The sequence below is a fragment of the Desulfovibrio subterraneus genome (assembly GCF_013340285.1).
Lineage (GTDB): Bacteria > Desulfobacterota > Desulfovibrionia > Desulfovibrionales > Desulfovibrionaceae > Halodesulfovibrio > Halodesulfovibrio subterraneus.
The window spans coordinates 1-57,671 of sequence record NZ_BLVO01000004.1; the positions used below are offsets into that span (position 1 = coordinate 1).

Genomic DNA, 57,671 nt, shown 5'->3' on the forward strand with positions numbered 1-57,671 from the left:
ATCTGTGTCTTCATGATCAAGGGGGCTAATTCCCTTAATCACGCTAGCTGATATCTTTCTGTCCAACTCGCTATTTAATTGTCAAAGAACCTCAGAGCCTCACAAACGCAACACTTTGTCGCAGAGGCGGATTTTCAAGCTATCGAAACTCCACCACTCCGTCAAGCATCTTTTCAACTTTTTTTCATCACCTTTCGGTGCGAATGTGTTGAGCTGTTTGTGAAAGAACCGTTTCGTTCGCCTCATCGGCGCGGAGGTGGAAACTACCCTAAAACGTGTTTTAGTCAATCGCTTTTTTGAAGAATGTGCATATTATCAAATTAACATACTGAAAACTATGAATAACATTCTACAACATCCTTCTTTTGACCAGCTCTGCACCCCTATCATCATATAGGGGCTTTTGTTTCTCTGGCGATATGGAGCAAGATGCGTTACACACTTCGGCGAACACAAAGGAGTTACTCATGGGATTCATGAATGCAAGCGCCAGCTTCACCCGCTATCATATAACTGAACCTGTGCCTTCCGACCTCTGGTCGCAGGTACCTGATAAACTCAAGCAATTCGCCTTCAAGGAAATTGAGGATACCGCCGAGGAACGCGGCTGGGGTTGGGTATGTTTTGACGACATGCTCGATTCCTTCTGGCGTACCGCACCGCCGGAAAAGGGCGAGTTCATCACCTTTTCCCTGCGCCTCGACACGCGCCGCATACCATCTGCCGTGCTGAAGAAGCACCTTGCACTGGCATTGCGCGATGAGGAACGCAAAATCAAGGAACAGGGCAAGAAGTACGTTTCGCGCGAGCGGAAAAAGGAACTGCGTGAGCAGGTACAGCTCAAGCTGCGCGCCCGCTCGTTCCCTATTCCTGCTGAATTCAACGCGGTCTGGAACATCCAGACGGGCGCTGTGTACCTCGCCTCCACCCAATCCAAGGTTCTGGAGCTTTTCGAGGAATACTTCTCCACCACCTTCGGACTGGACCTTGAGCCCATGACCCCCTACGCCCTTGCCGTAAAGCTCAAGGGAGAGGATGTTATGAATAAGCTCGATACCCTTGAACCCACCCGCTTCGCCTAGGAGTTTATATGGCAGACACTCCCTATCTCGGACAAACCATCGATGTGGTTCTCGGACAGGAATACCTGACATGGCTCTGGTTCCGCAGCGAAACCCGCAGCGGACAGTTTCAGACTCCTGACGGAGATCCCTATTTCCTGTATGTAGAGCAGCGTGTTTCCGTACAGGGCGGCGAAGGTGAAACCCTTGAAACCGCTACCGTATCCGGCAACCTTTCTGAACTGCGCGAAGCACGCCTTGGCCTTTCCACCGGCAAAAAGGTGAACCGTGCGCTTATCCGTATCGAACACGATCCCGAAGCATGGCAGCTTTCGCTGAAGGCAGAAGACTTCGCCCTCGGGGGATTGAAGACGCCCAAGGTGGAAAAAGCCGACTCGGAAGATGACGACCCGGATGCAGCCTTTCTGGAAAAGATGTTCCTGATCGAGAAATGCCTCACCTATCTGGACGCTTCCTACAACGACTTTCTGAACGTGCGCCTGTCTCCCCAATGGGATGATGAAGTGCGTCAGATCGGACGTTGGCTTGAAATGGCAGAATAGGAGACACCAGCCGGATGCCCCTAACCGAGAATGTTCCCACCGCCCTGCGCGGTCTTCTCAAGCGTGTTTTCATCAAGCTTGGGTGGATGCTCCTTGTCCTCTGGGGCATCACCATAATCAGTTTCTGGGTCATCCATCTGGCTCCGGGCTCCCCCACCGACCTGCAGACGTCGATGAATCCGCTGGTCGGGCAGGAGGCACGCCTTCGCCTTGAAAAGCTCTACGGGCTGGATAAGCCGCTGCACATACAATACATCAACTGGCTGGAGCGGCTGGTCCGACTGGATTTCGGCCGTTCCATGTCAGGCGACTACCGCCCCGTATGGGACAAGATTAAAGAGCGGCTGCCGCTTACGGTGGGCATGAATGTCGCCTCCATGGTGCTTACCCTGCTCATTGCCGTTCCCATTGGGGTGGCGGCTGCCTATTATCAGGGCCGGTGGTTCGACTCCATAAGCGCGGTCTTCGTGTTTATCGGCTTTGCAATGCCGGGCTTCTGGCTTGCCCTTCTGATGATGCTGTACTTCGGCATCCATCTGCAATGGCTGCCCATATCAGGGCTTACCTCGCTGGACTACAACAGCCTGACGCCCTTGGGAAAACTGCTTGATATTGCGAAGCACATGGCCATGCCCATCTTCATTTACACGTTCGGTTCCCTCGCGGGGATGTCGCGGTTCATGCGTTCGTCCATGCTGGAAGTGCTGCGGCAGGATTACATCCTGACTGCCCGCGCCAAAGGACTGCCGCTCAGAACGGTCATTTTCAAACACGCCCTGCGAAACGCCCTGCTGCCCGTAATCACCATACTCGGCCTCTCCGTTCCGGGCCTCATAGGCGGATCGGTGATCATTGAATCCATCTTCGCCCTGCCCGGTCTGGGACAACTGTTCTACACGGCTGTCATGGCACGCGATTATCCCATGATCATGGGCAACCTTGTGCTAGGCGCGGTGCTCACTCTTGCGGGCAACATGCTGGCGGACCTGTGCTACGGTCTGGCAGACCCCCGTATCCGCAGCACGGGAGGCGACGCCTAGATGAGTGCCTCCCCCACCAGCCTTGCCGGCAGACTGCTGCACAGGCAGTTCTGGCAGCGTTACGGACTGCTCACGCTGGGTCTGTGCATCGTGGGCATCATGTCCTGCGCAGCAATACTGGCCCCCTGGATAAGCCCCCACGACCCGACAGCGCTTGATCTCAATGCCATTCTTCAGGCCCCGAACGCCCAGCACCCCTTCGGAACCGATGCTCTTGGCCGCGATGTGCTCTCGCGAATGCTGTATGGTGCACGCGTATCACTGTGGGTCGGCTTTGTGGCCGTGGGCATTTCGGTCAGCATAGGCATAGCGCTCGGACTTGTGGCCGGTTTCTTCCGTGGATGGGTAGACGAAGCCATCATGCGCCTTGTGGACATCATGCTGTGCTTTCCGTCCTTCTTTCTCATTCTGGCGGTTATCGCCTTTCTTGAACCGAGCCTGAACAACATCATGATCGTCATCGGTCTGACCTCATGGATGGGAGTGGCGCGACTTGTGCGGGCAGAAACCCTGAGCCTGCGCGAGCGCGACTTTGTCTCCGCGGCACGGCTCGCCGGGGCAGGCAAGATACGCCTGATGGGCCTGCACATACTGCCCAATGCCCTTGCCCCCGTGCTGGTTTCCGCCACACTCGGAGTTGCGGGTGCCATTCTCACGGAATCTGCCCTGAGCTTTCTGGGTCTGGGCGTGCAGCCCCCCATGCCAAGCTGGGGCAACATCCTCATGGAAGGCAAAGAGGTGCTGGAAATCGCCCCCTGGATGTCGCTGTTTCCGGGTTTCGCCATTCTTATCACCGTACTGGGCTACAACCTGCTCGGCGAAAGCCTGCGGGATATTCTGGACCCGAGACTTTCTCAGTGATTGCGCTATACTGAACGGCCCTGACAGGGCTATTACAGGCTGACCGAATGCAGCTCTCCCTTTGCAAACGGACAGGACTTTGGATACAGTTCGCTCTCTGTAACGAATCAACCTTCCCTGACGGGATACCCTCATGCTGGAACTGCTCAGAATCCGTCAATTGGCGCTCATTGACGACGTGGAACTGGAATTCGCCCCGGGCATGAATGTGCTTACGGGTGAGACCGGTGCGGGAAAAAGCTTCATTCTGAAGGCGCTGAATTTTCTCACCGGCGACAAGATGTCTCCGGATCTCGTGCGTCCCGGCGCGGAGAAGGCTCAGGTGGAAGCCCTGTTTGCCATGCCGGACGGCGACGTGGTCATCAAACGCGAGCTGGTTGCCGCAACCGGCCGAAGCCGCCTCTACATAAACGACTCCCTCAGCTCTCAGGATGCCATCCGCGACCTGCGCCCCAGCCTGCTGGTGCACACCAGCCAGCACGGACAGCAGAAGTTGCTGCAGCCTGCCTTTCAGGCCAAGATTCTTGACGATTTTCTGAACCGGCCGGACCTGCTCAGGCAGCGCGAAACCCTGTTGAAGGAATTGCGCACCCTTGCAGCACGCCGCGAAGAACTGCTGGAACGCAGCAGGCACCTTGAGGACAAACGCGAACTGCTGGAATATCAGCAACGCGAAATAGCCAAGGTGGGTCCCGAGCACGGCGAAGAAGAAACCCTGGAAGCCAAGAAGCAGGAACTGCGCAACCAGACCGTCATTCAGGACACCATAGATGCGGCTCTTGCCCTGCTGGGTGCAGGCGAAGGCGGCATTCTGGACGGCTTGGGAAAGCTTGAACGCCACATGGATACCCTGCGGCGCGTTCTTCCCAATTATGATGACGATGCGAGCCTGCTCATAGAGGCACGGCAGAACCTGCAGGATCTCGCCGCACGACTCCGCAAGCAACCTGCCACTTCTCCCGACGAAGACAGCCTTGAATCCATTGAGGCGCGCCTGTACGAACTGGCGCAGCTCAAGCGCAAGCTCAAGCGTTCGCTGGACGAGATTGTGGACCTGCAGACCGAGATCGAAGAGAACCTTTCCTTCATGGATTCCTGTTCGCTCGATCTCAAGCAACTCGCCAAGCAGGAAGCAACGCTGCTGGACGGGCTTGCCCTGCTCCTCAAGGAACTCAATCCCCTGCGCAAGATTGCCGGCGAGTCACTGTGCACGGCGATTGTTGCCGAGCTGAAGGGACTGGGCTTCTCGGAACACGTTCAGGTCAGATTCGAATTCAAACCTGCCGAGCTATTCCCCGGCCGCGCAGACTGCATTGAAGAGCGCCCATCCCTGCTCTGGATACCCAACCCCGGCCAGCCGCCGCAGCCTCTGGACAAGATTGCCTCGGGCGGCGAACTTTCGCGCTTCCTGCTGGCAGTTGTGGGCATCATGAACCGCAAGGAAACGCCGAGTCTCATCTTCGACGAAGTGGATGCCGGTGTCGGTGGCCTTACCCTCAATGCCGTGGCGGACTCTCTGGACAAACTGGCCGACCATCAGCAGGTGATTCTCATCACCCACTGGCCCCAGCTGGCAGCCAGAGCCAAAAGACATTTTCAGGTTCGCAAGGAAGTGCGCGAGGGCAACACCTACACCCTGTGTCAGGCGCTTGATGACGGTGCCATATGGGAAGAGATCAGCCGCATGGCGGGTGGAGGCGAACAGGGACAGGCCATGGCGAGAGAACTTCTCGCCTGAGCAAGATAGCTACTTGCCGGAACAGTTTTTTTCAGGCTATTGACATGAAAGAACTTTCCGCACCTGTATTACAAGGCAAAGGTATTCATGACTCAGGATCCGGCCAACGGCGGCACCCCGCAGCAGCGCCTTGCTGCATATTGGAGCGTGCTCAAGGAGCACAAGGAGAAGAAGACCATCCGCGAACTGATGGAACGCGAGGTGCTGCTCTGCTTCATTGCCACCAACAAGGACCGCATTAACGAATACCCGCTGCTGCCCCCGCAGCAGCACGCCATTATCGATTTTCTCACCACCCGCGCGCAGGGCGACCCGCTCCATGCGCACACCAGCGCCCTTATCACCTTCTTCATCAATCAGCTGAATAAGTACGGCGGACTTCTCACGGCAGGAGACACCGCCGGTGCAGAAGGTGAAGTGGCCGATCTGGTCAATCAGGAATCGCTGCTGCTCAAGGCCATTCAGGCTGTCGTCTACACCACGGCGCTCACCGTGGACAACTTCAGTGAAGTGCTCATCCGCCATTACGGAGAAGAATCCCTGCCCGCCATAGACGCCATCATGGAAAAGGTGGAACTCGGCGAGCGCTTCTGGAAGGAGAACTTCGACCACTTCATCACCAAGCTGGCCGACGGGGCCTATCGCGAAATGACCGCCAACCAGCTGTATATGGTGCGGCGGGAAAAATCGCAGATTGTCCTGCGATTCTGTTTTGACGACATGCTCAGCCGCCTCAAACGCACCAACAAGAGCATTGAAAAAACGCGTGCGCAGAGCGTTTACGAAACATCGCTGCGCACCTTTGAAGCGCGCAAGGCACGCAAACGTCTAGCGGACCACCTGACAAAGCTTTCCCACAAGCCGGACTACCCCTTTGCCCCGGCAGATATTCCCTATATCGCAAGCATCCTGTGCATGGATTCAGCCGGGCTTGCGTTCGAGTCCGCCTATACCATGCTGCATGCAAACTCGCTGGCAGAGCCGCTCAAGGGAGCGGACGGTGAAGAACTGACGCAGCAGGGAGCCCGCTTCATTTTCGAACAGATGCTCACCATGGCCTGTGCGACATCGGTGAGTCTGGGCATACTCCGGCAGGATTTCCAGAAATCCCTATCCATGTTCGAAAGCAAGGAAGCCGCCCAGATCATGCACCTGCTCGGGGTCTTTGATCTGGAATCCATAGAGCGCGCCTTCTTTGCCATGCTGGAACTGCAGTTCATCTCCATCATCCGCCAGCGGTCAGGCGAAGACAGCGGCAAAATGCAGATCCGCAGCACGCGCCTGCGCAGAGTCAGGGAAGAAGAGGTTGATACCCTCATGGATCTTGGCCTTAACCGCATACGCAAAAACAAGCTGTGGGTGAAAGACCCGGACAACGAGGAATATCTGCTCTTTGCCCAGCAGTCTCCGGCAGATTTCAAAGCCATCATGGAAATCATGCACCTGGAGCCACAGCTTGCCAGAGCAGTGCTCACGCTGTGGCAGCATGCCCACAACAAGGTATTCATCAGCGTGCACCTGAATCTGGACCTTATCTCCCGCACCACGACCAATCTCAACCAGCGGCTTGCGGAAATATTCCTCCGTTTCGGCACGCTGGGCCCGGGAAAGAAAAAAGGCATCTGAAACTGATCGTTCCAGATGCCTTTCATTTCAAACTGCTGTGCAGCTATTCCCCTTCTTCACGAAGGGCAAAGTTCACTTCCAGCCTGTTCAGATTCACTTCGGTGAGCCACAGAAGCACCCTCTGCCCCAGACGGAACCTGCGCCCCGTGCGCTCGCCAATCAGTTCCTGACGTTCGGGCAGATACCCGTAATAGTCATCGTTGATGGTGGAAACACGCACCAGCCCTTCCGCCATGACCTCTTCAAGTTCCACCCAGAAGCCGAAGTCTGTCACGCCGTTGATGATACCGGTGTACCTTGTTCCCACCTTATCGCGCAGGAAGAGCACCGTGAGCCGCTTCAAGATCTCGCGTTCGGCTTCCATGCCCTTACGCTCGCGTGCGTTCAAGTGGTCGGCAATGCCTGAAAGCTGCCCCGGACCGGGATTAGGCCCATAGCCGGGCACCTTGAGGGCATGCTTGAGCGCCCTGTGCACCACAAGGTCCGCATACCGCCGGATGGGCGAGGTGAAGTGGCAGTAGCAGTCCGATGCAAGACCGAAGTGGCCTTCGTGCTCCGGCGTATACACAGCCTGCATCATGGTGCGCAGCGCAAGGCGGTTCACGATGAATTCCTGATCTGTACCCGCTGCCACTCTCAGCACATGCTGCAGGGCTTCCGGCGTGGGGTCCATAGGAACATGCTCGGCCATATCCGTACGCTGAAGCGTCCTGAACAGCCCGAGCAGTTTTTCTCCATCCGGGTCGGGGTGCGAGCGGTACAGGAAGTTCTCTCCCCGCTCGGTGAGGAAACGGGCCACGGCCTCGTTGGCCGCGATCATGAACTCCTCGATGATCTGATGCGAGAAGTGGCGCACCCTGCGGGTGATATCCACAGGCTCACCGTAAATATTGAACTTCACCCCGGCTTCGGGCAGATCGAAATCAAGGCTGCCCCGCTGCATGCGCTGTGCACGCAGCTGGCGGGCCAGATCCTCGGCAGTTTCCAGCATGGGCAGAACAGGATCAAGCACCAGACGGGTGTCCGCATCCTTTTCTTCCAGCGCCTTGTGCACCTGCTCGTAGGTCAGGCGGGCCTTGCTCTCGATAACCGCCGGATAGAATTTGGATTTACCGTAGCTGCCGTTGCTGTAGAAGTAAGTTTCCGCCACCATGGCAAGGCGCGGCACACGCGGATTGAGGCTGCACAGCCCGTTGGAGAGCGCCTCCGGAAACATGGGCTCAACCGACTGGGGGAAGTAGTAGGAGTTGGCGCGTTCCTGCGCCTCCCTGTCCAGCGGAGAATCCACAGGCACGTAATGGCTTACGTCCGCTATGGCCACCCACAGGCGGAACCCGTCCCCCTGCGCCTCCACATACACGGCGTCGTCAAAGTCCTTTGCCGTCTCGCCGTCAATGGTCACGAAGGACATGTGGCGCAGGTCGACACGGTCCGCAAAATCCTCCTGCGCAGGCAGGGCAGGCAGGCTTGCCGCCTGTTCCAGCGCCGAGGGAGGAAAGACGGTAGGAATGTCGTTGTTCAGCTTGACCAGACGTTCCTGCACATCGGCGCTTTCTTCGTTGCCAAGGCTTTCCAGCGCAACGGCGCTCCACAGGCCGTCTTCGACCATCTCTTCGGGGCGCACCACCAGAAGCTCGCCCTTGGCGGGTTTGCCGTCCAGCACGTCCGTGTTCACCATGAGGGATATCTTCAGGCGCGGGTCAGAAGGACGACACAGATAGCCCCCCTCGCCGCCGAGCTTGCGCACGACCTTGCAGGTGAGCGTTTCGTGCGCCCGTTCCAGAATGCGCACTATGCGCCCTTCCTGATTCTTGCCCTGCTGGCGTCCCGGCAACAGCGCCACCACAACCTTGTCGCCGTGCATGGCACCGCCAAAGTCGTGAGGAGCCACAAAAACGTCATTGCGCTTGCGGTCTTCCGGCAGCACAAAGCCCACGCCGGAGCGCTGCACTTCCAGCGTGCCTGTGATCATCTTGAGCTGTTCGGCCAGCCCCCACGCCCCGCCTCTCAGGCGGAGTATGCGCCCCTGATCCTTCAGTTCCTCAAGGCGCAATTCCAGACCGCGCTTCCAGCGCTTGCTGATATTGCCCATGCGGAGCAGATCGTCGATCTTCATGGGACGACGTGCTTCCTTGAACATGGCAAGCACATCATTCTGCGAAAGGGAAAATTCCGCAGGATTTTTCTTTTTCGATTTCATCATCAAAATTCCTCAGGCAGACTGCAATGCCTGCCATCTGTTCCCCCACCATTCAGGGAAGGTGTCGGGGGTATTCCAGGCCGGACCGAATACGGTCTTCAGAACCAGTGTCCACACGGACACATCCGCAAGACCGAGGTCCGCCACTTTTACTGCATCCTTTGGCGTGCAAAGCAGGGGAAGCCCCTCTTCCGCCATGGATCTCACATCGTCAGGCGTGTAGTCGTGATGATCGGGAAAAACATGATAGCGCGAAGGCGACATGCCGACATACGACGCCACTGTCCGTTCAACCTGCGCGGGCACACCGACTCCGCTGAACAGGGAATAGCCGTTACGGACAATCATGCCGGGGGAAGTGACAATATCTTCTCCGAGAACGGACTGCATCCCCACGGGCTGGAGTGAAAAACTGAATACCGGCACGGAGAGGCGCCCCAGACGCTTCTTCACATCGGGCAGCAGCGCTGCAAATTCCGATGGAGAGCACTTGATGAGAATGGCGCCAGCACGCGTCAGGGCATCTGCCCCTTCGCGCCATGAACCGGAAGGAATAACGCAATTCCATTCCGACTTCAGGTCATCCGGCCGCAACAGAACAAGATCTATATCACGGCGCACCGCAAGGTGCTGAAATCCGTCGTCCATCACAAAAATATCAGGCGCAAGGCTCTTTTCCGCCCATGCACCGGAACGCCTGCGCACAGGGTCCACCACTATGCGGGCCTGCGGGTGCTGCCGGGCCAGCATCAGGGGCTCATCTCCGGCGCAGGATGCCGGGCTGTCTGCCTCCACCACATAGGGCAATGTGGGCGGCGTGGCCTTGTAGCCGCGGGTCAGCACAACGGAACGGAGTCCCTCCTGCCCTGCCCAGTCCAGCAGCCAGTCCACCACGGGGGTTTTACCGCTTCCGCCCCAGCCTATGTTCCCTATGGAAACCGTGGGCACGGAAGGCCGAAAAACGTGAGCCGCCCCCTTTTCATACCGCTGCCTGCGAACAGCCATGGCCGCACCGTAGACCAGTCCCAAAGGCCGCAGCACCGGCCGCAAAACCCGCTGCGCCTGTTCACAGGCTCCTGAAAGTGTACATCCCGCTGCCATGGCAACTCCATTATCTTATGGAGAAAAAACGACCAACCACTCCCCCGACAACCAAAACACCGATAGCGGGCGGGCGCATCCGGCCCGTTCATGCCACCTGCGGGCAAGGCCTGCGCACGGAACAAGCAAAGGGAGCCCGAGGCTCCCTTTGTTCATATCAACTTGCGAGATGCCCGTCATGACAGCGGCATCCCGATTCCGTGTATTTTCAGCTCACGATACGGTTTTGCCGATGGCACAATACATCAGCCGCACCTGTTCGTCGAGGCTGAGTTCGTTCCTAGTCTCTGGAACCGCCGAAGAGGCGCAGCAGGAAGAGGAACAGGTTGATGAAGTCAAGGTACAAGGTCAGCGCACCGAGGATGGAACCGCGACGGATGGCGGTTTCATCGCCCATGGGCATGGTTTCGCCCATGTAGCGCAGCTTCTGGCTGTCATATGCGGTAAGACCGGCAAAGATGATCACACCGATGATGCTGATCACCATATCCATGGGGCCGTTACCGATAAACATGTTGATGATGGAAGCAATGATGAGGCCGAAAAGACCCATCATCATGAACTGCCCCATGCCGGTCAGGTCCTTCTTCGTTACCATGCCGTAAATGGACATGGCCGCGAACATACCTGCCGCCGTGAAGAAGGCATTAAAAATGGTGCTCGATGCATACACAAGCAAAATGGCGGAAAGGGTAACGCCGTTCAACGCGCTGTAAGCAAGGAAAAGGCCGGTCGCCGCAGAGCCGGACAGCTTGTTGATGCGTGCGCTCAGGTACATCACCAGACCGATCTGCCCGATGAAGAGCATGATGGTGATCATGGCGTTACCAAAAATGAGCTGCAGCATGGATTCACTGCTTGCGACAGCAAGAGCAGTCAGCGCGGTAACACCGAGTCCTGCAGTCATCCAGCCGTATACGCCGCGCATAAAGGCATTAACAAGTTCGCCACGCCGTGCACCGGCAGTGCTCACGGTTCTTCCGAGCATGATTCCTCCAAAAAATGGGTCATTGTTTACTGTCTTGAGATGTCATAGGATGGCAACTATGCGCCATCCCTAACCGACACCGATGTTAGAGGTAACAATCATTATACCGGTTGGCAAGGGCGCACCGTATCATATATTTTCATATTGTGAACCGGGAACCGCAGCGCAACGAACTGCGACATATTGAATCGCCCAAATAGCACACTTCCCCGATCACGCAACCATGCAGCCCCGTGCAGGAAGCCGACATGACGCAATTACAGGAAGGCAAAAACAACAGAGTGCTCTTTGTCGACGACGAGGCCAACATTCTGGCCAGTTTCAAGCGGACGCTCTGCAAGCGTTTCGACATAACCACGGCCACCAGCCCTCTTGCCGGGCTGGATATCATCCGCGATCACCCGACCTTTGCGGTTGTCATTTCCGACCTGAAAATGCCCTCGATGAACGGGGTTGAATTCCTGCACGAGGTACGCAGCCTTGCGCCGGACACCATACGCATTCTGCTCACGGGGTATGCGGACACGGACGCATCCGTTGCAGCCGTGAACGAAGGCGCCGTGTTCAGATTCCTCACCAAACCCTGCCAGACGGAAACGCTCATCAGGGCCATAGAAGCGGGGGTAAACCAGCACAATCTGGTCGTATCCGAACGGGAACTTCTGCGTGGTACCCTGCGCGGCTCCATAAAGGTGCTCTCTGAAGTGCTGGCCCTGACCAACCCGGAGGCCTTTGGCCGCAGCGAACGCATCAAGCGGCATATGGTGGCTCTCTCACGCCATTTCAACAGGCAGGATGCCCTGAAACTGGAGCTGGCTGCCATGCTCTGCCAGATCGGGTGCGTTACCCTGACATCGGAAGTGCTCACCAAGCAGATGCACGGGGAAGAGCTCGACGGCGAGGAACAGCAGCTTTTCGACATGCACCCGAGCGTGGGGTACGACCTGCTCAACCATATTCCGCGCATGCGGGATGTGGCGCAGATCATACAGCAGCAGAATGTTCCACTGGGCCACGACAAGGATCTGCATTTCGGATCGCGCGCGCTGAAGATCATGCTGGACTACGATACTCTTCTCTCTCGTGGCATGGTGCCGGGCGAAGCCCTGTTGCACATGCGCGATACCAGAGGGGTGTACGACAAAGAAATTCTTGCAGCCTTTCAGCAGACCGTGCTCGATCAGGAAGTGCAAATCACCGACGAGCTGTATCTGGAAGACCTGCGTCCCGGCCAGATAGCGGCGCAGGACATAGAAACCAGAGACGGCGTTCTTCTGGCCAGCAAGGGGCAGGAACTCTCGGATGCATGTATCGCCCGCATCAGAAACTTTGCCAAGGCCTACGGACTGGATGAACCCATCCGCATGATCCTGCCCGATCAGCCCGATCAGCCCGATCAGGAAGAGAGCGCCGATCCCCCCGTCTAAAGGGCGCGCATCCACTCGGATTTGATGGGAACATACCCGTCTATGGCGGCATCCAGCCTTTCCAGCGCGGCAGCCTTGTCCTTGGGCAGGCGCACGCGCATGGGCAGGTGGTTCGAGGCGTGGTTGGTAAGAAAAATGCCCGAACGGATATCCGTTGCCGACAGCATCTCGCGCAGTTCGCGCAGCAGCCCCTGTGCATCGGGCATTGCAAATTCACCGCGCCTGCACTGCTCATGCAGAAGAGTATCCGGTAAAAGCATGAGGCTGAGCACGCCTATGAAATCCGGCGACATGGCACTCAGCACCCTGCCCGTCTCACGCGCATGGCGCATGCTGCCTTCCACCCCGCCCAGTCCGACAATGACGGAAACATTCAGCTTCATTCCGGCTGCGGAAACACGCCGTGCCTGCTCTATGAGCTGGGCAGCAGTCACATGCTTGTTCACCCGCCGCAGCACCTCATCATCCCCCGACTCCACTCCCATATAGACAAACGAGAGTCCGAGCCCGCGCAGCTCGGCCAGTTCAGCATCCGATTTACGGCCAACGGACATGGCGCTGCCGTAAGTTCCCACTCGGGTCACCCAGGGCAGATGTGTGCGAATGGATTGCAGCAGGCGCACAAGCCGGGCCTGTGGCAGCGACAGACAGTCGCCGTCGCACAAGAAGAGACGGCGCATCCCTCTGAGCCGCTCTGCGGCCCAGAGAATGTCTGCCTCAATCACGGCATCATCCTTTATACGGAATGATTTGTCCTGATAGGCACCGCAGAAGGTGCACCGATTATGGGGGCAGCCTGTGGTTACCTGCAACAGAATGGAATCTATTTCACTGGGGGGGCGTATGATGTCGCCTTCGTAATGCATGCGTTCTCCTTACAACTTCCGCTAACCGCTTTTGCGACATTCGTCCAGACACACACGGGACGAAAAAAAGCCCCCGCATTGGCGGGGGCTTCGGGAATCTATCCGGGGCGGTTCAGACCGCCTGTCTCTCCACAGCGGGACGGGAGCTGAGGTACGTCGTGCATACGACCCGCAGCAGGGATGCAAAATTCCCCACTGTTCCGTGTATGACAACCGCCTCATCATGAAGCGTTTCAAGAAATCTGGGCAGGGAGGTATTCTCCGATGCCGCAAGTTCCTCAAGCACGTTCCAGAAACGGCGTTCCAGCCGAACGCTTGTCACACCGCCGTGCAGTCTGACAGAGCGTGTCACCTGTTCATATTCCGCCGGGCTGGTAGATGCATACATCTCACACATGGGCAGATACTCCGTGGTCGCCGCCCTGCGGGAGCATCAATGCTATCCGAGCAGGTCGGCAATCTTGCGCAGCCACTGAGGATGGGCAGGCCATGCCGGTGCGGTCACGATATTGCCATCCACATGGGCTTCGTCCATTTGCAGATTCACGTATTCAGCACCGGCAAGCCGCACTTCCGGCGAGCAGGCAGGATACGCGGAGATGCGTCTGCCGTCCAGAGCCACGGCTGCAGCCAACAGCTGTGCACCGTGGCAGACCGCGCCGATGACCTTTTTGGTTTCATGGAAATGGCGAACCATAGCCAGCACCTTCTCGTTCAGACGCAGGTATTCCGGAGCGCGACCGCCGGGAATGATGAGCCCTGCGTAATCGTCGAGGCGGATATCGTCAAAGGTTGCGTTCAGAGTGAAGTTGTGTCCGGGCTTTTCAGAATAGGTCTGATGCCCTTCGAAATCATGAATGGCGGTGGCAACGGATTCACCGGCCTTCTTGCCGGGGCAAACGGCATCCACGGAATATCCCATGGCCTGCAGAGCCTGAAACGGCACCATAACTTCGTAATCTTCCACAAAATCGCCACAAATCAGCAAGAGTTTCTTTGCCATGACGGAATGCCTCCTGATTATTTTTTTCTCACCTTACATGCTTTTCTCGATTTGGGGTACTATTCGGCTACTACATGCCACACATAGCCAAAAGGCCGGAAAGGCCCGTCCGGAACGGATTCCGCACAGCACCTTCCCGGCCATATCAGACCTGCAGGGAAAAAACCTACTCTGTTCAGCGTTTAAACTTGTCGGAAATCTCCCAGAATTCGCCAATGCTCAGGCTCCGGTTCGAGGGCCCCTGCCGCACGTAGAAATGCTCGGTACTCTGGTAGCGAATAAACACCGGATAGGTGGACTGACGGCATAACGCCACCAGCAGCTGCTTGCCATCCAGCTTGCAGGCATGCAGGGATACGCAGTTGAAATGCCTTGGTCCCACGCATTCGTTGAACACATTGCCAAGATGCCGCAGGGCGTGATCTTCGCTCTGGAATTCATCGGGCTCAAGCCCCAGCACTTCGCCGGAATCCCCCACCCCCACGATCATGGTGCCGCCGGATGTATTCATAAACGCGCACATGCCCTTGAGCACGGCTATTTCCATACTCTTGTCACGTTTGCCGCTCAAGAGGTTCTGGCGAAGGGTGGACTTGAACTCCACGTGCATGCCCTCACCCTGCCGGATAAGTTTGCGCACAAAATCGGCATCGACTTTCACTTCAGGACGGTAATAGCGCCTGTGGCGGGTGAGGTAACGGGAAATGGCAAGCACAAGCGCCACCAGCACCACCACGAAGCCGCCCACGGAAGAGAGGAATAACGGGGTCGTCAGCAACCCTTTCAGCAACCCCATGCCCTGACTGATGAATATCACACGCAGGCCGCTGTTCATTTCTTCAGTCACGGTTTCCACATGGTCCAGTTCGCCTGCGGGGCCCACCTTTTCGAGCAGGTCAACAAGGTTTACACCGCGCATATCATTACCGGCCAGTTCCCTGAATGCCTTGCCTGCGCCTGCGGAAACCGCAATCACCCTGTCCTGTTGCAGCAGGGCGGCAGTCATCTGCATGGGAATGGGGGCCACAAGCCTGTTCAGGAACTTTTCCGGCAGAAAGAGCAGACACACGGTTACCGGTTCGCTTCCCGCGGTAGAACGGACATGCAGCATGACAAACCGCTTGCCTTCCGGCGTGCGCATCAGATCGATCACGGGCGTGGTATCCGCTGCGGGCAGCACCAGCATGAGGTTGGCCCGCATGGTGCTTGTCAGTTCCTTGAGTTCTTCCACATCCAGCCCGCCGGATGCGGCTCCCGTGCCGCCGACCTCGGATATACCGTAGGACACCTTGCCCTCACCCTCTTCCGTCATGCTCACGCGAACGCCGGATTCGCCTTCGATGAGTTCTGCACGGTTGTGCCCCGGCAGCACCAGCACATATCCGGCATGTGAGCTCTCCAGAAGAAACAGCATCTCATCCACCAGGGCGCTGTCGGGGATGGAGGCGCCGTCACGGGCAAGCCGGCCGATATTCTCCTGCACATTCTGAATGGAGGTACGCGCATTATCCGAAAAATAGCCTAATGCGAGCCCGGCCAGCTGCCTTTCCACCAGACGCATCTGGATCATGAGGAAGAGGAGCAGGCAGAGACCAAGCAACACCGTGAGCGCAAATAATCGACTGTATGTGAAAGGAATTCTCTTCATGTGGACCCCATACCCAACATACGGTGCTTATGCCAACCGCAATTTACAACAAAAAAGGGGCAACCCGCAGGCTGCCCCTTTGCATATGCTAACAGAGACGGAGCTAGATCTTGTCGAGAACGTCCTGATTCTGAATCAGTACTTCGCTCTTCTTGGCAAGATCAGTCATGAATGCACGGAACATCTCCTGACGCTTGGCGCGGAGCATGGATTCCTTCACCTGATCCTTTGCAGAATCCCATTCCGTATCGGACGGCAGACTGGAATCTTTCAGGCGGAAGAACACGGCACCTGCGGCGCTCATGAAAGGTCCGCCCCACTTGTCGGCAGATGCTGCAAACACAGCATTCACCAGTTCGGGAGCCTGCCCCAGTCCCGGTACAAAACCGCGACGGTCAAACAGCGGAGACACCTGCACGGTATCTGCCAGTTCCTTGGGCAGATTGCCTGCAGCAACTTCCGGTGCAATCTTCTTGGCTTCTTCGCCAGCCATCTGCATGGCTGCTTCCTGCAGCAGACGGCCTTCGATCATGGTCTTCACCTGCTCGAAGTCGATGTAGCTTTCGGGGGCGCTGGTCGTCACGCGGGCAACCATGTAGCCACCCTCCACTTCCAGAGGCGTCTCAACAACGCCACCGGCTATGGTACCGAACACGGCATCAAGGGATTCAGGCTTGATACCCACGATGTCCATCGCCTTTGCACGGGGGAACTCGGGGGTGGTACGCAGGTCAAGGGCATGCGCCGCGGCTGCATCCGCCATGGACTTGCCGGCCATGACTTCTTCGAACACCACGTCAAGTGTATCTGCCACGCCGTCTGCGGCCTTGTCTTCAGCCAGACGCTGACGAACGTCGTCATGCACTTCGGCCAGCGACTTCACGCGACGGGGGGTCTTCTTCTCCACCTTGATGATGTGGAAGCCGAACTGCGTACGCACGATATCGGAAACCTGGCCGGCTTCAAGTGCAAAGGCTGCGTCCTCGAAAGGCTTCACCATGGCACCGCGGCCGAACTCGCCAAGGTCACCGCCGGTGGGGGCGGAAGGACCTTCAGAATACTTCTTGGCCAGCGCGGCAAAGTCCTCGCCCTTCTTCAGACGGGCAAGCACCTGATCGATCTTGGCCTTGGCTTCGTTCACCGTTGCCTCTGGAGCGTTGGCATCCACCAGCACAAGAATGTGGCGGGCATGCACAGACTCATCCTGCACGAAGTAGGTTTCGGCATTCTGATCATAGAAGGCGGCGATTTCTGCCTCGTCCACCTTCACGCTCTTGGCCAGAGTCTTGGGGGTGATGGTGATGTATTCAAGGCTCACCGTTGCGGGCTGCTTGAACTGCTCCTTGTTCTGCTCATAGAATTCCTTGACCTTTTCAGGGGCCACGGAAGCTTTGGTCATAAAGGAGGCAGCAGACAGCACGGTGAACTCGATGGAACGTTTTTCAGCCGCGTAGTTGAAGGCAGTGCGGGCTTCATCATCGGTCACGGAAGCCGGAAGGCCGATGTACTCCTGCATCTTCTGGATCAGGATATCCTTGCGGTAGGACTCTTCGAACTGCCCGGGAGTCATGCCCTGCGCTTCCAGAACACGCTTGTACAGGTCGCCGTCGAACACGTCCTTCTCATTGCGGAACACCGCGATGGAAGCAATGGTCTTCTTCAGCTCCTGAGGCGTAACGGTAATGCCGAGACGCTCTGCTTCCTGCAGAAGCAGCTTCTTGCTCACGAGCTGCTGCAGCACCTGCTGCGTGAATCCCAGCTGCTTCAGGTCTTCCTGCTTCAGACCGGGGATCTGACGCTTAAGCATGGCAAACTGCTGATCGTAGGCCTGCTTGAATTCGGGAATCAGAATCGGTTCTTCATTGACCGTGGCAATCACGGACGATCTGCTGGAGTTGCTCATGGAGCCCACTCCCCAGAAGACGAACACGATAATGATAAGCGCAAAGGCAATTTTTACGCCCCACGACTGGGCATTCTGCCGAATAGAGTCCAACATGCTCCGTATCCTTTGGTTCTAGCGGTGTGGCGCTACCGTTAAGCTGCGCCTGTTTTTGAGAGACGGACGTAGTTCAGAAGTCCGCCTGCCCGAATAATGTCCAATTCCTTCTGCGTCAAATCATTCTTCACAGCCACGCTGCCAGCGCCTTCCAAGGTGATTTCCACAGAGCCACCGGCAGTCACGGCTGCCACAGGCACGGTCACCTTGCCGCCCAGCGCAAAACGGTCATAGTCCGCCTTGTCCTCAAGAATGAGGGGCAGAATGCCGAAGTTCACGAGGTTGGCGCGGTGAATGCGGGCAAGCGACTTGGCGATGACAGCACGCACACCGAGATGACGGGGAGCCAGCGCAGCATGCTCGCGGGAAGAACCCTGACCGTAGTTTTCACCGGCCACGATAATTCCGTTGTCGCAGGCCTTGGCGCGTGCCACGAACCCTTCATCCACGCGGCTGAACACATGCTCGCTGATGGCGGGCACGTTGGAGCGCAGCGCGGTGATCTGGGCACCTGCGGGCATAATGTGGTCGGTGGTGATGTCGTCACCGGCCTTCAGCAGTACCTGAGCGGTCACGCTGTCGCCGAAACCGTCGAACTTCTCCAGCGGCACGATATTGGGTCCGCGCAGTACTTCCACGCCGGAGCCGTCGGCAGGCGGGAAGATAAACAGATCGCGGATGGAAGGCACGTCAGCAGGCAGTTCGGGCACTGCGGGTGCCTCGCCCCATGTGGCGGGGTCGGTGAACTCGCCGCGGATGGCAACCATGGCTGCGGTAAGCGGGCTCACAAGATACACGTCCGCGTCCTTGGTGCCGGAACGCCCTTCAAAGTTGCGGTTGAAGGTACGCACGGAAACACCTGCGGAAACGGGAGAACCGCCCATGCCGATGCAGGGACCACAGGAACATTCCAGCAGACGCGCGCCTGCGTCGAGCAGCGGCTCCACCAGACCTTCGCGGGCCAGCATCTTCAGCACCTGCTTGGAGCCGGGGCTGATCAGGGTATCGGTTTCCGGGCAGACCTTGGCTGCGCCGAACAGGCCCGCAACGGACTTCATGTCCGCATAGGAGGAGTTGGTGCAGGAGCCGATGGCAACCTGATCCACCTTCTTGCCTGCCAGTTCACGCACGGAAACCACGCGGTCGGGCATGTGCGGCTGGGCGGCAAGGGGTTCCAGCTTGGAAAGGTCTATGACGATGACATCGTCGTACGCTGCGCCCGCATCGGCCACAAGTTCCTTCCAGTCTGCCTCGCGGCCCATGGCTGCGAGGAACTGACGGGTCTTGTCGTCGCTGGGGAACAGAGAAGTGGTGGCACCGAGTTCCGCACCCATGTTGGTGATGACCGCACGTTCGGGCACGGACAGGGTGGCAACGCCGGGACCGGCATATTCAAACACCTTGCCCACGCCGCCCTTTACAGTCAACAGGCCGAGCAGATGCAGAATCACGTCCTTGGCAGAGGCCCAGCCGGTCAGCTTGCCTTCAAGCTGCACCTTGATGACCTTGGGCATGGCAATGAAGTAGGGCTCACCGGCCATAGCAAGCGCCACGGAAAGACCGCCCGCGCCCATGGCAAGGGAACCTATGCCACCCGCAGTGGGCGTGTGGCTGTCAGAACCGACCAGCGTTGCGCCGGGCTTGGCGAAATTTTCCAGATGCAGCTGATGACAGATACCGGTTCCGGGAGGAGAGAACACCACGCCGTACTTCTGCGCCACAGTGCGCAGGAAGCGATGGTCGTCCGAGTTGCGGAAGCCCATCTGCAGGGTGTTGTGGTCCACATAGCTCACGGACAGGTCGGTACGCACACGGTCCACACCCATGGCTTCGAACTGGAGGTACGCCATGGTACCGGTTGCGTCCTGCGTCAGGGTCTGGTCTATGCGCAGGCCGATTTCGCCCCCGGCAACCATTTCACCGGAGACAAGATGGGCCGCAATGATCTTTTGCGTAACATTCATGGACATAGTCTTCTTCCTAGCATTCGTCTGTTTCGCAGACGGCTTCACCCGTTCCGTTTTAGCCGGAACGCATATGCCGAACCGCGCACGGGTCCCGACATGAAGCTGCGGCCAGCCTTGCGGCAGGTCCGCACCCTATGCGGAGGCCGGTTCCATCGCACACAGCCGCTCAAGGCGTCGCTGCCGCAATGACGAACAATACCGCCGCATCCGGCCTGATTATATCAGGCCGTCATCCCCCATACGCCCACCGCTGACGGTCGATTCAATGCACATGCTCCGAAACGGCGGAGTTCATGCCGTCAGCCATGCTCACACATTCAGGCGCAGGGCCTAACCTTTTTCCCGATATCGGGGTGGACCCTTAAGGTATGTCCAGCCCTTCGCCGCGATACTCGTTCAACTTGTTTCGCAGCGTACGAACGGATATGCCGAGCATCTCCGCAGCCTGTGTACGGTTGCCGGAGGTCTGCTCCAATCCTTTGAGAATCATTATGCGTTCCATTTCATGCAGGGGGATAACCCCCTGCGCAAACAGCGCGCTTCCGTCGCCGCCCGGCACCGATGTGCCGGAGGCAGTCTGCATTCCGGCGCCGGAGGCAACCGGACCGGCGGAATCCGCCATCCCGCCGGATGCGGCAGACTCCGCATCCTGATCCTCATCCTCGCCGAACAGGGGCCAGCTATCCGGATCAAGGAGAAAATGATTCTTGCTGATGGGGCCGCGTCCTGCCAGCAACGTGGCACGTTCCATCAGGTTCTGCAATTCACGCACGTTACCGGGCCAGTCATAGGACACCAGCCAGTCGAGCGCTTCCTGCGAAAATTCAAGGTGGGCAAGCCCGTATTCGCGAACGTACATATCCACAAATAAACGGGCCAGAGCCAGCACATCTTCTCCCCGTTCCCGCAGGGCGGGCAGACGCAGGGGAATGACGTTAAGGCGGAAGTACAAATCCTGCCGGAACTTGCCTTCCTTGACCCAGTCTTCGAGATTGCGGTTGGTCGTGGCAAGAACGCGCACGTCAACCTTGACCGTTTCGGTGCCGCCCACGCGATCAAGTTCGCTTTCCTGCAGCACACGCAGCAGTTTGGCCTGCAGCCCAAGGTCCATTTCAGAAATTTCGTCCAGCAGAATGGTCCCGCCGCTGGCCAGTTCGAACTTGCCGAGCTTGCGGTTTATGGCTCCGGTAAATGCGCCCTTTTCATGCCCGAACAGTTCGCTTTCCAGCAGATGTTCCGGCAATGCCGCGCAGTTCACGGCAACAAAGGGGCCGTTGCCCCTGTCGCTGTGGACATGCAAAAATTTGGAGAACATTTCCTTGCCGGTGCCGGATTCGCCGGAAATGAGCACCGTCGCCCGCGAGGGAGCCACCTGTTTGGCAAGGGCCAGAACCCTGCGCATGACCGGGTTGCTGCCGATGATATTCGGGCCTTTTCCGGTCTCGGGCATCTGGGGTTTGCGCCCGCCAAGCGTCGTGACGGCAGGTGCCGGAATAGACTTGCGGCCGGCGGGAACAGCGGCAATAACCTTGTCGTAGATGAGCGGTTCCAGCCAGTAATCCTGCGCACCCATGTTGAGCAGACGCTCGGCTTCTTCCACGGAGCCCTTGTCGCTGAACACGATCACGGGCGGGAACGAGGCATCATCCTGACTCACCGCCAGCAGATCATCGACCTTGTAGCCGGGAAGCTGCGGACGTGAGAAGATGACGCTCGGTCCGGACTTGCGGATGAACGCGGAGGCTCCCTTCAGATTCTCCGCAAGGCCCACCTCGTACCCTGCGTCCTTGAGTCGGGGAAAGATGTGCGTGACAGATGCTGCCGGAGCAAGAAAAAGTATACGTCTCGGTGACATGCCTTCCTTGATAACCTCATGCGGTCATAATCGCAATAATTAGCGATGAACAATGTCATAAAATGATAGGTTTGGCAAAACATGCTATTGACCTCCCCCTGCCGCTCCCGTAGCCTCCGGCATAATTCACGGAAAACCCGGCTCCGCGCCCCGAGGGATTCATGCACGATCACGATATGGCAGCCCTGCTGCACTCAACGCTCAACGCCGTGGCCGAAGGCACCCTGTCGCCGGAAGAAGCCGCCCTGCGCCTGAAAACCGCTCCCAGCGAAGCGGCACTGAACGGCGTGCATGTTGACCTTCACAGAGCCATGCGCACCGGTCTGGGCGAGGCGGTTCTCGCGCTCGGCAAAAGCGACGACAGGCTGATCACGGCGGTTGAACGCCTTTCAGGGCAGCAAACCCCTGTTCTGGCCACACGGGTATCCGCCGCGCAAGGCGCATTGCTGCAACATCATTTTCCGCATGGCACACTGCATGCCGACGCAGGTCTTTTCTGCATCGGCCGCGACCTCTCCCTTACTCCGCCATACACCGCAAACGGAGATGTACTCGTAGTCACAGCAGGTGCCGCCGACATGGGCGTGGCGCTGGAGGCGCTGGGTACTGCACGCTTTTACGGACTTGACGCAGGACTGGTGCCTGACGTAGGCGTGGCGGGGCTTCATCGCATCACTCCCCATCTCGCCGCGCTGCACAAGGCCAAACTGCTCATCGTGGTGGCGGGAATGGAGGGCGCACTCCCCAGCGTGATAGCCGGCTTGTGCGGCTGCCCCGTCATCGGGGTGCCCACCTCGGTGGGATACGGTGCGGGTGCAGGCGGCATAACGCCGCTCTTTGCCATGCTCAACTCCTGCGCAGCAGGCATAAGCGTGGTGAACATAGATAACGGATACGGCGCGGCTGTCTTTGCCGCCAAGATTCTGAACACATTCCGACACGAGTAGTGCATGCGTCTCGCTTTTTTCAATGCCACCCGCAAATGGGGGGGCGTCAAGACATGGACCCTCGAATTCGCCGCCGCCTTGCAACGGCTCGGCCACACGGTCATCGTGCTCGGCAGGGAAGGCGCGTTCATAGAGCGGGCGCTCGGACTCGGACTGGATGCCCGTGCCGTTGATTTCGGACCTGACTACAACCCCTTTGCCATAGCCCGCTTCATGCGCTTTTTCCGCGAAGAACGCATAGACTGTGCACTCGTGAACGTGGGCCGCGACCTGCGCACAGCCGGCATTGCGGCCAAGCTGTGCGGCATTCCGCTGGTGCAGCGCGTGGGCCTGCCCGAAGACATGAAAAACGTCTGGAAGGTGCGCGCACTGCACAACTGGCTGCGCCCGCACTACCTGTGCCCGTGCCGCTTCAACCGCGACGGCCTGCTGGCCCACCTGCCCTGCATTGATGCAGCAGATACAACCGTTATCCACTCCGCCAAGGTGCCTGCCGACAAAGCACCGGAGCACCTCAACTCGCCCCTGCAGATAGCCACCACCAGCCAGCTCAACAAAGACAAGGGCCACCGCGAACTCATGGGCGTTCTTGCCCGCCTGCGGGATGAAGGACACGACTTTCACTGGCATGTGGCCGGAACAGGCAACGAAGAACCCGCCCTGCACGCGCTGGCGCAGGAACTGCAGCTGCAAGACAGAATCACATGGCATGGCTGGACACAGAACGTGGGAGCCATTCTCAGACAGGCCGATATTTTTGCCCTGCCCTCGCTGAGCGAAGGGTTGCCCAACACCCTGCTGGAAGCCATGGCTGTCGGCTGCATCCCCGTTGCACGCAACGTGGGCGGCGTGGCCGAAGTGTGGCCGGACAGCATGAACGAATTTCTTGTCGAACCCGGCACCGGCAGCGACGACCGCTTCCACGCCGCGCTCGGCACCCTGCTCACGGCCCGGCCGGAATCCCTGCTGCACCTGAAGCACGAAGCGTGGAACCAGTGTGTTCACGCCTTCTCGCTGGAAACGCAGGCCCGCAAGCTGGAAGCCTTTTTCATGGATATCACAGGAAAACGCTAAGTTACATGCACATCATATTCTGCACTTCATCCAGCACCAAGAGCGGCGGTTCGCGGCAGGCTCTGTATCTTGCGCAGGAATTCGTACGCCGAGGCCATTCGCTCACCTTCTTCACTCCGGCCCACTCCACCCTGCGCACGCTGGCGCCGGAAATGACATGGGCCGACCTGCCCGACAATCCCAAGCAGTGGCGCACCGCCATTGAGGCCGCTTTTCCCGAAGGAGCCCCCGCCGTTTTTCACGCATTCCACAACAAGGCCGTTAAAAAGGCTGCATGGTGGGGCCTGCGCTGGCGTTCGCGCGGCGTGGTCTGCGTGGCCCACCGGGGCGTTGTCTACAAGCCCGGCAACCCGCTGCCATACTGGTCTCCCGGCATAGGAGCCTTTGCCGTGAATTCCAAGGCGTGCGCCGTGGTGCTTGCCCGCTTCGGCGTGGGCAAGAAACGCCTGCATGTGGTCTACAACGGCATACCGGACGACCGCACCACCCCGGACACTCCCGCACAGGTCATGCGGGCGGCGCTGGGCATTCCCGAAACCCATTTTGTCTTCGGCACCGTGGCGGGCAACAACCCCGTCAAGGGAGCGGATGTCATGCTGCGCGCCTTTGCCCTTGCCGACATGCAGGAAACCACACTGGTGGCCGTTGGCGTCGGAGCCGATGTCTACGGTTCCCTGGCCAAAGAACTGGGCATCAGCGAGCGGGTGCGCCTTGTGGGGCATACGGAAAACGTGGCAGACCACCTGAACTGTCTGGATGCCTTCATCCTGCCTTCGCGCTCGGAATCCATGCCCAACACCCTGCTGGAAGCCATACGCATGGGGCTGCCTTCCGTGGCAACGGACGTAGGCGGCGTGAAGGAACTGCTTGCCGACACCGGCATATCCGTACCCGCAGACAACCCCGAGGCCATGGCAGAAGCCCTGAAGATCATGCGCACGGATTCAGCACGGCGCGAAGCCTTTGCCGCCAACAGCCGCGCCCTTGCGCCGCAGTATTCCATAGGCAACCGCGCAGAACGGATGGAGGCCATTTACCGCAACCTGCTTTCCGCCCGTGGCCTTGTAACGGACTGATACGGCGGAGCACGGATAGCATGACAGCAACACAGCACACACAGGGAACACACGGGGGTGAGGTATACCGCCTTGCACGCACTCTGGGCGTTACGCCGGATGCCATTCTCGACTTTTCCAGCAACGCCAATTCTCTGTGTGATGATCTGACATCCGGCATTCTCGGCCGCATCAGCTATCCCTACCGCCACTATCCGGACACATGGTGCTCCGCCCTGCGCGAGGTGCTGGCCGAACACGAGCAGGTGTCTCCCGATTCCATTCTTGTGGGCAACGGCTCATCCGAAAACATCTTTCTTGCCATCCAGCAGCTCCGCCCTCAGCATGTGGTACTGCTCTCCCCCATCTTCTCGGAATATGTGCGGGCCTGCGAGGCATTCAACGTGCCATACACCCTTATCCCCTGCAGCGCGGCAAACGGCTTTGCCTGCACGGAACTGGAACTGGATACACTGCGCCGCACCCAGGCGGACCTTGCCATCATCTGCTCACCCAACAACCCTGCCTGTGTGACCTATGCAAACATGACGGACATTCTGCACGCCACGCAGGCTGCAACCGTGCTCGTGGATAACACCTACAGCGAATTTCTGTGGGGACTGCCCGAATACGATGCAAACCGCCTGGCGGTCTATGCGGACATGATGCGCGAGGGGGTGGAGGTAATGACGGTGCAGAGCTTCACCAAGTTTTTCTACTGCACCGGCGTGCGACTCGGTTATTCCGTGGCCTCGCCTGACCTCACCGAGCGTCTTGCAAAAGGTAAAACGCCCTGGACTGTCTCGGCCTTTGCCGAGCAGGCGGGCATTGCGTTCATGGCAAACATGGGCGCATACAGGGAACGGCTGGACATGATGCGCGAACTGCGCACCGGCTTCATAAATGCCCTGCAGCAAACAGGGTGCTTCATGAATGACAGGATATTCGCCGGGGTGAACTACGTCACTGCGGGTTTACGAAAGCCCGAAGAGGCGCAGCGGGTCTATGGCGCATTGCTTGCGCAGGGCATTCTTGTGCGGGTCTGCGATAATATTCCGGGTATGCCGCAGGGGTATCTGCGTATGCAGGTGCGGGAAAAAAGCGCATGGCTGCGGCTTACGCAGGCACTGCAAAAGCTCGTCTAGCCCAGCAGCAACACCTTGCACAGGGTGGCCAGTTCCTTATCCAGCTTGTCGATGACCTTATCCAGTGCTTCCGGCTTCAGCTCAAGAGCATCCCACGCAGATATATCCACCGGGGAAACGCGGCAGTCATCTGTCGCGGCATAGCCCATGGCCTTTACTATGGTATCGGCAAGATGCACGTAGATAGGCTCGTCATACTCCGCAGACATGGAAGGGTCATGATGGTATCGCACGGCGGCAACCAGATTGGCAGGCAGAGACCAGCCTTCGAACATTTTTGCCCCGATCTCCGCATGCGTCATACCGAGCGTCTTGCCTTCCGCCTCAATCAGCGGGCACTTCCAACCTTCCGCGGCACGCATAACCTCAAAAGCCAGTTCCCCGTTTGACGAAGTGAGGGCAAGCCAGCCCACATCGTGCACCAGACCGGCCACAAAGTAGCGCTCAAGCCCTTCGCGGCCGTTCAGCCGAGCCAGTTCCTGCGCGGTCATGCCCACAGCTATGGAGTGTTCCCAGAATTTATCCATGGCCAGATAGGTGTTCGGGCGTTCACGGAACAACCCGAGCATGAGCGTGCCAAGGGCAAGCGTGGATATCTGCCGCAGACCGAGCACGGCAATGGCGCGGGAGACTGTATCGATGGAAGATCTGAAGCCGAAAAGGGCGCTGTTCACCAGCTTGAGGATGGAGGTGGTCATATGGGGATCAAGACTGATGACCTGCCCAAGATCCTGCACGGTCACATCGTCGCGGTCCATGAGTCCCTGCAGTTCATGAAAAACTTGCGGCAGCGATGGCAGCTTTGCCTGCTGGATGACCTCTTCCACGGTATCCCTGCTGCCACTCCGCACTGATTCCGCAGGGTATGGCCGGCCGGACCGCTGGGCATTGGCCAGCGGCTCTGGAACAAACCGGTCGAGAACGAGAACGCCCCTCTGAGCCGCAACGGTATGCAGACGTATTCTGGCCTCCCCGCGCAACCAGCTGCACAGGGAGCTTTTCCCGGCAAAGCGGAACCGCCTGTCGAGAATGCCTTCTATCCTGCTTTCCACTTCCTCGTTGCTCGCAGTCGCCATCAGTCCACCCCGTGGTCGGTTTTCTTTCAAGCCTAGACCAACGGAGAAATGAGTGCAACACTTCTCCCCGAAACGGACAAGCCCCCTGAGAGGGGATCTCAGGGGGCTTGCCAAATGAAGCGACTGAATCAATGTCCGCGAAGCGAGGGACCACACGGACTTAAATCCTTTGAATTATGTTTGTGTATAGCAGATACCGTGCCAAGAGAGCATATTTAAAAAGCCGCATGCCTTGCGGGTTTCCGCAGGATGGCTTGTATAGACTCGTTACGATTTTTCGTATATGACGATTTTTCGTAACGACTTTTCGTAACTGGAGCCCACATGTCCATGAAAGACAGAACACCCTCCCCATCTGCCAGCCGGATACCGGATGATCAAGACCCGCAACTCATTCCCACGCTGCACAGCGTTGATGTGAGCCCGTTTCTTGACCTCATGCTGGGCATTGCCCGTGAGCGGACCATTGAAGGCATTCTGCGCGTAACCAAGCGTACCTACCGCGGCCGACACGTTATCTTCGGCGGACTGTGGATTGTGGCCTCGCTGCGCATTACCGGCACCTCCGATTACAGCGCACCGGGTGCTGACCGCAAGCTCAGGCTCATGGCCTTTTCAGGCGCAGGCAAGCCGCGTCCGGCCATATGGCGGCACAAGGAAGGCACCTACGACCTTGTTCCCTTTTCTGACCCGCTGCTCGGCCCCTGCACCAAGGGCGAGCCAAGCTATGCCGCCTCCGGCGATCAGTGGGACAGACCGGACTGGGCCGTGGAATACGGCTACCACGCCTATTCCGCTTTTCCCATCATGCACAAGGACGAGCTGCTCGGTGTCATGGCGGTGTTCTACGACCGTCCCATGGTGGACGAGCTGGCCGACATGCTGCTCATGCACCGCAAGATGCACAAAATTTATGCCGACTCGCTGGCTGCGGCCGTGGCAAACGCCGCCGCATTCGACGAGATTCAGACCCTGCGCCGCGAACTTGAGCTGGAAAACGAACACCTGCGCCGGGCGGTGCGCACAGCCCATGCAGACGACCATATCGTTGGCAACGCTCCGGCCCTGCACAAGGTCATGGAGCAGATAGAGGTGGTTGCGCCCACCGATGCCACGGTGCTCATTCTCGGCGAATCCGGCACGGGCAAGGAACTGCTGGCAGAAGCCATACACAAACGCTCGCACCGCCGCATGGGGCCGCTTGTGCGGGTAAACTGCTCGGCAGTGCCGCATGAACTGTTTGAGAGCGAATTCTTCGGCCACATCAAAGGCTCCTTCACCGGTGCCGTGCGCGACAGGACAGGGCGTTTTCTCATGGCCGACGGCGGCACGCTCTTCCTCGACGAAGTGGGGGAAATCCCGCTTGAACTGCAGGGCAAGCTGCTGCGCGTATTGCAGGAAGGCACCTTCGAGCCCATAGGCGACGACCGCCCCCGCAAGGTGGATGTGCGCATCGTGGCTGCCACAAACCGCGACCTTGCAGCGGATGTTGAGGCTGGCCTGTTCCGGCAGGACCTCTACTTCCGCCTTTCCGTCTTTCCCCTGCACAACCCGCCGTTGCGCGAGCGGCTTGAAGACATACCCGTGCTTGCGCATCATTTCGTCAGCAACGCGGCCCGTCGGCTCGGCGTAACCGAACCAAAGCTCCACTATCGCCACATTCAACAGCTGCAGGCCTATGATTGGCCCGGCAACGTGCGGGAACTGCAAAACGAGATCGAACGCGCGGTCATCATGTCCCACAACGGCGGGCTGGAATTCAACCGTCTCGGCGCCCACCGCATAGGCACCCCCCCCTCGGGAACACCCCATCTGTCGGGCACTCCCCATCTGCATGCAGCGACTCCGGCATACACACCGGATGGTCCGCTCTACACCGAAATGCAAATGGAAGAACTGCACCGCGAAAACACCGTACGCGCCCTTGAGGCCTGCGGCTGGCGTGTGCAGGGCGAAGGCGGAGCCGCAGAGCTGCTGGGCATAAAGCCCACCACCTTGCAATCCCGCATCAAAAAATACGGGCTGAAGAAACCGGCAGCATGATTACAGCGCGGCATTCCGGCACAGACAACGTGGCAGAACCGCTCCACCCGACTGGACAAGCCCCCGCAAACGGGTACAATGTCTGCATAGTCGGAAAAACGTCCCACACAGCGGAGGCACCATGAGCACAGGCAAACCAGCCAAAATTCTCAAGACGATCAAAGAAAATGAAACGACCACCACGGTCGTCCTGGATGTGGAAGACGAGCGGTTCTCCAGCTTCAGCCCCGGCCAGTTTGCCACCATCCGCATCATGGAGAACGGCGAATGGTCGCGACCGCACCCCTTCACCATCTCCGGTGCTCCCGGCGAAAAGCTGCAAATGACCATAAAAGGCAACGGCCACTTCACGTCCGAGCTCATCCCCTCGCTCACCGGGGCATCCAAGATACAGTGTGCGGGTCCGTTCGGCGCCTTCTGCAAGGACATTGCCTACCGTGAAGAGGTGGTCATGGTGGCAGGCGGAGTGGGCATAACCCCCTTCCTTTCCGTTCTGCGCCATTTCAGAAAAACGGGCGCAAAGAACACCTGCACCCTCTTCTGGTGCAACAAGACCTTTGCCGATGCCTTTGCGGCATCAGAGCTTGAAGAAATTGCCACGCATATCAATCTGACCGTCATCCATGTGCTCAGCAGGGAAACAAACCCTAATATGTATTATGAGGATGACAAGCCCCATATCCGTTTCGAAAAGGGGCATTTTTCGCGCGATACGCTGGCAAGGCACATCCACTCCACCACGGCCTCTTTCTATCTCTGCGGGCCTTCTGCCATGCAGCAGACGGTTCTGGACGAGCTGACCGCCTACGGCATTGCCCCCGATGCGGTGGAAAAGGAAGCCTTTGTCTACAACGGTGCCTGATCACAACCTGCCTCCGGCCCGCTCTTGCCCTGCCCCCGTAATACCGGCACCCCGCCTCACAGTGTGAAGCGGGGTGCTTTTTATCGGGCATTCTCAAATTCAATCTGTCCGGCTGATCCGGCAGTGTTCAGCCATGCGGTTCTCTATGGCCTGACGCTTGGACCGGTACAGTCCCGCCGAACGTCCGGCCAAATGTCCGGTTAACTGTCTGATTAAACGTCGGGCTAACTATTTCGAATGTTCAGCTGAATACAGGCCCAACGGCTGGCAACATCATACCGTCGCCCCCCCCGATACCAGCAAGACCACCCAATCAGCGCTGTATGGCCCTGCACAGCGCTTCTGCCGCAGCCCGTGGCGAGGCGGTTCCGCAAATGGCGGAAACAACGGCCACACCGTCAGCACCGGCCATGAGCACATCAGCCGCGTTGTCTGCCCCTATGCCGCCTATGCCGACCAGAATATGATTGGTGACAAGGCGGATGCGCCGAACGCCCTCCAGCCCCCACGGGGGGGCCGCATCCTTCTTGGTGGTCGTGGCAAATACGGGGCTTATGCCGAGATAATCCACATCAAGGCGCTTGGCTTCAGTCACCTGTTCCTGCGTTTCAACGGAAAGCCCGATGATGGCCTTGGGACCGAGAATGGCGCGGGCCTGCTCGTAGGGCATGTCCGACTGCCCTATATGCACGCCGTCCGCACCGGATGCCAGCGCCACGTCAACTCTGTCATTGATGAGCAGGGGCACGCCAAGGGGGGCAAGTTCCTTTCTGAGCTGCGTGGCGGTCTCGATGAACCGTCTGGTATCCAACGTCTTTTCACGCAGCTGGACAACACGCACGCCTCCGGCAACAGCCTGCAGAACAGTCTCCACAACGCCGGTGCCACCGCAAAGGTCCCTGTCCGTCACCAGATACAGCGAATAGTCTATAAGCTGTCTCATTGTCCGGCTCCCTCGTTCCCGCATTCAGGGCAGCCGGTTACGGCAAGTTCCACCTGCGCTTCTATGTCTTCTCTGGTCATGACATAGAGCGCGTCATAAAAATGCATCTGGAAGCTGCCTGGTCCGGCTGCCTTTTCCGCAGCCATGCCACCGGCCGTAGCCATAACGGCAAGAGCACTCACGGTTCCGGCAAACGATGATTCCGCAACTGCGGCATACGCGCCTATCAGAGCGGTGGCTGTGCAGCCCATGCCTGTTACGCGGCCCATCAGGGGGCTGCCGCCCTTTATGCGGACGGAACAGGTACCGTTCATCACAATATCTTCCTCACCGGTAACAGCCACAACGCAGCCGTACTGACGGGCAAGCTGGGCCGCGGCATCGCTGGCATCTGCTGCCTGCATGGTGGAATCTACACCCTTTGTGCCGCCGCCGGCACCGCAAAGCGCCATAATCTCCGATCCGTTACCGCGTACCACCGCCGGTGATGCTGTCTGCATGATGCGCATGGCCGTATTAGTGCGCAGGGTGGAAGCCCCTGCCCCCACAGGGTCGAGAATCACGGGAATGCCGCGCTTGCGGGCGCAGTCTCCCGCCATGAGCATGCTCTTGATCCACGGCGTACTCAGTGTACCGATATTCAGCACCAGCGCGTTGACTATGCCAACCAGTTCTTCCATCTCTTCCGGCGCATGCGCCATGATGGGGGAAGCACCAGCACTGAGCAGCGCGTTAGCGGTGTTGTTCATCACCACGTAGTTGGTGATGTTGTGTACCAGCGGTCCCTGCTTCCTGACCATGCAGACATGCTGCCATATTGTATTGAAATCCATATATCACCTTGAATTACGATTGAATCCGGCATCGGAACCCATATTCTATGCCGCTTGCCGGGCAACTGCAAGATCCCGCCTGCCCTCACCCCGTACAGGAGAAAAAAAGCTCCGGCATGTCGCCATGCCGGAGCCTGCAGTTGTATCAAGTTCCTCTTTACGAGAGGCAGTGGCGCAGACACTTGCCCAGACGGGCAATGCCTTCTTCAATCTTCTCGGGGCTGGCATTGGAAAAGTTGAGCCGGAAGGTGTTGTCAGTACCATCCACATAGAACGGCTTGCCGGGTACGAAGGCCACGTTGTTGCGAATGGCCTCCTTGAACACTTCCTCCGCGGAAACACTGTCAGGCAGCGTACACCAGAGGAACATGCCCCCTTCCGGTTCCGTAGTGGCAACTTCTTCAGGGAAGTGGTCGCGGATGGAGGCAACCATTATGTCGCGATGCCGCTTATATCGGTCGCGGATGGAAGCGATATGCGCATCCACATCGTTGTCCACAAGGTAGCGGTACAGAATGGACTGCGTAAGCGTAGCGGTATGCAGGTCGCTGGCCTGCTTTGCCCTGACAAGGCTGTCCATGAGACCGTCCGGCGCATAAATCCAGCCAAGGCGCATCCCCGGAGCCACCATCTTGGAAAATGATCCCAACAGGATGGACGGGGTCTGCATATGACACCGCACAGGGGGAACATCCTCACCCAGGAAACGCAGCTCACCATAGGGGTTGTCTTCGACGAGCATGCACTCATGCCGGGCCATCAGTTCGGCAACCCTGTGACGGGTGGACGCATCATAGGAAATACCCGATGGGTTCTGGAAGTTGGGTACAGCGTAAAAGACCTTTGCTCCGGTTCTTTCCAGCACGTCATCCAGCATGTCCGTATCCACACCGGTTGCCAGCAGGTTTACCGGCTTGAAATCCGCCCCGTACATGGAGAAACATTGAATGGCACCAAGGTAGCCCGGCCGTTCTATGGCCACTGCGTCACCACGGTTGAGCAGCGCCCGCCCTGCCATATCCAGCGCCTGCTGTGAGCCGGTGGTAATGAGAATGTCGTCGGGCGAAACGGTCAGCCCCTGCCGCGCATAGCGGTCGGCAATCCATTTGCGCAGAGGCGCGTACCCTTCAGTCGTGGAGTATTGCAGAGCGGAAGCCCCCTCCTCGGCGAAGACCTTTGCTGCTGCGGCAGCCACCCTGTCAGCCGGAAAGGAGTCCGGATGTGGTAGACCGCCCGCAAAGGAAATAATCTCAGGTCGTGCGGTAACCTTGAGGATTTCCCGGATATACGATCTGTGGACGCCCTGCATCCGATCTGCGGTCTTCATAACGACTCCTTATGCTCTCGCATCGAAATAGAATGTTCAACACCACGCAAAGACAATGAGCACTCACACCTATCACGGGCAAAAAAAAGCCTATTCGTTGCCGAAGGCTTCATCAAGTCCGACAATGCTCAGGGAGTGGGCATCAGCAAGCTTCAGCGCCTCTTCCCTGTCAAAGAACAATGTTTTTCCTGCATGAAAGGCAAGGCAGGCATATTTGCCGTCTACCAGCGTACGCATGGTCGCGGTTCCGAGGGCAGGCAGGTCTATGCGCTCGTCCTGTCCGGGCTTGACGATCTTCACGGCCACACATCCCTCACCGCCCAGTTCCGCGCCGCGCCGCAGCAGGGCATCTGTGCCTTCCAGCCCTTCCACGGCAACCACCATCCCACGCTTGACCACGATGCACTGCCCGATGTCCATACGGCCAATGGTCTGGGCAATGGGCCAGCCGTAGCGCAGGTCTTCCCACTCTTCTGCCGTGGGCTGGCGTCGGGTAAGCACCCCGGAGGGCCCACGCAGGCCGGGAACAAGCTCGGCCGCCTGCACAATGCGCAGACCTTCAGATTCCAGTTCATCCATCACGGCCCGCAGCAGCACATCGTCACCCTTGGAGCGGAGCTTGAAAAGGACCTTGGCAGCTCGAAAATCAGGACGCAGATCAAGCGCCTTGGGCTTGCTGATGGCTCCGGCAAAACAGAGACGGCTCACGCCGTGCTCCCGGAAAAATTCGATAAGCTTGTTCAGGGCGCCAAGGTGCAGCATGGCAAAGGTATCAGCCTCATGCTCAAGAGAAGGGTCCGTATGGCCGTGAAAACCACACATGACAACGCCAAGCCCTGCCTCGCGGGCTCCGCGCGCCACCAGTGCGGGGAACTGTCCTTTTCCGGCCACGATACCAATGGATTCTCTTGTCATGCTGCCTGCTCCGAAACTCAGAAGGGACTTACGATTAAAAATGGGGAGGAAGCCGCGCTCCCTCCCCGTCAAACACAAGGTACAATGCGGCCTTTGAACTAGTCAGCGGGTAGAATGCCTCGCTCGCTGCTGCGAATGAATTCCACAAAGCCAAGAATCTCGGGGAACGTACCGAATTCGTATTCGAGCTGCTCCAGAGCTTCCTTGCGGGGGGTATCCGAATGCCAGATGAGACGGAAAGCACCCTTCAGGGCCGCAATCAGTTCGCGGGAAGCCTGCAGACGGCGCAGCCCCACAAGGTTGGGGCCATGCACACCCGCGCGGTTGCCCACAGCGAGCATGTAGGGGGGCAGATCCTGGCTGATGCCGCTCATGCCGCCCACAAAGGCGTAAGCGCCGATGCGTACGAACTGGTGCACAGCCGAAAGCCCTGCGAGAATGGCCCTGTCCTGCACGGAAACGTGGCCCGCAAGGGTCGCACCGTTGGACATGACAATCTCGTTACCCAGCTGGCAGTCATGCGCCACGTGAGTGTACGCCATGAAGAGGTTGCCGTCGCCGATCCTGGTCAGACCGCCCCCGCCTTCTGTGCCGCGATGCAGCGTGGCGAATTCGCGCACATTGTTATCGTCGCCCATCTCCAGCCAGCTTTCTTCGCCGGCGAATTTGAGATCCTGCGGCTCGCCGCCCACAAGGGCGTATGAATGGATGTGGTTACCGGACCCCATGCGGGTAAAACGCTTTACCGAGGCAAAGGCATCAATACGGCAGCGGTCACCGATGATGACGTCTTCCTCGATAACGGCACAAGGGCCGATGACAACGTCTTCGCCAATCTGGGCCTTGGGAGAAACAAAGGCGTTCGGGTGAATCTGACTGGCCATGCTACATGTCCTCTTTGTTCATGATGGCAGCGGTCATTTCCGCTTCTGCGGCCAGTTTGCCGTCAACATACGCCTTTCCTTCCATCTTCCAGAGCTTGAGCTTCTGACGGATGAGAGAGCAATGCAGCTCAAGCTTATCGCCGGGATAGACAGGCTTGCGGAAGCGCACCTTCTCCATGCCGGTAAACAGGAAGAGCTTGTCTTCAATGGTGGTATCGGTACTCTTGATCACCAGAATGCCGCCGGCCTGCGCCAGCGCTTCCATGATGAGCACACCGGGCATTACGGGAATGCCGGGAAAATGTCCCTGAAAGAACGGCTCGTTGAAGGAGACGTTCTTGTAGGCGACGATGCTTTGACCGGGAACATAATCCACCACACGGTCAACCAGCAAAAACGGGTAACGGTGCGGCAGCAGGCCCAGAATTTTTCGGATATCAAAAGAATTGGGATTCTCTTGGGTCATTGTTACTTCTCCGCTTCATTCTTGAGTTCAGCGAGTTCCTTCTCAAGGCGCATCAGGCGCTTATACATATCCGGCAGCTTCGGCATGATCGTCAGCGTGCGGATGTATGTGCCCTTGTCCACAACGGGCTGGCCGCCCACGGTCAGGCCGGGGGCAATATCCTTGGCCACACCTGACTTGGGACCGATGGTGACTCCATCGCCGATGGTCAGATGTCCGGCAACGCCCACCTGTCCGGCCATGGTAACATTGTTACCGACCTTGGTGGAACCGGATATGCCCACCTGCGAGACGATGAGGCACTGGTCGCCTATCTGCACATTGTGGCCTATCTGCACCAGATTGTCGATCTTGGTGGAATCGCCGACCGAGGTGGTGCCGAGCACCGCACGGTCGATGGCGGTGTTCGCGCCTATTTCCACATCGCTGCCAATGGTTACGGTACCGATCTGGGGAATCTTCTGAATGCCATACGGCGTCGGTGCAAACCCGAAGCCGTCGGCTCCGAGCACCACACCGGCGTGCACGATGCAGTCATCTCCCATAACGGTACCAGCCATAAGCACGGCATTGGGATACAGGATGCATCCCGAACCGACACGGCAGTCTTCCCCGATATAACAACCGGGGAAAATTACCGTATCTGCGCCCACTTCAGCCCGGGGACCGACAAAGGCAAACGGATACACGGTGCAGCCTTCAGCAACCTTTGCATCAGGATCAATGAATGCCATGGCATGAATCCCCTTCATGCCGCCCTGAGGCTTGGCAAACAGTGAAACACACCGACCGAAATCCAGATAGGGATTCTCGCTGACAAGCGCCCTTTTCACCTCACCGGCGAATTCGGCGCTGCAGATTACTGCTCCGGCAGCGGTGGTCGCCAGCTGCGGAACATATTTAGGATTCGCAAGAAAGCTGACCTCGTCGGGCCCTGCGTTTTCAAGGGTGTTGACGCTGGAAACATCCATGTCTTCACCACGCAGTTCAAGCCCCAGTTCGCTTGCGATATCGGAAAGCCTGCGCGTCATGCTTACTGCTTCTTGTTTTCACGGTATACGCGGTTCAGCTCCACCATGACTTCCTTGGTCACATCCAGGCTGGAAGTGGCATACACCATGGAAGGATATGCCTTGTCGAAGATCATGTCGTACTGGTTCTTCTTGGCGAAGTCCTGGGTAGCCTTCACGATCATGGCGGCGATGGTGTGACGGACGCTTTCGTTGGCAGCCTGTACCTTGCGGGCAAGGGCGCGCTGTCTGTCTTCCACGTCACGCTTAAGACGGAGCAGTTCAACCTTCTTGTCTTCACGGGCAGCTTCGGAAAGCGCAGCGGCCTGAACCTTCATTTCTTCCATCTTCTTCTGGTACTGCTTGATCAGCGCAACAACTTCCTTGTTCTCGGGACCGAAGTCCTTTTCCATCTTTTCGGAAGCAGCCTTTGCAGGCTCGGATTCAGTTACCAGCTTGATGGAATCGACATACCCGATCTTGCCGGCAAAAGCAGGAACAGTGGCTAACAGAACCATCAGCAAAGAAAGAAAAATTGCCTTACGCATGGATTATTGCTCCTTGTATTCTATAAAAAAACATTACTGCCATCAGTTGATTAACATGTCCCAATTCCGCAACCCTGATTACTGAATGCCATCAGAATGCGTGAGATGGAATATCCCCCAATAAGCTTTTACGTCAAGAAATGTTACATGGAGGCATAACGCCCCAATTGCTTGGTGTAACTCTCAACGCCTTTGACCACGCCGGAAGCAAGTTTTTTCAAATATTTGTCTGACCGTATCCGTCTTGCTTCCTCTTTGTTGGTGCAGTACCCGAGCTCCACCAGAACCGAGGGCATTTTCGCCCCCATGAGCACATAGAACGGCGCGCTTCGCACCCCGTTATCCCTTACAGAATAGCCGCCGGACTTGACCGTGCCGACCATATTTTTCTGGATCAGGGATGCAAGATCCTTCGATTCCTGCATTTTCGAGTTCAGCATCAGGTCGGTGAGAATGAACTGCAGGTCACTGATACGCTTTTCGCTGACAGCGTTTTCCCGCGCCGCAACCCGCACGGCGCTCTTGGAACTGGCGAGGTTGAGGTAATAGGTTTCCAGACCGGAAATACCGGAACTGCGGTGCGCGTTTATATGGAAAGACAGAAACATGTCGGCCTTGCGCACGTTGGCCATGGCGGTCCGCTCCTCAAGGGGGACAAAGGTATCATCCCTGCGGGTATAGAGAACCGTAAACCCGCGCTGCTTGAGCATTTCTCCGACCATCGTCGCCACCTTGAGAACATAGTCCTTCTCACGAATCTGGTTGGCATTGGCACCTGGGTCCTTCCCCCCGTGGCCTGCGTCAATCATGATGGTCTTTACCGTCAGCCCAAGCTGCTCAATAAGCTCACCCACCTGCTTCTTGCTGCCGGGCGGAGCCTTGTATTTTGCCACAGCAGAACTCTTGGCAGATTCCTTCGGCGCTTCCTTTTTCGGAGCGGAAGCCGTCTTAGAACCGGATTCAGGTGCCGTCACCACGGACGTTCCTCCAGCCGGAGCCGTAACATCGATTACGACTCTGTAGGGATTATCCAGCACAAAGACATTGTATTTCTGCATGGATTGGAAATCCAGAACCACGCGTGTCGCACCATTAGAGGGAGTACCGGTGCGCACCTGTCGCAGAATGCCGTCCTTCACATCAATTTCCGAAGGAACATCGTTGCCGCGCACAACATTCATGAGGTCAATATACAGTCTAAACGGAAGCCCCCGGGCTTTATCCGCAGGCAGAATCTGATAATGATAGGTAGGCTGCTCACTTACCGTAAGAACAATTCGCGTATACTCATTGCTGCTCTGAAACCGTATATCGCTGAGCTCGCTTACAGGTGTGGAACTTGAGGCTTTTGAGGAAGATGATACGGCAGGCCTTGATACCTTTTCTGCGGAACGGGAAACAACAGGAGGCGCCTCAACAGCCGGTGTTCCACCCTTCCGCAACTCCCGATGCAGCGCCAGCGCCTTATTGTACATGTCCCCCCGCGTATAATCACGCAGGATAACATTAAGATCTGCTATGGCACCATCGGTATCACGCAGTTTTTCATGAAGAAGCTCCGCCCTGCGATACAGACAATCGTCTGCCCAGCTATGTTTGGGAAAAAGTCTCACTGTCCGCTGATAGTACTCAGCCGCAGTCTGGTAGTCGGAAGGCATAAAGGAACGTTTGCCAAGCTCTTCATTCACTCTGGCAGCAAAGTACAAGGCCTTGGGAGCATACGCCCCCTTGGGGTCGCGCTTGTAAATAGCCATGAACGACTCTTCCAGCTGCTTCCAGTTGGAACGGTACTTTGCCCGCTTGGCGTTTTTCGTCAAAGCCGAGAACGAGTCATACCCCTTCTTGTAATCGGCACTTACCGAAGCGCCATACGCCAGAGAGGATAAGCAGATAAGCAGGCACAACGAATATATGACTATGGACGTCAGTCTGCCCAATCGCGTTTGAGACATAATCTTCCTGAAAAGGTTGCTTCAACATATCTGATGACAAGCCCCGATACCGGGGGCCAAGTCTAGAAAACAGCTACAACCTAATGAAACAGCAAAAGAGTTGCAACCCGATACAATCATGAAAGAGAATAAAAAGAAGAAGCGCGGCTCGTGGCCGCGCTTCCGTATGTCTTAGAATGCCTGTCCCATGGCGAACTCGAATCGTGGATCCTGTTCATCGCCATCAACCTTGCTGATCGGTATGCCGTAGGCAAAGCGCAGGTCGCCGAGGGGAGATTTCCACCGCCACTCAAGACCGTAGCTCATCAGAATTTCATCCGATCCTTCGCGATCATAAGTGTCGTCGTGGTTCATACCGGCGTCGAAGAAGGGCACCAGCTGCATGCCGAAGTCGTTATTGAAATACCACTGGTATTCAAAGTTGACGAATGCCATGCGGGTACCACCGATCTTGTCACCATCTTCGTTCAGCACGGCAAAGTCGGAAGTTTCATAGCCGCGCACGGAGTTGATGCCGCCAATCCAGAAACGCTCGATAAGAGGCACTTCCTCACCGGAGCTTCCTTCCTGCAAAGTACCACCCTTTACGCGGCCCATGAGCACATGGTCCTTGTTCAGGGCGTAGTACGCGCGGGCATCACCGACCAACTTGATGAAGTCGTCGTCACCTTGCAGGATACCGCCACCGTATTCAGCTCGGCCAGATATGCGCGAACCGGAAGTGGGGCGCATGGGGTCGTCGATGGTATTACGCACGACCGAGGTTGAAACAACGCTCGCAACGCGATTGCCTGCGCGCATTTTAATATGTCTGGATGCTTCTTCATCCACTTCATAAATGTTGTAGAAGTCGAGGCGATACCCGGCAAACACCTTGGTCTTATCCGTGATGGGACGGCCCACTTCCGTGGTTGTACCAAGAATGCTGGTGGTATAGTCGTCGTACTCATTCTTGGAAAGATAGGAGTTCACAGACAATGAGTACTTGGAGTCGTTGAGTCTGGGGTTGTAGAAATACAGGTCGTAGCGATTGTACTTTCCGCCGAAGGCAGCCTTGGCAGACGCTGTGTATCCCTTACCCCACAGGTTCTTCTCCGTTATGGAGCCGCTTATCCCCACGCCGCCCCAGCTGTTCCAGCCCACACCGGCCATAAGCGCACCGGTGTTCTGTTCCTTGACCTTGACCTTAAGGTCAACTTCGTCAGGCTTCTCGGTGGGGACCATTTCCACTTCGGCTGCAGAGAAGAAACCGAGGTTATTCAGCTTCCTGTTGCTCTTGCGCAATTTCTCGCCGTCAAACACTTCACCGTCAGCAAGCAGCACATCGCGGCGAATGACGTTGTCGCGAGTCTGCGTGTTTCCGGTAATGGAGACATTGCGTACATACACCTTGTTCTTCTTGGTCACCTTGTAGGTGACGTCGATGGTCTCTTCATCCACCTTATTCGTATCATAATCCACGTCGGCAAAGGCATAGCCATGCTGAGTGTAGTAATCGGTGAGCTTGTTTGTATCATCCTGAAGCTGAGAATAACTGAGATAGGTTTCATCAGCCTTCCACTCGTCCAGACCAACAATGCCCAAGAGAACATCGTCAGGTTCGATAAGGTCGCCCTTGAATGCAACGTTGCCAACCTTGTAGCGCTTGCCTTCCTTCACACGGAAGGTGATGACAATGCCTTCTTCAAGGTATTCAACCTGTGGTTCACCTACAACCACATCCATGAAGCCACGGTTGAGGTAATAGGCGCCGATGGCAGCCGTATCGCGCTCCAGATAATCTTCACGCAGCACGCCGGAACCGGTGTACCATGAAAGCATGTTGTGGGGAGAAAGCGCCAATTCATCGAGCACTTCGTCCGGATCAAGCTGCTCTGCGCCCTGCAGCTTTACTTCACTGATATAGAGCTTCTTGCCTTCTTCAACGGTAAACACAAGGCTTGCCGAATGATTGGCGTGCTCCTCAACCTTGTGAGACAGCTTTGCGAGGTAGTACCCTTCCTTGCGGTAGAGTTCGAGAACCTTCTCTATATCCTGTGCAAGGAGCTTTTCGTTCAGGACAGCTCCGGTCTTGGAGCTCATGGCGGCGAGGATGTCTTCCTCATCCACGGCATCGGAACCTTCAATGACAATTTTCTCGATGCGTGATTTTTCCACTACGGTGAACACCAGTTCCATGCCCTCGCGGGTCTGGTCCACAGAGGCCTTCACGTCGCTGAAGTATCCCAGATCAAAAATACGCTTGATGTCTTCGTTGAGCTGCTTGCCGTCCAACCCGTCGCCCTTGCGGGTACGGATGCGCATGAGTACCACGTCGGGATCGAGAATTTTGGTCCCTTTGACAGAAATCTTGGCAATGGTGTTTTTGCTCTGCATTTCATTGGAAGCAACCTCAACCAGCTCATCCACGGCGGGAATGATGTTGATGAGGCCGTTCTTGGCAATGAAAACCGGCTTGGCAGGCTGCAGCCCGTATGCTTCCACAAGACGGGCATCAATGGAAACATCTTCGCCTATCTGGTTGAAGCTGCCGTACACGGCATAGGATGCGCCGGAAAGCAGTGAAATGTCGCGTACTGCGGCGATGGAAAGCTCAGTAATACCCTGCTGCTGTATCAGGGCCATGACCTGATTCTGGGGGATAACGGTGAAGCCCTTTGCTGCCAGCCGCTCTGTAATCAGCTGCGGCAGGCTCTCTTCAAGGTACTTCAGATCCTCACCGGCGTTCACCTCGAAGGGTAGCACTATGATTTTCGTGTCCTGAACAGGAGCAGCGTGGGCCCCCGCAGAGGTAAGCAGGAAGAGTGCGAAAAAGACCATTGCAAAGCAAGGTCTAAACAGTTTGATCATACAGTTCTCCAGCTCTCAGTTCAAGACGGCGTTGCATCAAGGCCGCCAATTCAGCGTTATGGGTCACAACCACCAGGGTCATCCCCAGTTCTTCATTCAGATGCATGAGCTGCTCGGCAACCACACAGCCGGTCCGCTCATCAAGGTTTCCGGTGGGCTCGTCCGCAAGAAGCACTGCAGGACGCATCAGTATGGCCCGGGCAATGGCGGCACGTTGTCTCTCGCCGCCTGACAGGGTTGTCACCCTGTGCATAATCCGTCCATGTAGCCCCACCAGTCCCAGGGCGTCACGAGCCCTGTCAAAAGCCTCTGACCTGCTTACCCCGCCAATGAGAGCCTGCATGGCAACATTCTCGATGGTGGTAAACTCCGGCAGCAGGTGGTGAAACTGAAATACGAAACCTATCTCACGATTTCGAAGGGCCGCCTTGGCCTCCGGGGAAAATTGTCCAAGATCCTGTCCGCGAAAGTTAATAGTTCCCCACGAAGGATTATCAAGGGTTCCCAAGAGATGCAAGAGGGTACTTTTACCTGAACCGGATGATCCGACAATGGCGACCGATTCTCCCTGCCCTATCGAGAGGTCCAGAGACTGAATCACGGTCACTTTTTCAGCAGGTCCTTCGTACTCTCTGCCCACCCCGATAAGCTGATATAATGCGCCTGTTGTCACTATTCGTACCTCAGCGCTTCAACCGGCTCAAGGCGCGCAGCCTGACGGGCGGGATAGATGGTTGCCACAAAACAAAGCACCATGGCTGATACGCCGATTATCAGAAGATCGGTCCATTCTATCAGAACCGGCAGGGTATCGAGCGAATAGACACCCTTGGGCAACTCGATAAACTGATATCTTTTAAGCAGATATGCCACGGAAAGCCCCAGACCGAAACCTATTATTGTGCCTATGGCGCCTATGATGGTGCCCTGCAGCATGAATATGCGACGAATCTGGGACCGCGTCGCGCCCATGGACATGAGAATGGCGATATCACGGGTTTTTTCCATAACCAGCATAACCAGCGTGGTGACGATGGAAAAGGATCCCACAAGAACGATCAGGGTCAGGATGATGCCCATGGCCGTCTTTTCCAGCTTGAGAGCGGCAAAGAGGTTGGCATTCATTTCCATCCAGTTGCGGGAGTAATAGGGATATCCGCCCAGTGCAGCCGTCACATTCTCGGCAACTTTATCCGCCCGGTACACATCGCGCACAGTCATTTCAAGGCCGGTGACGGTGTCGCCCTTCCAGCCGAGCAAGTCGCGGGCAAATCCGAGGGAGACAAACCCGAGGGAGGAATCGTATTCCCACATCCCCGTCTTGAACAGACCGACAATACGGCAGATGCGTACCCGGGGGGTAAAGCCGGTTGCAGTCTTGGTTCCCGTGGGAGACAGCAAGTTCACCCTGCCGCCTATGCCCACACCGAGGCGCTGTGCGAGTTCCTTGCCGATGATGATGCCGGGCATGCCGTCCTGTTCAAGGCTGGCGAACGATCCGTCTTCCATGTGTTCACGAATGGACAGAACCTTCTCGGCCGTGGCCGGGTCAACCCCGCGCAGTACAAGCCCCTTCACACCGCTGGCCGTGGAGATCATGACCTCGGAATAAATGAAAGGGGTTACCCCGGTTATATCGGGAACCCCTTGCACTTTTTCCATGACGGATTCGTAGTTAGCTATGCCGCCACCTATGGACATGGTGATAGCATGGGCGTTCACACCGAGAATCTTGTCGCGCAAGTCCTTGGTGAAGCCGTTCATGACACCAAGAACCACGATAAGGGATGCCACGCCAAGCGCTACACCCAGAATGGAAGTGACGGATATGACGGATATGAACGTCTGTTTGCTGCGCGCCATAAGGTAGCGCAGCGCAATGAATGATTCAAAGCTCATGGGTGATTAAGGCCTAGCTCTCCGGTTTGAGCAGCGGGAAGAGGATGACCTCGCGGATGGACGCAGAATCGGTCAGCAGCATGACCAGACGGTCAATGCCGATACCCTGCCCTGCGGCCGGAGGCATGCCATATTCCAGAGCGCGGAGATAGTCCTCGTCCATGAAGTGCGCTTCATCATCGCCTGCTTCCTTTTCGGCCACCTGATCAAGGAACCGCAGACGCTGGTCCACGGGATCATTGAGTTCCGAAAAGGCGTTGGCAAGTTCACGACCGGTCATAAAAAGCTCAAAACGGTCAGTGATGGTGGGATCTTTCTCGTTCTTACGGGAAAGTGGCGAGATGTCCGTGGGGTAATGATAGATGAAGTGCGGCTGAACAAGACGCGGCTCAACGTCCAGATCGAACAGCTTTGCCTGCAGCTTTGCCAGCTTTTCACCCGCTATGACCTTTTCGCCGCGTTCTTTTATGTATGCGGCAAGCTTGTCATAGTTGGTATACAGGTCGGCAGAATGTCCGCCTATCTTCTCAAGAGATTCCGCAAAACCCATGCGGGTCCACTTGCCGGGAGTCAGGTCGATTTCCTGTTCCTGATAAGTGATAACGGTGGAACCGCACACAGCCTGCGCAATATGCGCAAAAAGCTGTTCGGTAAGATCCATGAGATCTTCGAAGGTTGCATACGCCCAGTAAAATTCACACATGGTAAACTCGGGGTTATGCTGGGTGGAAATACCTTCGTTACGGAAGTTGCGGTTGATTTCGAACACCTTTTCAAACCCGCCCACAAGCAGGCGCTTGAGGTACAGCTCGGGCGCAATGCGCATATAGAGCTGCATGTCGAGCGTATTATGATGCGTGACAAACGGGCGTGCAGTGGCACCGCCGGGAATGGGCTGCATCATGGGCGTTTCCACTTCCATGAAGCCATGGCCTTCCATGAAACGGCGGAATTCGCGCACCACCTGGGTACGTTTGCGGAAAATCTCGCGGGTGCGCGGCGTAACGATAAGGTCGACATACCGCTGGCGATACCGAATTTCCACGTCCTTCAGGCCATGATACTTTTCCGGCAGCGGACGAATGGATTTGGTAAGCAGTTTGACGGACTTGCAGGAAAGCGTAAGTTCGCCGGTCTTGGTGCGGAAAAGCGTGCCGTGCACACCGACGATATCACCGATATCGAACTTCTTGAAAATGGCGTACTCTTCTTCGCCCATATCTTCGCGGGCAGCGTAACACTGCATCTTGCCGCTGCGGTCGAGCAGGTGAAAAAAGGTCACCTTGCCGAAGGAGCGGTTGGCGACAATACGTCCGGCGCAACAGAAGACCCGGTCGAGCGCTTCAAGCTCCTCAGTCTCCAGTCCCTCGAATTCTGCGCGAATTTCGGAGAAATCTTCCTCCTTGCGGAATCCGTTGGGGAACAAGGCGTATCCCGCCTCAAGCAGGTCACAGGATTTCGCCACCCTGTTTTTAACCACTTCGTTCAGATCGTCGCGGTTGGCGAAACTCTCCAGCATGGGCATGAAATATTCCGCATGCTGGGATTTGGTGGGCAATTTGATAGAAGGCCGCTTTGATTTTTCCTGATCGCTCAAGGCAATAACTCCATGTAGTAAATTCGATCCATCTGAATTGGGATGGGTTATGCCAATTGTCCACTGTCGTCAAGAAACCGCATCCGTTCAATACTCCAAAATAATTCCAGCCCTGAAAAACGAAAAAAATGAAAAAGCTGCTTGACGGAACCGGGGGCTTTCGCTTAGAGACTTTTCCGCGCTGAACGCAACACGCGGACAGCAAGCATAATCCCCGGTGGCTCAATCGGCAGAGCGGGTGACTGTTAATCACTAGGTTACAGGTTCAAGTCCTGTCCGGGGAGCCAGAGTGCAGAGCCCTCTTCTGAAAGGAAGGGGGCTTTTATATTTTTACGAGAATACGCACAGCCACGCCATATGGAAAGGAAAATTTCGTTTTGAAACATTTTTCCTTGACTGCTTCAGGTGAAGTCCGTATAGCTCTCTCCTCGTTGGACGCGAGTTCAGCGCAGCGCTCCACATAATCCCCGGTGGCTCAATCGGCAGAGCGGGTGACTGTTAATCACTAGGTTACAGGTTCAAGTCCTGTCCGGGGAGCCAGAATGCAAAGCCCTCTTCCGAATGGAAGAGGGCTTTTTCCGTATTCCCACCCGGGGCCGGAAAATTGCCGGTCCCCGCTGGACACACTCTTCGGGAAACGCTATTTGTGCGCAGAAACTCAGCGCGCAGACGCCAACAACGACTGCCTCCGGCAGAAGGAGACATGATGAAACGACTTGCACTGGCGGCTCTCATAACCTGCCTGTGGACCACCCAGGGTATAGCGGACGACAAGTTCGGTGTGATGGATAAGGATGCCAACGACTCAGTCAGCTGGGAAGAATTTGAAGCCCAGCACCCCAACATGCGTAAGGCTGCCTTTGAAACCATAGATACAAACTCCGATGGCGGCATTTCTCACGATGAATGGCACGCCTTCATGGGTTCGCATGGTGCCGACGGCAAAACCATGGGCGGCAAGGGGCCCGGCATGCAGATGCCCCCCAAGGGCGGCATGGGAATGCCTCCCGGACACCCGCCCACGGGTTCCAACGGGAAGATGCTCATCGAGCCCCCCAAGACTGCAGAATAAACAGAAAGCCGGTGCAAACCGGCTTTTTTCATCTTTATTATACGGGAAAGATCAAAACGGATCAGGCAGACACAGCCTCTATGCTTCTGGATTCCGGCACATAACGGAACACCACGGCCTGCAAAGGGCCGGATACCGTGAACACGGCTTCGCCTATGGTAATGACAGTGCCGGGATGCACCGTTCCCGTAACCTTGACCGAGGCATCGCGCATGCGTTCAGCAGCCTTGAGCCGTGCTTCCGCCAAGATATCCCGCAACGTATCAAGCCGCTCAGTCAGCTTGTCGCGCAGCCCCATGGCAGCCTCGATCACCTTGTATTGATCCGGCCTTGCACTCATGAGCACCTCTTCCGCAGGGGCTTCACCAAATCGCGATTTAAGCTTGCCCAGCGCCTCTTTCACGCTATCCCGTTCTTTTTCGATATCGCGCGTTGCCTTTGAGCTTATGGCCAGCGTGATATTTGTGGGCGTGCCGAGGGCCGTTCCCACCTCTGTGGCCCGCACCCCCTTGCGGCAGGTTATGGACCCACCCTGAATCCTGCCGCGGCCGGATACGGCAACCACCATGCCGCCGCACAGAATGGTGGAATGCAATATGGAATCCTGCACCACCACATCTTCGCGCGCCTCTATCACGGCTTCGGAGATGAATTTGGCGGACACATTGCCGCCGCAACGGACAAATCCCTTCCCCTGCATGACAATGCCGCCGCCAACTTCAATATTGCCAGCGGCAACAATGCGGGCAGATTCAATGGCCTCTCCCACAACCACAGCCCCGGGAGCCTTGACGGAAAAACCGGAAAGGACGGAACCGCGCACTTTGACAGAGCCTATGGCCACCTGCACGTTGCCGGAACCGAAATCCACATCGCCTTTTATTTCCATCACTTCCTGAACGGAAAGAACACCACCGGCAAATTGGGCAAGACCGGCCGTCTGGGCAATAACATTTTTCCCGTCTGTCGCCAGAACCACGCTTTTGTCCAAGGTAACGGCGGCGGACTTTCCTGCCTGCGCAGGTAAAATTTCTCCGAACACTTCCACCCCGGGAGTTCCCGCGGTGGGCGGATGGATAACAGCCACTGTCTCGCCGGACTGAACGGAAGGCATGATCCCGCGGTTGCGATAATCAATGCTGCCGTCGGATGACGCTTTGCCCACGGCTGCGGAATCATCCTCACGCTGCAGCATCTCCACATATCCGTCCGAACCGTGCACAGGCAACCTGCCACGGGCCACCACCACATCCGTTTCAGGATTTCCGGTCCGTTCACTGCGGGTAAGCGCATCTTTGATCGCCTGCAGGTCAATCAGCCCGTCAGGCACATTCATGGCCTGCAACATCAGCCGAACCCGCTCCACAGTCACCGGCCTGGCCTGCATATCGCGATAATACAGCGTGGCCGTCAGGGTCTGCCGATCTTCGGCAGCCCGCACCAGCGGCCTGATGTTCATGGAAATATCAGAAAGAATGACAAGACCGTACTGGGTGGAAGAAATCTCGCGGGATGCATCATCCAGATAACAATTGCAGTCATCCGGAATCACAATATCTCTGGGCTTCAATGATGAAGGGGGCGGCAGTTCCGAGCCGTCCACCCGCATGCCCGCGCGGGGAGGTGTTGCAGGAATGAGCTTGCCTATGGGTTGTCCCGGAAACACGGGGTAATTCACATTGCCATAGGGAACAATGCAGGCGTCACTGCCATTCTCGGGCTGAACACCACGGGCGATGACTATCCTGTCCAGCGGGGCACCGGTTGCAATGCACTCCAGCAGCTTCTCGGCACCTTTCACACTGACGGGTACTTTTACGCCAGCCTCACGCAAGAGCTGGCTTATGCGTTCCATGGTGAGCGGCTTGCCGTTCCCCTGTGGAGGAACATAACGGGCAACACCGACCTTCATGCGGTCCTGTGTTCCCGAAAAACGCAGAAATGCATCCGCACACACGGCCGGTGCTCCGCCATCGTGACGAACAGTCGATGGCACTGCACCATTCGAGGTTTTATCTGAAGCGGCAAGGCCCATTCACTACCTCTTTACAGACCAATGTACGGAAAACAACAGCCTCATGTGCAGGCTGTCCCTGTTCCTTTTCTGCATTCGCAGACGGAACCTATCCGTGCTACGGAGCTATTCCCAGCCATACCAGTAATACTTTCCACGTAATACAGGGCAACAACAAAGGCAAGTGGCCCCCTCCAAAACCTGCTGTGATTACAACAAAACAGATAGGCAGCCCTCTCTGCCCATAAAGCTTCCGCTTGCCACGAAGCCCCGCCATCCCTATATTCCGCGCATGAAAAAAACGCCTGCCCATATAAGCCTGTCAGCCGGACGCACCCCCCTTCCGCAACCCGCCTTTCTGCCCATGACCCGCAAGGAGATGGAGGAACTCGGCTGGGAAGAGCTGGACGTTCTTATCGTTTCCGGCGACGGATACGTCGACCACCCCAGCTTTGCCGCCGCCCTGCTCGGCCGCTGGCTCGTAGCCCACGGCTACCGCACCGGTATCGTGGCGCAACCCCGCTGGGATACAACTGAAGACGTAGCGCGCATGGGCCGCCCGTCCCTGTTCACGGCCGTATCGGCAGGTGCCATAGATTCCATGCTTGCGCACTACACCGCCTTCCGCAAAAAGCGGCATGACGATGCATACACCCCCGGCGGCAAGGCGGGCGCCCGCCCGAACAGAGCCGCCATTGCTTACACCGGCCTCATACGTCAGGCATTTCCCGGCATGGGCGTGGTCATCGGCGGTATTGAAGCATCACTGCGGCGCATCACCCACTACGACTTCTGGACCGACAAGTTGCGCCGTCCCATCCTGCTGGACAGCAAGGCAGACTGCCTTGTCTACGGCATGGGCGAAAGTGCGCTTCTGGAAATCGCCAAAGCCATGGACGCCCACGGTGGGCATTCCGGCATTCCCTTGCGCGAACTGGTCATCGGCATTCCCGGTACCGCCGCCATGGGGCGCGGCCCTGCAGAGAGCATTGCGCCCGAAGCAGGCATTCCCAAACCGGCCACAGGACTTTCCCCCGATATTCCCGAAGACGCCCCAGCCTACCTGCTGCCCTCGCACGAAAGCATGGAAACGCAGCCGGAACTGCTCATGAGCGCCACGCTTACCCTTGAACGGCACGTGCATCAGGCCCACTCGTGGGCTGTGCAGCCCGTTGCAGGCAGGGCCGTGCTGCTCGCGCCCCCTGCCACGCCTCTGCCGGAAGAGGATATGGACAGGCTCTACTCCCTGCCCTTTGCCCGCAAGGCACACCCATCCTACAAGGAAGCCATCCCTGCCGACAGCATGATCTGCACGAGCATAACCACCCACAGAGGGTGCGGCGGCGGCTGTTCCTTCTGTTCACTGGCATTGCATCAGGGAAGGCGCATCGCATCGCGCAGCCACAAGTCGGTCATGGAAGAAGTGCGGGCAATGGCCGCAACAAAACGCTTCAACGGTTCCATAAGCGACGTGGGCGGCCCGTCAGCCAACATGTGGCAGGCAGAATGTGCGGCAGACCCTGCCCGGTGCAACCGTGCAAGCTGCATGCATCCGAAGATCTGCCCGCAGTTCCGTGTGAACCAGACCGAAACCGTGAACATGCTGCGCCGCATACGCGACGAAGAGGGCATAAAACATGTGCGTGTGGCCAGCGGGGTACGGTTCGACCTTGCCCAGCAGGACAACACGGCCCTGCGCGCCTACACCATGGAATTTACGGGCGGCCAGCTCAAGGTTGCGCCCGAACACATCTGCGACAATGTGCTCGACCTGATGCGCAAACCCGGCCTGCCAGTTTTTGAAGCATTTCTGGAAGCGTTTGAACGGTATTCCGACAAGGCAGGCAAAGAGCAATATGTCATTCCCTACCTCATGAGCGGCTTTCCCGGCTGTTCGGACGAAGACATGCGCCGCCTTGGAGACTGGCTGCAACGCCGTGGCTGGAAGCCCCAGCAGGTACAGTGCTTCATCCCCACTCCGGGTACGGTTGCCACGGCCATGTTCTACGCGGGCATTGCTCCGGACGGCAGGGCCATTGTCGTGGCACGCACCGATGCGGAACGCCTGCGGCAGCATCATATTCTCATGCCGGAAATGGGACGCAAGGGCGCTGAACAGAGCCACAGAAAGGACAGGGGACGCAGGCCGGACGCTGACCGTACTGACCGGACCGAAAGAGCAGATCGCCCGGATCTGACAGGTCAGTCAGATCGGCCAGAGCGGTCAAACAGGACGGAAAAAGCAGACCGCCCCCGCTCGCGCGACGAGCGAGGCAGTTCCGGCGGTCGCCCCAAGGGTTCCGCCCCCAAGAAAGAATCCGGAAAGCACTATGGCTCTGGCAGACCGCAGGGACGGAAAGGGAGCAAGTAAGGGCGTAAGGGGAGCAGATAAAGACGTGGGGGAGCCAATAGGGGCGTACAGGGAATAGATACGGTATCAGCCGTCAGGCCAATCGAGCTCTGCAAGCCCCCCCCCTCAGCGCTGCAAGCCCCGCCAGCCCTATACCATCAGGCCGGCTTGCAATCCGCGGGCATGGGGATACCGCTGTGCTCCATGGTGTCCACCAGACGCTTTTTCGTATCAGCGGGCATGGCACTCAACAGCACAAAGGCATCGGACGAGCAAAGCAGGTTCGATGCCAGCCTGTCCTCGCACACCTCGCCGGAAACAGGACGCGCACCGTCGTGCGCATTGCACGCAAGGGGAATGTATTCGCACAGGGCATTTTCCACCGTGTGCACAATGTCCACATCCACCGAGCGGGGCATGAGCACCCTTTCAAGAACAGGTGCCTGCGCCTCTTCCCGCAGCCGTACGAAGACGGATGCGGCAAGTTCGGGCGACTTGCGCAGCAGGTGCCTGAGTACCAGCCCGCACACACCATACGTTTCGTGCGCCAGCAACGAAGCCACAGCTTCGGCACTGCACATGGAAAGACTGTCGAACGGCAGCGCGTGCGCTCCTTCAGACAACAGCTTGCTGACCTGCACAAAGGTATCCGAGGTAAAGCTGCGCATGAGCAGCCGCCCCACTATACCCTTGTCCACAACCAACGGGCTGCCGCAGGACAGACCGGGGTTGTCTTCTGCGCATATCTCCGTGGCCTGTGAGGGGAAAAGCGAGGGCAAGGTGGCAATGGTGCCCAGAAAACGGGCAGCCTTTTCAGGGGTGCACATACGCAGAATATGCGAAGTATACGCCTCGCCCATGAGCAAAGACCGCACCGCCACCCGCTGCTCCATGGAAAGGGTCCGCAGCACTGAGGCACGGCGGCCCATGCGGCGCACCAGCTCCTCCTGCAACGCCCTGTCCATGCGCTGCAATATACGGATACGCCTGTCTTCAGACATTTGGTACAGCACCACGGATGCCAGCAGAGGGTGCGACTCGCTCAGCAACGTCCCCAGCTGTTCGTCAGACAGAATGCGCAACCTGAGAAACACCTCGTCATCCGTTTCTGTAGAGGCGGGCATGAGCACCCGCGCATTGCTGGTCAGCAATATTTCCAGCGGGCGCAACATATCGGCAGGAAAAAGCAAAATCAGGCGCCCGGAAAATTCTCCGTCCGATACGGAAAAAGTGACAAGAATGCACTCTTCCTGCTCACCGAATTCGATAACCGGCTCATCGGGCGCAAGCACCCTGCAGCGGGACGTTTCCACCTCAAAGAACGGGGCCAGAGCCCATTCAAGATCAAGCTGAAATACATGCAGACAGTGGGCAGCAACCGCTTGCGAAGTCCGCGAAAGCGGAGTCTCTTTGCTGGCCTGCGAGTACAGTTCCGGGAAATTACGTTCCGGCCCCCGGTCCAGAAGGCGGGAAGTGATCAGTTGAACAAGATCGTTGTCCGCCCCGAGCAGGGCCTGTCCTTCAAGGGGCAGCAAAGAAAGCGTGGCGGCAACAGGCTGCGTAAATCTGGACCATGCAGCAAAACGCACCCGCCTTGCAGCACTGGGTACCACCACCCACCGCCGCGTGGACAGGGCATACAGCCTGCGGGCAACTGCTGTACCCAGCCTGCCCATAACTCTGTCCAGTGTGGGAAAACGCAACGGTGGTTCACCTTCGGAACGGCTATCGTCCGCTATGACCGAGGGGCTGAAATCAGGCATGGAAAGCAGTTCAAGCAACTCGCCCAGATCAGCAGGGAGATACGTATCTGCCCCGTGGTGCCACTGCCCGCGCACAGATGCATCGTCCGCCCGGGATATCGTGTCCGGCCGGTCGGTGCCGGACAACACCCTGCGCGAACCGAACAAGGGAAGAACATTGCCGCCCGATTCTCCCGCAGGACTTTCTGCAGAAGTACCCTGAGCAGCATGGCCGCCCGGAAGCCCTTCCCTTTTCAGGGGAGGCACGCCCTCTTCTTCTGCGCCGGAAAAGGCGGATTCCCATGCTTCACCACAGTCATACGGCAGGCATCCGGCATCCTCTCCCGTCCCCTCCTCAATCTGCTCTCCATCCACAAGACGTTCCAGAATGTCAGAACCGAACCCGTACGGGAACGGATCATCAAGGGTTTCCCGACTCTCTTCGGAACCGGCAGACGTCGCCTGAGCCGAGCCCTTTGCGGAAGACGGAACTGACGGACGCACACCCCCTTCCGATCCCGCGTTGCCGGAGCCGGCAGCAGTGCTATCGTTCCTGCCAAACAGGTGCAGAACTTTTCTTTTCACTTTTTTCTGCTTCATGACCTGACAACCGCCCCGGCATGCGCGGCACCTCACAAGAGAGCTCGGAGAAGACTACGCCGCAGCCAATTTTCATCAGCAATAAAAAAGGGTTGGAACATTCATGATTTCTCATGTATGTTTTTCACTCAGGCGGTTCACCTTTTCACCGCCCGATTTGGGAAGTACCACGAAGGATACTGCCTTTCTACATCGCACAAATATGGGCCCTGTGGAAGATAATTCCGAAGTTCGGATCAATGGGGGAAGCATATGAGCAGCCGATACCGAAAGTTGTGCATTTATCACACGCTGGACGGTCTGCGCGAGGGGCTGTCGCACTTTTCCGGCCCCAGCAGGGCCGCTCTGCTGCTCTCCCTGCACCCTGACGACCCCATCCATGTTCTGGACCCCCAATATCTGATGGACGGCCACCAGCCGAAACTCCGTGAACTGTTCATGGATAAGCAGGACTGGAAGACGCCGCCGCCCGCGCACAAAACCTTGCGCCCCTATGAACTCTATCCCTTTCCCGACCCCCAGCTGACTGGTCTGCTGGCCTTCGGGGGCAGCAACAGTGACGTACCCTTTCTCATGTGGTTCACGGAAGAACACCCGGACCTCTGTTCTACAGGCCCCACGCGCTGCTGGCTCGAACATGCCGCGGCCCAGCTCGTGCTGGACCTTGCTGCCAGCAACGACATGCGTGACAGCGCCTCCGGATTCGTGCTGCAGAGCTATGCAACTCACGCCGTGCGCGATTACATTGTCGACCGGCGCAACGATTCCGTAGGCATAGACACCCACCTCAGAGTGTACCCCACACTTGATGCCATTCTGGGCATTTCGCATACCCGTGAAGAAGGTGCATGGCCACGGGGGGCCCTGGCTTTTGTAGAACCCGTATTCCTTAAGCATCTGGACTTTCTTGCCAGCTTCCCACGCATGGAACAACCGTCGCTCGCCAATCTTCGCCATTGCCGCAAACTGCTGCAGGCTGTGGAAGACTCTCATCGGGTGCTTGTTTCCGACGGCAAGACCATTGTTGGCATAACACAGGACCACCTGCCCCCCGGCAGCATCCTAGCTGAATTTCAGGGCCGGCACGGCTTTCTCTTTCTTGATGACGAGATCATCTGCTCCTTTGCGGACGGAGCCTTCCAGTCCACAAACCGCCGCGCCAATCTTGTGCAGCTGGAAGAGGCCCTGCTGGAATCGCGGCTCAGCTACGACACCCAGCATTCTCTGTTCCGCATCGTCACAGACATCGTTGCCTGTGCGCAGGAACGCAAGCACGGCTGCACACTGGTTCTTGACCTGCGGCCCATTTCGCGCAACCTCGCCGGACAAACGCTGCACTCACCGCTGGACCTGACAAGCAAGGACGGCATCGAACTCGCCTGCTCCCTTGCCAAAGTGGACGGCGCGCTGCACATAGGCCATGACTCCAATCTCTACGGTTTTGCCTGCCTGCTGGACGGCAAGGCCGTGCCGGGCGAAAACCGCGCCCGCGGAGCCAGATACAATTCCGCCGTGCGCTTTACAGCCGCAAACGACGATATTATTGTTATCGTCGTATCGTCAGACAGGCCGGTTTCCATCATCCAGCGCGGTATAGAGCTTACGGCCCGCTGTTCGTGGACCCCGCTTCCGGGCCGCGCGCCGGAACCTCCCACGCTGGAAGAATGGCTCAAACTGTAGGTCCGGCGTCAGGCTTTTGTCTGGCCTGCGTTTGGCCGATGTCTGGCGCACGACAGGACATTCCGGGCCCCTGCACAAGGGAGAACGCCCATTCCAAACCCGTACGTTCCGTACGGCTGCACAGAGTCGATTATGCCGAAATACTGGCTCATGAAAACAGAACCGGGCTGCTTTTCCATAGATGATCTGAAGGCCCTGCCCGACAGCACAAGCCCGTGGGACGGAGTGCGCAACTATCAGGCCCGCAACTTCATGCGCGATGAAATGCGCATGGGGGACAAGGTGCTTTTCTACCACAGCGTGACGGATCCTTCCGTTGCGGGCGTGGCAGAAGTCGTCAGGGAAAGTTATCCCGACCACACCTCATGGGACCCCGAAGACAGCCATTTCGATCCCAAATCCACACCGGAATCTCCCCGCTGGTTCATGGTAGATGTGCGCTTCGTAACCAAATTTGACCACCCCGTTCCCCTGCGCGTTCTGAAAGCCACCCCGGGTCTCGAAAACATGGAGCTGCTGAGAAAAGGCTCGCGCCTTTCGGTCATGCCCGTGACAGAAGAGGAATTCTCCATTGTATGCTCCCTTGCGGAAGCATAACCCGCGGCATACAACAGGCTGAAACCGCCGGAAACGGCAGAAAACGACAAAGGGAATACCCCATGAAGACATTGGAAGAACGCATAGCCCAGCTGGAAGAGACGATCTATTTTCAGGACCAGACCATACGTCAGCTCAATGAGGCCATAACCGCCCAGCAGTTCCAGATGGACGAGATGGAAAAAATGTTTATTGCCATGAGGGCCAAGCTGCGCACACTGGCACCGCTTCTTGATGAAGGCGGCACGGATGATGGTCCGCCCCCGCACTACGGCTCCGTATAGCCATCTGCGCAGCCGCAGGACGTTCAGCCGGTCATGCGGAAGGACATTCTCCCGGACCACAGGCTTCTTTTCTTGCTCCGCCACACACCTCTCCGCCCGTGAATATCCCGCGGGTGCACAGCCACGGAATTTCGAAATGTCAGAGTACCTCGCTGCCGTTCTGCATGAACCTCAGACCGTTAATCCCATACTGAACCATCTCGGCATACGTGTTGAACATGCGCAAAACGGTGCCGCCACGCTGAGGCTTGATGCCGGAAAATGCACGGCGCAAGGCGCAGGCGCAGTTTCGGGCGGTGTCATCTCTACCCTTCTGGACGAAGCCATGGCCCACGCCGTGCTCTCCGGCCAGAAAGAACTGCGCCCCATAGCCACCGTGGACCTGCACGTACAGTTTCTTTCCGGCGTGCGTCCCGATTGCGTGCTTATATGCGACGCAGAAGTGGTGAAAAATGGAGGGAGGATAGCCTTTGTCCGTGCGCAGGCAAGCACACCGGACGGTCGGCTCGTGGCCACGGCGAACGCATCGTTCATCGTGAAACAAGGCCGGGAGAAGAACTCGGAGGGATAAGACAGCGCATTGCGGCGCAGACGTGGCTCAGGAAACGCACACCGGCAATCAGATGAGATGAATCAGACGAAGGCTTCGGGTTCGCAACAGGGACCTGTCTCAACGCCCAAGCCTCTGGACATCCAGTCCTCCAGCCCACCGGCATAATTGTAGACATCGGGAAAACCGCTGATCACTGCCGCACGGGCGGCAGAATCGCTACGCATGCAACGCGGGCCGCCCGAATAGAACACCACGCCGGAACACACGTCACTGCACAACAGCTTTCTGAGCCACCAACGTTTGAACAGCCTCGCCTGAATCGTCATGGGAAGCGGATAACAGATAGCCCCCGGAATATGCCCCGCTTCATAGTCCGCCGCGTCCCGTACATCCACGAGAAACACACTCCCCCCTTGCAGCCTTTCCTGCAGAAAAGCGGCATCCATGAGTTTGTATCCGCCCTCAAGGGCCTGCCTCCGCTTAGAGGGGGGAAAAGGGGAAGTATCGTGTACCTGTTTTGTCATGACCCCAGAATACCAGAACATTCATTGCAGGCAAGAGGTTCAGCCGCATGCCATGCAAATTATATGATGTCCGGCCAGCTGCCGCGAACCGCGCATCACCTTTCGCCATAGCCTGTTATTCCTTGTCTCACCCGATTCATCCGGCTATGCTGGATTTGAAGCGACCAATCACGTTCAACCGACAGGAGGGACCATGTCCATCGCTATATCCCGGTATCTGAGGGAGCCCGTCAACGGGCTGACCCATTGCATAGGTGCGCTCCTCGCCGTGGTTGGCACAGTTATGCTCATTGTACGGGTGGCCTCCCCTGCTATGCCGTGGCACATTGTCACCTTTGCCGTTTTCGGAACCGGCATGGTGCTGCTCTACACGGCCAGCACCCTCTATCACTGGTTGCCCCTGTCGGAAAAAGGCATCCGTCTGCTGCGGCGTATCGACCATTCCATGATTTTCGTCTACATTGCCGCAACGTACACCCCCATATGCCTCATTCCCCTGCGTGGTCCGTGGGGGTGGAGCCTTTTCGGCTGCGCCTGGGGCATTGCCACAGCGGGTATCCTTATCAAGATTTTCTGGATGGGAGCCCCACGCTGGTTCTCCACGGGGCTTTATCTCGGCATGGGCTGGATGGCCATCGCAGGCATCTATCCGCTGGTACAATCACTGGAAACCGGCGCCCTGCTCTGGCTGGGCGGAGGCGGCCTGCTCTATAGCATAGGCGCAGTCATATATGCCTGCAAACGCCCCAACCCCCATCCCCGTCATTTCGGTTTTCATGAACTCTTTCACGTCTTCGTCATGGGGGGCAGCTTCTGCCATTTCATGGTCATGTACAGTTATGTCAGCCGTTACGCCCCCGCGGCCTGATATGAAAACAATGCACGG

Annotated in this window: 47 protein-coding genes and 2 tRNA genes; 22 read left to right on the plus strand and 27 right to left on the minus strand. The window is 57.4% G+C overall.

The annotated features are described in order from the left end of the window. Positions 1-467: 467 nt before the first annotated feature. The 6 genes from rdgC to HUV30_RS00520 all read left to right on the plus strand — a co-directional run bounded on the left by rdgC (position 468) and on the right by HUV30_RS00520 (position 6,889). Positions 468-1,082, plus strand: coding sequence for a recombination-associated protein RdgC (rdgC, locus tag HUV30_RS00495; RefSeq protein ID WP_174403447.1), 615 nt, complete (start codon positions 468-470; stop codon positions 1,080-1,082). An 8-nt stretch (positions 1,083-1,090) separates the two neighbouring features. Further along, entirely contained in the window at positions 1,091-1,624 is a 534-nt protein-coding gene (locus HUV30_RS00500) for a hypothetical protein (protein WP_174403448.1), read from the plus strand. A gap of 14 nt (positions 1,625-1,638) precedes the next feature. Beyond that, the gene (locus HUV30_RS00505; RefSeq protein WP_174403449.1) at positions 1,639-2,664 is read left to right on the plus strand and encodes an ABC transporter permease; all 1,026 of its coding nucleotides are present in this window, start codon (positions 1,639-1,641) and stop codon (positions 2,662-2,664) included. Next, a complete protein-coding gene (locus tag HUV30_RS00510; protein ID WP_174403450.1) occupies positions 2,665-3,525 on the plus strand; it encodes an ABC transporter permease in 861 nt (286 codons plus the stop codon). Positions 3,526-3,658: 133 nt separating this feature from the next. Next, complete coding sequence (locus HUV30_RS00515; protein WP_174403451.1) at positions 3,659-5,263, plus strand: DNA repair protein RecN; 1,605 nt, start codon at positions 3,659-3,661, stop codon at positions 5,261-5,263. A gap of 87 nt (positions 5,264-5,350) precedes the next feature. Beyond that, positions 5,351-6,889, plus strand: coding sequence for a hypothetical protein (locus tag HUV30_RS00520; RefSeq protein ID WP_174403452.1), 1,539 nt, complete (start codon positions 5,351-5,353; stop codon positions 6,887-6,889). Positions 6,890-6,932: 43 nt separating this feature from the next. Here the strand turns inward: HUV30_RS00520 and rnr are convergent, their stop codons facing one another. The 3 genes from rnr to HUV30_RS00535 form a co-directional block, all read right to left on the minus strand. Continuing rightward, positions 6,933-9,092 (minus strand): ribonuclease R, encoded by a 2,160-nt coding sequence (rnr, locus tag HUV30_RS00525; protein ID WP_174403453.1) that lies wholly within the window; start codon positions 9,090-9,092, stop codon positions 6,933-6,935. A 9-nt stretch (positions 9,093-9,101) separates the two neighbouring features. Continuing rightward, the gene (gene lpxK / locus HUV30_RS00530) at positions 9,102-10,190 is read right to left on the minus strand and encodes a tetraacyldisaccharide 4'-kinase (RefSeq protein ID WP_174403454.1); all 1,089 of its coding nucleotides are present in this window, start codon (positions 10,188-10,190) and stop codon (positions 9,102-9,104) included. 280 nt (positions 10,191-10,470) lie between these two features. Next, positions 10,471-11,178 (minus strand): Bax inhibitor-1/YccA family protein, encoded by a 708-nt coding sequence (locus HUV30_RS00535; protein WP_174403455.1) that lies wholly within the window; start codon positions 11,176-11,178, stop codon positions 10,471-10,473. Between the two features lie 248 nt (positions 11,179-11,426). Here HUV30_RS00535 and HUV30_RS00540 point away from each other — a divergent pair, with 248 nt between their 5' ends. Next, on the plus strand, positions 11,427-12,605 hold the full coding sequence (locus HUV30_RS00540; RefSeq protein ID WP_174403456.1) for a response regulator: 1,179 nt from the start codon (positions 11,427-11,429) through the stop codon (positions 12,603-12,605). On the opposite strand, the gene HUV30_RS00545 is transcribed toward HUV30_RS00540, so the two are convergent. The 7 genes from HUV30_RS00545 to HUV30_RS00575 form a co-directional block, all read right to left on the minus strand. Continuing rightward, entirely contained in the window at positions 12,602-13,471 is an 870-nt protein-coding gene (locus tag HUV30_RS00545; RefSeq protein ID WP_174403457.1) for a radical SAM protein, read from the minus strand. The genes HUV30_RS00540 and HUV30_RS00545 overlap by 4 nt on opposite strands. Positions 13,472-13,583: 112 nt before the next feature. Continuing rightward, a complete protein-coding gene (locus tag HUV30_RS00550; protein WP_174403458.1) occupies positions 13,584-13,868 on the minus strand; it encodes a ribbon-helix-helix domain-containing protein in 285 nt (94 codons plus the stop codon). Between the two features lie 42 nt (positions 13,869-13,910). Continuing rightward, entirely contained in the window at positions 13,911-14,474 is a 564-nt protein-coding gene (locus tag HUV30_RS00555) for a DJ-1/PfpI family protein (RefSeq protein ID WP_174403459.1), read from the minus strand. 175 nt (positions 14,475-14,649) lie between these two features. Then, positions 14,650-16,122: an AlbA family DNA-binding domain-containing protein gene (locus HUV30_RS00560; protein WP_174403460.1), complete on the minus strand. Its 1,473-nt coding sequence runs from the start codon at positions 16,120-16,122 to the stop codon at positions 14,650-14,652. A gap of 103 nt (positions 16,123-16,225) precedes the next feature. After that, complete coding sequence (locus HUV30_RS00565; protein WP_174403461.1) at positions 16,226-18,121, minus strand: SurA N-terminal domain-containing protein; 1,896 nt, start codon at positions 18,119-18,121, stop codon at positions 16,226-16,228. A gap of 38 nt (positions 18,122-18,159) precedes the next feature. Then, positions 18,160-20,091, minus strand: a complete 1,932-nt coding sequence (locus HUV30_RS00570; protein WP_174403462.1) for an aconitate hydratase — start codon at positions 20,089-20,091, stop codon at positions 18,160-18,162. Positions 20,092-20,449: 358 nt separating this feature from the next. Continuing rightward, positions 20,450-21,943, minus strand: a complete 1,494-nt coding sequence (locus tag HUV30_RS00575) for a sigma-54-dependent transcriptional regulator (protein WP_174403463.1) — start codon at positions 21,941-21,943, stop codon at positions 20,450-20,452. A gap of 161 nt (positions 21,944-22,104) precedes the next feature. Here HUV30_RS00575 and larB point away from each other — a divergent pair, with 161 nt between their 5' ends. The 4 genes from larB to HUV30_RS00595 are packed head-to-tail and all read left to right on the plus strand — an operon-like array spanning position 22,105 to position 26,164. After that, complete coding sequence (larB, locus tag HUV30_RS00580) at positions 22,105-22,890, plus strand: nickel pincer cofactor biosynthesis protein LarB (protein ID WP_243452023.1); 786 nt, start codon at positions 22,105-22,107, stop codon at positions 22,888-22,890. Between the two features lie 3 nt (positions 22,891-22,893). Beyond that, positions 22,894-23,964, plus strand: coding sequence for a glycosyltransferase (locus HUV30_RS00585; RefSeq protein WP_174403464.1), 1,071 nt, complete (start codon positions 22,894-22,896; stop codon positions 23,962-23,964). A gap of 5 nt (positions 23,965-23,969) precedes the next feature. Then, positions 23,970-25,040, plus strand: a complete 1,071-nt coding sequence (locus HUV30_RS00590) for a glycosyltransferase family 4 protein (RefSeq protein ID WP_174403465.1) — start codon at positions 23,970-23,972, stop codon at positions 25,038-25,040. Between the two features lie 20 nt (positions 25,041-25,060). After that, positions 25,061-26,164 carry a pyridoxal phosphate-dependent aminotransferase gene (locus HUV30_RS00595; protein ID WP_174403466.1) on the plus strand — a complete coding sequence of 368 codons (1,104 nt, stop codon included), beginning with the start codon at positions 25,061-25,063 and terminating at the stop codon, positions 26,162-26,164. On the opposite strand, the gene HUV30_RS00600 is transcribed toward HUV30_RS00595, so the two are convergent. Next, complete coding sequence (locus HUV30_RS00600; protein WP_174403467.1) at positions 26,161-27,240, minus strand: HDOD domain-containing protein; 1,080 nt, start codon at positions 27,238-27,240, stop codon at positions 26,161-26,163. The two genes, HUV30_RS00595 and HUV30_RS00600, sit on opposite strands and share 4 nt — an antisense overlap. Before the next feature lie 324 nt (positions 27,241-27,564). Here HUV30_RS00600 and HUV30_RS00605 point away from each other — a divergent pair, with 324 nt between their 5' ends. Continuing rightward, on the plus strand, positions 27,565-29,283 hold the full coding sequence (locus HUV30_RS00605; RefSeq protein ID WP_243452024.1) for a sigma-54 interaction domain-containing protein: 1,719 nt from the start codon (positions 27,565-27,567) through the stop codon (positions 29,281-29,283). Between the two features lie 121 nt (positions 29,284-29,404). Continuing rightward, on the plus strand, positions 29,405-30,145 hold the full coding sequence (locus HUV30_RS00610) for a ferredoxin reductase domain-containing protein (protein ID WP_174403468.1): 741 nt from the start codon (positions 29,405-29,407) through the stop codon (positions 30,143-30,145). A gap of 313 nt (positions 30,146-30,458) precedes the next feature. On the opposite strand, the gene thiE is transcribed toward HUV30_RS00610, so the two are convergent. The 13 genes from thiE to lysS all read right to left on the minus strand — a co-directional run bounded on the left by thiE (position 30,459) and on the right by lysS (position 45,291). Beyond that, positions 30,459-31,088, minus strand: a complete 630-nt coding sequence (thiE, locus tag HUV30_RS00615; RefSeq protein WP_174403469.1) for a thiamine phosphate synthase — start codon at positions 31,086-31,088, stop codon at positions 30,459-30,461. Further along, positions 31,085-31,921, minus strand: coding sequence for a hydroxyethylthiazole kinase (gene thiM, locus HUV30_RS00620; protein ID WP_174403470.1), 837 nt, complete (start codon positions 31,919-31,921; stop codon positions 31,085-31,087). The genes thiE and thiM overlap by 4 nt, the downstream gene beginning before the upstream one ends. Positions 31,922-32,078: 157 nt before the next feature. After that, entirely contained in the window at positions 32,079-33,248 is a 1,170-nt protein-coding gene (locus HUV30_RS00625; protein ID WP_174403471.1) for an aminotransferase-like domain-containing protein, read from the minus strand. A 90-nt stretch (positions 33,249-33,338) separates the two neighbouring features. Then, the gene (locus tag HUV30_RS00630; protein ID WP_174403472.1) at positions 33,339-34,163 is read right to left on the minus strand and encodes an LpxI family protein; all 825 of its coding nucleotides are present in this window, start codon (positions 34,161-34,163) and stop codon (positions 33,339-33,341) included. Positions 34,164-34,261: 98 nt separating this feature from the next. Beyond that, the gene (lpxA, locus tag HUV30_RS00635; protein WP_174403473.1) at positions 34,262-35,047 is read right to left on the minus strand and encodes an acyl-ACP--UDP-N-acetylglucosamine O-acyltransferase; all 786 of its coding nucleotides are present in this window, start codon (positions 35,045-35,047) and stop codon (positions 34,262-34,264) included. 1 nt (position 35,048) lies between these two features. Next, the gene (gene fabZ / locus HUV30_RS00640; protein WP_174403474.1) at positions 35,049-35,513 is read right to left on the minus strand and encodes a 3-hydroxyacyl-ACP dehydratase FabZ; all 465 of its coding nucleotides are present in this window, start codon (positions 35,511-35,513) and stop codon (positions 35,049-35,051) included. Positions 35,514-35,515: 2 nt separating this feature from the next. Beyond that, positions 35,516-36,544, minus strand: coding sequence for a UDP-3-O-(3-hydroxymyristoyl)glucosamine N-acyltransferase (lpxD, locus tag HUV30_RS00645; RefSeq protein WP_174403475.1), 1,029 nt, complete (start codon positions 36,542-36,544; stop codon positions 35,516-35,518). 2 nt (positions 36,545-36,546) lie between these two features. Next, complete coding sequence (locus HUV30_RS00650; RefSeq protein WP_174403476.1) at positions 36,547-37,071, minus strand: OmpH/Skp family outer membrane protein; 525 nt, start codon at positions 37,069-37,071, stop codon at positions 36,547-36,549. A gap of 143 nt (positions 37,072-37,214) precedes the next feature. Further along, positions 37,215-39,023 carry an N-acetylmuramoyl-L-alanine amidase gene (locus HUV30_RS00655; RefSeq protein ID WP_174403477.1) on the minus strand — a complete coding sequence of 603 codons (1,809 nt, stop codon included), beginning with the start codon at positions 39,021-39,023 and terminating at the stop codon, positions 37,215-37,217. Between the two features lie 171 nt (positions 39,024-39,194). Then, the gene (bamA, locus tag HUV30_RS00660) at positions 39,195-41,873 is read right to left on the minus strand and encodes an outer membrane protein assembly factor BamA (RefSeq protein WP_174403478.1); all 2,679 of its coding nucleotides are present in this window, start codon (positions 41,871-41,873) and stop codon (positions 39,195-39,197) included. Beyond that, positions 41,857-42,546: an ABC transporter ATP-binding protein gene (locus HUV30_RS00665; RefSeq protein ID WP_373869315.1), complete on the minus strand. Its 690-nt coding sequence runs from the start codon at positions 42,544-42,546 to the stop codon at positions 41,857-41,859. The genes bamA and HUV30_RS00665 overlap by 17 nt, the downstream gene beginning before the upstream one ends. Beyond that, positions 42,546-43,772, minus strand: coding sequence for a lipoprotein-releasing ABC transporter permease subunit (locus HUV30_RS00670; protein ID WP_174403479.1), 1,227 nt, complete (start codon positions 43,770-43,772; stop codon positions 42,546-42,548). The genes HUV30_RS00665 and HUV30_RS00670 overlap by 1 nt, the downstream gene beginning before the upstream one ends. Before the next feature lie 13 nt (positions 43,773-43,785). Next, a complete protein-coding gene (lysS, locus tag HUV30_RS00675) occupies positions 43,786-45,291 on the minus strand; it encodes a lysine--tRNA ligase (RefSeq protein WP_174403926.1) in 1,506 nt (501 codons plus the stop codon). A 289-nt stretch (positions 45,292-45,580) separates the two neighbouring features. Here lysS and HUV30_RS00680 point away from each other — a divergent pair. The 3 genes from HUV30_RS00680 (at position 45,581) to HUV30_RS00690 (ending at position 46,441) form a co-directional block, all read left to right on the plus strand. Continuing rightward, positions 45,581-45,656: transfer RNA gene (locus HUV30_RS00680), tRNA-Asn, on the plus strand. 177 nt (positions 45,657-45,833) lie between these two features. Further along, positions 45,834-45,909: transfer RNA gene (locus HUV30_RS00685), tRNA-Asn, on the plus strand. A gap of 163 nt (positions 45,910-46,072) precedes the next feature. Then, a complete protein-coding gene (locus HUV30_RS00690) occupies positions 46,073-46,441 on the plus strand; it encodes an EF-hand domain-containing protein (protein WP_174403480.1) in 369 nt (122 codons plus the stop codon). A 61-nt stretch (positions 46,442-46,502) separates the two neighbouring features. Here the strand turns inward: HUV30_RS00690 and HUV30_RS00695 are convergent, their stop codons facing one another. Continuing rightward, complete coding sequence (locus tag HUV30_RS00695) at positions 46,503-48,398, minus strand: FapA family protein (RefSeq protein WP_174403481.1); 1,896 nt, start codon at positions 48,396-48,398, stop codon at positions 46,503-46,505. Between the two features lie 349 nt (positions 48,399-48,747). Between HUV30_RS00695 and HUV30_RS00700 the strand changes: the two genes are divergently transcribed. After that, positions 48,748-50,826, plus strand: coding sequence for a YgiQ family radical SAM protein (locus HUV30_RS00700; protein WP_243452045.1), 2,079 nt, complete (start codon positions 48,748-48,750; stop codon positions 50,824-50,826). Between the two features lie 137 nt (positions 50,827-50,963). On the opposite strand, the gene HUV30_RS00705 is transcribed toward HUV30_RS00700, so the two are convergent. After that, positions 50,964-53,132 carry a hypothetical protein gene (locus HUV30_RS00705; protein WP_174403482.1) on the minus strand — a complete coding sequence of 723 codons (2,169 nt, stop codon included), beginning with the start codon at positions 53,130-53,132 and terminating at the stop codon, positions 50,964-50,966. A gap of 267 nt (positions 53,133-53,399) precedes the next feature. Here HUV30_RS00705 and HUV30_RS00710 point away from each other — a divergent pair, with 267 nt between their 5' ends. From HUV30_RS00710 to HUV30_RS00725, 4 genes are all read left to right on the plus strand, one after another. Further along, positions 53,400-54,827, plus strand: a complete 1,428-nt coding sequence (locus HUV30_RS00710; protein ID WP_174403483.1) for a DNA integrity scanning protein DisA nucleotide-binding domain protein — start codon at positions 53,400-53,402, stop codon at positions 54,825-54,827. A gap of 132 nt (positions 54,828-54,959) precedes the next feature. Further along, positions 54,960-55,424, plus strand: coding sequence for an EVE domain-containing protein (locus HUV30_RS00715; RefSeq protein ID WP_174403484.1), 465 nt, complete (start codon positions 54,960-54,962; stop codon positions 55,422-55,424). Positions 55,425-55,486: 62 nt separating this feature from the next. Beyond that, entirely contained in the window at positions 55,487-55,708 is a 222-nt protein-coding gene (locus HUV30_RS00720) for a SlyX family protein (protein ID WP_174403485.1), read from the plus strand. 136 nt (positions 55,709-55,844) lie between these two features. Then, the gene (locus tag HUV30_RS00725) at positions 55,845-56,279 is read left to right on the plus strand and encodes a PaaI family thioesterase (protein ID WP_174403486.1); all 435 of its coding nucleotides are present in this window, start codon (positions 55,845-55,847) and stop codon (positions 56,277-56,279) included. Positions 56,280-56,341: 62 nt separating this feature from the next. Here HUV30_RS00725 and HUV30_RS00730 read toward each other — a convergent pair whose 3' ends face one another. Beyond that, positions 56,342-56,707 (minus strand): rhodanese-like domain-containing protein, encoded by a 366-nt coding sequence (locus HUV30_RS00730; protein ID WP_174403487.1) that lies wholly within the window; start codon positions 56,705-56,707, stop codon positions 56,342-56,344. A gap of 271 nt (positions 56,708-56,978) precedes the next feature. Between HUV30_RS00730 and trhA the strand changes: the two genes are divergently transcribed. Further along, entirely contained in the window at positions 56,979-57,653 is a 675-nt protein-coding gene (trhA, locus tag HUV30_RS00735; RefSeq protein ID WP_373869316.1) for a PAQR family membrane homeostasis protein TrhA, read from the plus strand. The last annotated feature ends 18 nt before the right edge of the window (positions 57,654-57,671 follow it).

Excerpts from the sequence above, each read along its gene's own strand:
- rdgC (WP_174403447.1), top strand. The coding sequence starts at position 468 with ATGGGATTCATGAATGCAAGCGCCAGCTTCACCCGCTATCATATAACT.
- HUV30_RS00500 (WP_174403448.1), top strand. The coding sequence starts at position 1,091 with ATGGCAGACACTCCCTATCTCGGACAAACCATCGATGTGGTTCTCGGA.
- HUV30_RS00505 (WP_174403449.1), top strand. The coding sequence starts at position 1,639 with ATGCCCCTAACCGAGAATGTTCCCACCGCCCTGCGCGGTCTTCTCAAG.
- HUV30_RS00510 (WP_174403450.1), top strand. The coding sequence starts at position 2,665 with ATGAGTGCCTCCCCCACCAGCCTTGCCGGCAGACTGCTGCACAGGCAG.
- HUV30_RS00515 (WP_174403451.1), top strand. The coding sequence starts at position 3,659 with ATGCTGGAACTGCTCAGAATCCGTCAATTGGCGCTCATTGACGACGTG.
- HUV30_RS00520 (WP_174403452.1), top strand. The coding sequence starts at position 5,351 with ATGACTCAGGATCCGGCCAACGGCGGCACCCCGCAGCAGCGCCTTGCT.
- rnr (WP_174403453.1), bottom strand. The coding sequence starts at position 9,092 with ATGATGAAATCGAAAAAGAAAAATCCTGCGGAATTTTCCCTTTCGCAG.
- lpxK (WP_174403454.1), bottom strand. The coding sequence starts at position 10,190 with ATGGCAGCGGGATGTACACTTTCAGGAGCCTGTGAACAGGCGCAGCGG.
- HUV30_RS00535 (WP_174403455.1), bottom strand. The coding sequence starts at position 11,178 with ATGCTCGGAAGAACCGTGAGCACTGCCGGTGCACGGCGTGGCGAACTT.
- HUV30_RS00540 (WP_174403456.1), top strand. The coding sequence starts at position 11,427 with ATGACGCAATTACAGGAAGGCAAAAACAACAGAGTGCTCTTTGTCGAC.
- HUV30_RS00545 (WP_174403457.1), bottom strand. The coding sequence starts at position 13,471 with ATGCATTACGAAGGCGACATCATACGCCCCCCCAGTGAAATAGATTCC.
- HUV30_RS00550 (WP_174403458.1), bottom strand. The coding sequence starts at position 13,868 with ATGTGTGAGATGTATGCATCTACCAGCCCGGCGGAATATGAACAGGTG.
- HUV30_RS00555 (WP_174403459.1), bottom strand. The coding sequence starts at position 14,474 with ATGGCAAAGAAACTCTTGCTGATTTGTGGCGATTTTGTGGAAGATTAC.
- HUV30_RS00560 (WP_174403460.1), bottom strand. The coding sequence starts at position 16,122 with ATGAAGAGAATTCCTTTCACATACAGTCGATTATTTGCGCTCACGGTG.
- HUV30_RS00565 (WP_174403461.1), bottom strand. The coding sequence starts at position 18,121 with ATGTTGGACTCTATTCGGCAGAATGCCCAGTCGTGGGGCGTAAAAATT.
- HUV30_RS00570 (WP_174403462.1), bottom strand. The coding sequence starts at position 20,091 with ATGTCCATGAATGTTACGCAAAAGATCATTGCGGCCCATCTTGTCTCC.
- HUV30_RS00575 (WP_174403463.1), bottom strand. The coding sequence starts at position 21,943 with ATGTCACCGAGACGTATACTTTTTCTTGCTCCGGCAGCATCTGTCACG.
- larB (WP_243452023.1), top strand. The coding sequence starts at position 22,105 with ATGCACGATCACGATATGGCAGCCCTGCTGCACTCAACGCTCAACGCC.
- HUV30_RS00585 (WP_174403464.1), top strand. The coding sequence starts at position 22,894 with ATGCGTCTCGCTTTTTTCAATGCCACCCGCAAATGGGGGGGCGTCAAG.
- HUV30_RS00590 (WP_174403465.1), top strand. The coding sequence starts at position 23,970 with ATGCACATCATATTCTGCACTTCATCCAGCACCAAGAGCGGCGGTTCG.
- HUV30_RS00595 (WP_174403466.1), top strand. The coding sequence starts at position 25,061 with ATGACAGCAACACAGCACACACAGGGAACACACGGGGGTGAGGTATAC.
- HUV30_RS00600 (WP_174403467.1), bottom strand. The coding sequence starts at position 27,240 with ATGGCGACTGCGAGCAACGAGGAAGTGGAAAGCAGGATAGAAGGCATT.
- HUV30_RS00605 (WP_243452024.1), top strand. The coding sequence starts at position 27,565 with ATGTCCATGAAAGACAGAACACCCTCCCCATCTGCCAGCCGGATACCG.
- HUV30_RS00610 (WP_174403468.1), top strand. The coding sequence starts at position 29,405 with ATGAGCACAGGCAAACCAGCCAAAATTCTCAAGACGATCAAAGAAAAT.
- thiE (WP_174403469.1), bottom strand. The coding sequence starts at position 31,088 with ATGAGACAGCTTATAGACTATTCGCTGTATCTGGTGACGGACAGGGAC.
- thiM (WP_174403470.1), bottom strand. The coding sequence starts at position 31,921 with ATGGATTTCAATACAATATGGCAGCATGTCTGCATGGTCAGGAAGCAG.
- HUV30_RS00625 (WP_174403471.1), bottom strand. The coding sequence starts at position 33,248 with ATGAAGACCGCAGATCGGATGCAGGGCGTCCACAGATCGTATATCCGG.
- HUV30_RS00630 (WP_174403472.1), bottom strand. The coding sequence starts at position 34,163 with ATGACAAGAGAATCCATTGGTATCGTGGCCGGAAAAGGACAGTTCCCC.
- lpxA (WP_174403473.1), bottom strand. The coding sequence starts at position 35,047 with ATGGCCAGTCAGATTCACCCGAACGCCTTTGTTTCTCCCAAGGCCCAG.
- fabZ (WP_174403474.1), bottom strand. The coding sequence starts at position 35,513 with ATGACCCAAGAGAATCCCAATTCTTTTGATATCCGAAAAATTCTGGGC.
- lpxD (WP_174403475.1), bottom strand. The coding sequence starts at position 36,544 with ATGACGCGCAGGCTTTCCGATATCGCAAGCGAACTGGGGCTTGAACTG.
- HUV30_RS00650 (WP_174403476.1), bottom strand. The coding sequence starts at position 37,071 with ATGCGTAAGGCAATTTTTCTTTCTTTGCTGATGGTTCTGTTAGCCACT.
- HUV30_RS00655 (WP_174403477.1), bottom strand. The coding sequence starts at position 39,023 with ATGTCTCAAACGCGATTGGGCAGACTGACGTCCATAGTCATATATTCG.
- bamA (WP_174403478.1), bottom strand. The coding sequence starts at position 41,873 with ATGATCAAACTGTTTAGACCTTGCTTTGCAATGGTCTTTTTCGCACTC.
- HUV30_RS00670 (WP_174403479.1), bottom strand. The coding sequence starts at position 43,772 with ATGAGCTTTGAATCATTCATTGCGCTGCGCTACCTTATGGCGCGCAGC.
- lysS (WP_174403926.1), bottom strand. The coding sequence starts at position 45,291 with ATGCTGGAGAGTTTCGCCAACCGCGACGATCTGAACGAAGTGGTTAAA.
- HUV30_RS00690 (WP_174403480.1), top strand. The coding sequence starts at position 46,073 with ATGATGAAACGACTTGCACTGGCGGCTCTCATAACCTGCCTGTGGACC.
- HUV30_RS00700 (WP_243452045.1), top strand. The coding sequence starts at position 48,748 with ATGAAAAAAACGCCTGCCCATATAAGCCTGTCAGCCGGACGCACCCCC.
- HUV30_RS00710 (WP_174403483.1), top strand. The coding sequence starts at position 53,400 with ATGAGCAGCCGATACCGAAAGTTGTGCATTTATCACACGCTGGACGGT.
- HUV30_RS00715 (WP_174403484.1), top strand. The coding sequence starts at position 54,960 with ATGCCGAAATACTGGCTCATGAAAACAGAACCGGGCTGCTTTTCCATA.
- HUV30_RS00720 (WP_174403485.1), top strand. The coding sequence starts at position 55,487 with ATGAAGACATTGGAAGAACGCATAGCCCAGCTGGAAGAGACGATCTAT.
- HUV30_RS00725 (WP_174403486.1), top strand. The coding sequence starts at position 55,845 with ATGTCAGAGTACCTCGCTGCCGTTCTGCATGAACCTCAGACCGTTAAT.
- HUV30_RS00730 (WP_174403487.1), bottom strand. The coding sequence starts at position 56,707 with ATGGATGCCGCTTTTCTGCAGGAAAGGCTGCAAGGGGGGAGTGTGTTT.
- trhA (WP_373869316.1), top strand. The coding sequence starts at position 56,979 with ATGTCCATCGCTATATCCCGGTATCTGAGGGAGCCCGTCAACGGGCTG.